Origin of the sequence: Prevotella sp. E13-17 (assembly GCF_022024035.1) — a bacterium.
GTDB lineage: Bacteria > Bacteroidota > Bacteroidia > Bacteroidales > Bacteroidaceae > Prevotella.
Map to the genome: position 1 here is coordinate 3,221,373 of NZ_CP091787.1, position 57,671 is coordinate 3,279,043.

Annotated in this window: 41 protein-coding genes (2 of these 41 cut by a window edge); 22 read left to right on the top strand and 19 right to left on the bottom strand. The window is 50.4% G+C overall.

Features of this window, described 5'->3' with window-relative positions:
* A protein-coding gene (gene speA / locus L6472_RS12800) for a biosynthetic arginine decarboxylase (protein WP_237805711.1) crosses the window boundary here: on the top strand, positions 1 to 1,039 show its 3' portion. The gene continues 854 nt to the left of window position 1, outside the view; only the last 1,039 of its 1,893 coding nucleotides appear in the window; the start codon falls outside the window, past its left edge; its stop codon occupies positions 1,037 to 1,039.
* A gap of 98 nt (positions 1,040 to 1,137) precedes the next feature.
* Here the strand turns inward: speA and L6472_RS12805 are convergent, their stop codons facing one another.
* From L6472_RS12805 to L6472_RS12840, 8 genes are read right to left on the bottom strand one after another with little or no spacing between them, the layout of a single operon-like run.
* A complete protein-coding gene (locus tag L6472_RS12805; RefSeq protein ID WP_237805713.1) occupies positions 1,138 to 3,156 on the bottom strand; it encodes a DUF6055 domain-containing protein in 2,019 nt (672 codons plus the stop codon).
* Positions 3,157 to 3,170: 14 nt separating this feature from the next.
* Positions 3,171 to 3,644: a hypothetical protein gene (locus L6472_RS12810; protein WP_237805715.1), complete on the bottom strand. Its 474-nt coding sequence runs from the start codon at positions 3,642 to 3,644 to the stop codon at positions 3,171 to 3,173.
* 4 nt (positions 3,645 to 3,648) lie between these two features.
* Positions 3,649 to 5,046 (bottom strand): hypothetical protein, encoded by a 1,398-nt coding sequence (locus tag L6472_RS12815; protein ID WP_237805718.1) that lies wholly within the window; start codon positions 5,044 to 5,046, stop codon positions 3,649 to 3,651.
* Between the two features lie 55 nt (positions 5,047 to 5,101).
* Entirely contained in the window at positions 5,102 to 6,268 is a 1,167-nt protein-coding gene (locus L6472_RS12820; protein WP_237805720.1) for a thioredoxin family protein, read from the bottom strand.
* A gap of 25 nt (positions 6,269 to 6,293) precedes the next feature.
* Positions 6,294 to 7,928 (bottom strand): PKD-like family lipoprotein, encoded by a 1,635-nt coding sequence (locus L6472_RS12825; RefSeq protein ID WP_237805722.1) that lies wholly within the window; start codon positions 7,926 to 7,928, stop codon positions 6,294 to 6,296.
* A gap of 12 nt (positions 7,929 to 7,940) precedes the next feature.
* Positions 7,941 to 8,702 (bottom strand): DUF4843 domain-containing protein, encoded by a 762-nt coding sequence (locus L6472_RS12830; RefSeq protein ID WP_237805724.1) that lies wholly within the window; start codon positions 8,700 to 8,702, stop codon positions 7,941 to 7,943.
* A 26-nt stretch (positions 8,703 to 8,728) separates the two neighbouring features.
* Positions 8,729 to 10,171, bottom strand: coding sequence for a RagB/SusD family nutrient uptake outer membrane protein (locus L6472_RS12835; protein WP_237805726.1), 1,443 nt, complete (start codon positions 10,169 to 10,171; stop codon positions 8,729 to 8,731).
* A 20-nt stretch (positions 10,172 to 10,191) separates the two neighbouring features.
* Entirely contained in the window at positions 10,192 to 13,317 is a 3,126-nt protein-coding gene (locus L6472_RS12840; RefSeq protein WP_237805729.1) for a SusC/RagA family TonB-linked outer membrane protein, read from the bottom strand.
* A gap of 175 nt (positions 13,318 to 13,492) precedes the next feature.
* On the opposite strand from L6472_RS12840, the gene argB reads away from it, so the two are divergent.
* Positions 13,493 to 14,272, top strand: coding sequence for an acetylglutamate kinase (argB, locus tag L6472_RS12845; RefSeq protein WP_237805731.1), 780 nt, complete (start codon positions 13,493 to 13,495; stop codon positions 14,270 to 14,272).
* Between the two features lie 107 nt (positions 14,273 to 14,379).
* Here the strand turns inward: argB and L6472_RS12850 are convergent, their stop codons facing one another.
* Positions 14,380 to 14,772, bottom strand: a complete 393-nt coding sequence (locus L6472_RS12850; RefSeq protein ID WP_237805733.1) for a hypothetical protein — start codon at positions 14,770 to 14,772, stop codon at positions 14,380 to 14,382.
* Between the two features lie 476 nt (positions 14,773 to 15,248).
* The gene (locus tag L6472_RS12855; protein WP_237805735.1) at positions 15,249 to 17,078 is read right to left on the bottom strand and encodes a DEAD/DEAH box helicase; all 1,830 of its coding nucleotides are present in this window, start codon (positions 17,076 to 17,078) and stop codon (positions 15,249 to 15,251) included.
* Between the two features lie 106 nt (positions 17,079 to 17,184).
* Between L6472_RS12855 and L6472_RS12860 the strand changes: the two genes are divergently transcribed.
* On the top strand, positions 17,185 to 17,715 hold the full coding sequence (locus tag L6472_RS12860; RefSeq protein WP_237805737.1) for a TIGR00730 family Rossman fold protein: 531 nt from the start codon (positions 17,185 to 17,187) through the stop codon (positions 17,713 to 17,715).
* Here L6472_RS12860 and L6472_RS12865 read toward each other — a convergent pair.
* Positions 17,704 to 18,648, bottom strand: coding sequence for a PfkB family carbohydrate kinase (locus tag L6472_RS12865; RefSeq protein ID WP_237805739.1), 945 nt, complete (start codon positions 18,646 to 18,648; stop codon positions 17,704 to 17,706). The two genes, L6472_RS12860 and L6472_RS12865, sit on opposite strands and share 12 nt — an antisense overlap.
* Positions 18,649 to 18,806: 158 nt before the next feature.
* On the opposite strand from L6472_RS12865, the gene L6472_RS12870 reads away from it, so the two are divergent.
* Positions 18,807 to 20,042, top strand: coding sequence for a pitrilysin family protein (locus L6472_RS12870; protein ID WP_237805741.1), 1,236 nt, complete (start codon positions 18,807 to 18,809; stop codon positions 20,040 to 20,042).
* A gap of 349 nt (positions 20,043 to 20,391) precedes the next feature.
* Complete coding sequence (locus L6472_RS12875; RefSeq protein WP_237808035.1) at positions 20,392 to 21,489, top strand: ROK family protein; 1,098 nt, start codon at positions 20,392 to 20,394, stop codon at positions 21,487 to 21,489.
* A gap of 93 nt (positions 21,490 to 21,582) precedes the next feature.
* On the opposite strand, the gene L6472_RS12880 is transcribed toward L6472_RS12875, so the two are convergent.
* Together L6472_RS12880 and L6472_RS12885 are read right to left on the bottom strand one after the other, a co-directional pair.
* The gene (locus L6472_RS12880) at positions 21,583 to 23,589 is read right to left on the bottom strand and encodes a sialate O-acetylesterase (protein ID WP_237805743.1); all 2,007 of its coding nucleotides are present in this window, start codon (positions 23,587 to 23,589) and stop codon (positions 21,583 to 21,585) included.
* 228 nt (positions 23,590 to 23,817) lie between these two features.
* A complete protein-coding gene (locus L6472_RS12885) occupies positions 23,818 to 25,986 on the bottom strand; it encodes an alpha-galactosidase (RefSeq protein WP_237805744.1) in 2,169 nt (722 codons plus the stop codon).
* Positions 25,987 to 26,201: 215 nt separating this feature from the next.
* Here L6472_RS12885 and L6472_RS12890 point away from each other — a divergent pair, with 215 nt between their 5' ends.
* The 6 genes from L6472_RS12890 (at position 26,202) to L6472_RS12915 (ending at position 40,513) form a co-directional block, all read left to right on the top strand.
* On the top strand, positions 26,202 to 30,179 hold the full coding sequence (locus L6472_RS12890; RefSeq protein ID WP_237805746.1) for a two-component regulator propeller domain-containing protein: 3,978 nt from the start codon (positions 26,202 to 26,204) through the stop codon (positions 30,177 to 30,179).
* Positions 30,180 to 30,284: 105 nt separating this feature from the next.
* Entirely contained in the window at positions 30,285 to 32,261 is a 1,977-nt protein-coding gene (locus L6472_RS12895) for an alpha-galactosidase (protein WP_237805748.1), read from the top strand.
* Positions 32,258 to 34,489, top strand: a complete 2,232-nt coding sequence (locus L6472_RS12900; protein ID WP_237805750.1) for an alpha-galactosidase — start codon at positions 32,258 to 32,260, stop codon at positions 34,487 to 34,489. Before L6472_RS12895 ends, L6472_RS12900 begins: the two co-directional genes overlap by 4 nt.
* Positions 34,486 to 36,666: a GH92 family glycosyl hydrolase gene (locus L6472_RS12905; protein WP_237805752.1), complete on the top strand. Its 2,181-nt coding sequence runs from the start codon at positions 34,486 to 34,488 to the stop codon at positions 36,664 to 36,666. The genes L6472_RS12900 and L6472_RS12905 overlap by 4 nt, the downstream gene beginning before the upstream one ends.
* A 470-nt stretch (positions 36,667 to 37,136) precedes the next feature.
* Positions 37,137 to 39,296 (top strand): TonB-dependent receptor, encoded by a 2,160-nt coding sequence (locus tag L6472_RS12910; RefSeq protein ID WP_370640857.1) that lies wholly within the window; start codon positions 37,137 to 37,139, stop codon positions 39,294 to 39,296.
* 11 nt (positions 39,297 to 39,307) lie between these two features.
* Positions 39,308 to 40,513, top strand: a complete 1,206-nt coding sequence (locus tag L6472_RS12915; protein WP_237805754.1) for a DUF4374 domain-containing protein — start codon at positions 39,308 to 39,310, stop codon at positions 40,511 to 40,513.
* 155 nt (positions 40,514 to 40,668) lie between these two features.
* Here the strand turns inward: L6472_RS12915 and L6472_RS12920 are convergent, their stop codons facing one another.
* Positions 40,669 to 41,598 carry a site-specific tyrosine recombinase gene (locus tag L6472_RS12920; protein ID WP_237805756.1) on the bottom strand — a complete coding sequence of 310 codons (930 nt, stop codon included), beginning with the start codon at positions 41,596 to 41,598 and terminating at the stop codon, positions 40,669 to 40,671.
* Positions 41,599 to 41,756: 158 nt separating this feature from the next.
* Here L6472_RS12920 and aroQ point away from each other — a divergent pair, with 158 nt between their 5' ends.
* From aroQ to L6472_RS12940, 4 genes are read left to right on the top strand one after another with little or no spacing between them, the layout of a single operon-like run.
* On the top strand, positions 41,757 to 42,173 hold the full coding sequence (aroQ, locus tag L6472_RS12925) for a type II 3-dehydroquinate dehydratase (protein ID WP_237805758.1): 417 nt from the start codon (positions 41,757 to 41,759) through the stop codon (positions 42,171 to 42,173).
* Positions 42,170 to 42,796, top strand: coding sequence for an O-methyltransferase (locus L6472_RS12930; RefSeq protein ID WP_237805760.1), 627 nt, complete (start codon positions 42,170 to 42,172; stop codon positions 42,794 to 42,796). Before aroQ ends, L6472_RS12930 begins: the two co-directional genes overlap by 4 nt.
* 24 nt (positions 42,797 to 42,820) lie before the next feature.
* Positions 42,821 to 43,156 carry a 30S ribosome-binding factor RbfA gene (gene rbfA, locus L6472_RS12935; protein WP_237805762.1) on the top strand — a complete coding sequence of 112 codons (336 nt, stop codon included), beginning with the start codon at positions 42,821 to 42,823 and terminating at the stop codon, positions 43,154 to 43,156.
* A gap of 25 nt (positions 43,157 to 43,181) precedes the next feature.
* On the top strand, positions 43,182 to 44,411 hold the full coding sequence (locus L6472_RS12940) for an FtsX-like permease family protein (RefSeq protein WP_237805764.1): 1,230 nt from the start codon (positions 43,182 to 43,184) through the stop codon (positions 44,409 to 44,411).
* 3 nt (positions 44,412 to 44,414) lie between these two features.
* Here L6472_RS12940 and dusB read toward each other — a convergent pair whose 3' ends face one another.
* The 3 genes from dusB to L6472_RS12955 all read right to left on the bottom strand — a co-directional run bounded on the left by dusB (position 44,415) and on the right by L6472_RS12955 (position 47,043).
* Positions 44,415 to 45,395 carry a tRNA dihydrouridine synthase DusB gene (gene dusB, locus L6472_RS12945; RefSeq protein WP_237805765.1) on the bottom strand — a complete coding sequence of 327 codons (981 nt, stop codon included), beginning with the start codon at positions 45,393 to 45,395 and terminating at the stop codon, positions 44,415 to 44,417.
* Positions 45,396 to 45,517: 122 nt separating this feature from the next.
* Positions 45,518 to 46,645: a DNA-processing protein DprA gene (gene dprA / locus L6472_RS12950; RefSeq protein ID WP_237805768.1), complete on the bottom strand. Its 1,128-nt coding sequence runs from the start codon at positions 46,643 to 46,645 to the stop codon at positions 45,518 to 45,520.
* Positions 46,642 to 47,043: a thioesterase family protein gene (locus tag L6472_RS12955; protein WP_237805770.1), complete on the bottom strand. Its 402-nt coding sequence runs from the start codon at positions 47,041 to 47,043 to the stop codon at positions 46,642 to 46,644. Before L6472_RS12955 ends, dprA begins: the two co-directional genes overlap by 4 nt.
* Before the next feature lie 107 nt (positions 47,044 to 47,150).
* Here L6472_RS12955 and L6472_RS12960 point away from each other — a divergent pair, with 107 nt between their 5' ends.
* From L6472_RS12960 to L6472_RS12975, 4 genes are all read left to right on the top strand, one after another.
* Positions 47,151 to 49,655 carry an alpha-L-arabinofuranosidase C-terminal domain-containing protein gene (locus L6472_RS12960; protein ID WP_237805772.1) on the top strand — a complete coding sequence of 835 codons (2,505 nt, stop codon included), beginning with the start codon at positions 47,151 to 47,153 and terminating at the stop codon, positions 49,653 to 49,655.
* Between the two features lie 9 nt (positions 49,656 to 49,664).
* On the top strand, positions 49,665 to 52,118 hold the full coding sequence (locus tag L6472_RS12965; protein WP_237805774.1) for an alpha-L-arabinofuranosidase C-terminal domain-containing protein: 2,454 nt from the start codon (positions 49,665 to 49,667) through the stop codon (positions 52,116 to 52,118).
* A gap of 10 nt (positions 52,119 to 52,128) precedes the next feature.
* Entirely contained in the window at positions 52,129 to 55,299 is a 3,171-nt protein-coding gene (locus L6472_RS12970; protein WP_237805776.1) for a DEAD/DEAH box helicase, read from the top strand.
* Between the two features lie 72 nt (positions 55,300 to 55,371).
* Positions 55,372 to 55,920 (top strand): DUF3332 domain-containing protein, encoded by a 549-nt coding sequence (locus L6472_RS12975; RefSeq protein WP_237805778.1) that lies wholly within the window; start codon positions 55,372 to 55,374, stop codon positions 55,918 to 55,920.
* A 74-nt stretch (positions 55,921 to 55,994) separates the two neighbouring features.
* Here the strand turns inward: L6472_RS12975 and L6472_RS13585 are convergent, their stop codons facing one another.
* Positions 55,995 to 56,120: a hypothetical protein gene (locus L6472_RS13585; RefSeq protein WP_255777047.1), complete on the bottom strand. Its 126-nt coding sequence runs from the start codon at positions 56,118 to 56,120 to the stop codon at positions 55,995 to 55,997.
* Between the two features lie 109 nt (positions 56,121 to 56,229).
* On the opposite strand from L6472_RS13585, the gene L6472_RS12980 reads away from it, so the two are divergent.
* Positions 56,230 to 56,571 (top strand): hypothetical protein, encoded by a 342-nt coding sequence (locus L6472_RS12980; RefSeq protein ID WP_237805780.1) that lies wholly within the window; start codon positions 56,230 to 56,232, stop codon positions 56,569 to 56,571.
* 298 nt (positions 56,572 to 56,869) lie between these two features.
* Here the strand turns inward: L6472_RS12980 and L6472_RS13590 are convergent, their stop codons facing one another.
* Entirely contained in the window at positions 56,870 to 56,995 is a 126-nt protein-coding gene (locus L6472_RS13590; RefSeq protein WP_255777048.1) for a hypothetical protein, read from the bottom strand.
* A 122-nt stretch (positions 56,996 to 57,117) separates the two neighbouring features.
* Between L6472_RS13590 and L6472_RS12985 the strand changes: the two genes are divergently transcribed.
* On the top strand, positions 57,118 to 57,459 hold the full coding sequence (locus L6472_RS12985; RefSeq protein WP_237805782.1) for a hypothetical protein: 342 nt from the start codon (positions 57,118 to 57,120) through the stop codon (positions 57,457 to 57,459).
* Positions 57,460 to 57,461: 2 nt separating this feature from the next.
* Positions 57,462 to 57,671, top strand: the beginning of a protein-coding gene (locus tag L6472_RS12990) for a matrixin family metalloprotease (protein ID WP_237805784.1). The gene runs 1,125 nt beyond the window's last position; 210 of the gene's 1,335 nt are visible here — the first part of the coding sequence; the start codon lies at positions 57,462 to 57,464; its stop codon lies beyond the right edge, outside the window.

Sequence of the window (57,671 nt, forward strand, 5' to 3'; positions counted from 1 at the left end):
CGGACTGGGCGTGGACTACGACGGCACGCGTTCGCCATCGAGCGAGAGCTCGGTGAACTACTCGATCCAGGAGTATGTGAACGACTGTATCTACACCTTCGTAGATGCGGCCAACAAGAACGATCTGCCCCACCCCAACATCATCACGGAGAGCGGACGCTCGCTGGCAGCACATCACTCTGTGCTGGTCATCGACGTGCTGGAGACGGCCTCGCTGCCCGAGATGGACGAGGAATTTGAACCCGACGAGAACTCGCATCAGCTGGTAAAGGACTTGTATGAGATATGGGACAACCTGTCGCCACGCAATGTGCTGGAGGACTGGCACGATGCCGAACAGATACGTGAAGAGGTGCTGAACTTGTTCTCGCACGGTATCGTGGATCTGAAGACACGTGCCGAGATTGAGGCTATGTACTGGAGCGTGTGTCACGAAATCAATGCCTTGGCAAAGAACATGAAGCACGTGCCAGAAGAGCTGATGAACATCGACAAGCTGTTGGCAGACAAGTATTTCTGCAACTTCTCTTTGTTTCAGAGCCTCAGCGACTCGTGGGCCATCGACCAGCTGTTCCCCATCATGCCTATTCAGCGACTGGACGAGCGTCCTACCCGCAATGCAACCATTCAGGACATCACCTGCGACAGCGATGGCAAGGTGGCCAACTTCGTGACCAACCGTCATAACTCTCACTCGCTGCCCGTACACGCACTGAAGAAGAACGAAACTTATTACTTAGGTGTATTCCTTGTTGGTGCTTATCAAGAAATTCTCGGCGATATGCACAACCTCTTCGGCGACACCAATGCTGTGCATGTGTCGGTGAAGGATGGTCATTATCACATCGACCAGATTATCGACGGTGAGACGGTGGAAGAGGTGCTGGAGTACGTGCAATATAACCCGAAGAAACTGGTGCGTCAACTGGAGATCTGGGTCACAAAGAGTGTGAAAGAAGGCAAGATCACACTGGAAGAGGGCAAGGAGTTCCTCAGCACCTATCGCTCGGGACTCTACGGATATACTTATCTGGAATAATCAAGCCACAAGCATCAGAAAAGGACCTGTGTCAAATGTCGTTGACACAGGTCCTTTTTTTGATGATATCGACTCACCCATAAAAATAACGGGGAGAGCTATTCTACCTTTACTGTGAAACGAACAGTGGCTGTGTAGGTCTTTTCATCTGTATTGGTAAAGGTGAGGGCCAGCGCTGCCTGATATGTGCTACCAGCAGTGATACGACTGCGATAGCCATTGACGGTGACATTGCCTTTGGCATAATTGAGCGTCAGCAGGTAGCCGGTGCTGGCAACAGTGCCCTTCACGACATCGCCTTGGGCATCGAAACCCCAGAAATACTGCGAAGACAGCAAGCGATCGTCGCTCTCAGAGCCATCGGCATTCAAGGCACGAAGGCGGAGGTTGGCTGGTTCGGAGTCGCCAGGAACTAACTGCCCAACGAGTTCTGTAGAGAGGCCCAAGGCATCGTAAATCTGCTCCATGGGCAGATGGACCACGGCAGAGACGTTAGTGCCTGTAGCTCCGGTCTTTTTCAGCGTCACGGTCTCGTTGAGCAAGATGTCACTACGCTGGTAATCCTCGGGATAGTAATATTCGCCGGGAAGATTTGTGCCAACGAAACGCACCTGATAAGGCCACTGCTCGTCGTTGGCCAACGAAGCAGGTGTATGCACATCGTTGCCAAAGTCATCGGTACCCATCTCCCAAGCATGGCGGAAATGCTCCGTGGGAGCACCACAAACCACAAACCAGAGATTGGTTGTAGCGGCTGGGACGGTCAACTCTGCCGTTCCTTCTGCATCGGCATACATGTCGCCATAGACACGGGTTCCATCGCTTTGCAGCGCCACAAAACCGTAGCGCCAGCCTGCCTTATCGACCTGATAGGCTCGATAGCCCTTGGCACCGGCAATGCCTTTGAACGAAGCCTTGACAACGGTGCCAGCTGCTGGCACACGCAGGCGGATGACATTGAAGCCATAGTTTTGGGGACACTGGGCTGAATCGACCTGCCACCAACCGTCGCCAACACCATGCAGCGATGTCTCAAAGCGGTCGGTATAGCGCCGTCCGGTGGTTCTGAGACCTTCTATATCCCACGTGATAGCGCGGGTGGCATACTGATACATGTCGCGACAGAAATCAGCCTGAGAGGCGTCAGTCATGCGCTGATAGGTTTCGACAGGGTCTTCGGGATAGGTTGACTCCCGCCAGAGACGACCAATGAAGTCGGCTCCATGAAGTTCGCACCAATAATCCTGGACAAAGAAGTTGAAATAGCGCCACTCCTCGTGCAACAGATTGAGATGGGCATACTTCCAAGGGTTACACCAAGTGGTGGTGAACTGCTGCTCGGGATAGACCTTAAAGGCCTGCCACTGCGCACAACTCTCCCACCAACCGCAACCGCCTGAAGCATTTGGACCGAAGCCATAGCGCCATCCGTGCTGTGTACCTTCATCGCAACCCACGATATACTGGAAGGTGTGGCCAATCTCATGGGCTGTTGTGATGGCGGTATTGGCTGCAGCTGGATTGACATCGAGCGTTCCTACGCGGTTGTCAACACCAGAACCGGTGGCACGCCACACGTCGGTGTAGTGCACGAGCATGATGATTTTGTTGCTATCCAACGTCTTTGAGCTTCCAAGCCTTGAGAAACCCAGTTGTTGAGTATAGACAGCAAAGGCTTTTTCGGCTCGCTCCAACAAGTCTGCAGGATCAAACGTGTAGGGAGTCGGAGCTTGGGTAGGATCACTACCAAATGCTGGTTCCCAGAATACCACAAAATGGTCTGACTGCTGAGAACGGCTCCAACAATACATGCTCTTCTCGTCGTCGAAATCATTGTTGCGAAGGTAGTTGGGACGATACACACCAATGCCGGGGTCTTCAACATAGAAAGTGTCGGCAGTGGTATAGAGGTAGCTCTGACGGGCACCATCCTTGTCCACCGTGTAGTAGCGAAGGTTCTGAAACTCTAAGGCATCGCCTTCGTTCAACTCGAGCTTCACCTTGTTTTGCAAGAAAGCACCATTTCGCTTAACGCCATAGATGGTGTGCTGAGCCTGTACGGCCAGCACAGAAAGAAGGCAGAGAAAAGCCAAACTTGCTATCTTTATCTTTTTCATGAGCACTTGTTTCTTTATCGTTTCATCAACTTGACTTTCTTTTTCCCGGTCTGAAGAACATAGATGCCGGAAGGCAACAACTGAAGATTAACAGCCGTGGTGCTGCCAACGGTCTGAACGACGGGGCGACCAGATAGCGACACATCCTTTCCATCAATGCCATAAACGTGAAGAGGACCTTCGCCGCCTGTCACAAAGAGCATTCCACCCTGCTGAAAGATATCTGCCTGCCGGGTGGAGACAGATTTAATCTCAGAGACCTCTTCATCGGTCTCTGAGATATAAAACTTTTCAATCTGACTGAAAGCATATTGCGATGCTTCCACTTGAAGGCCCTCATGCGTCATCTTCAGAGTGACTGCTGCATCATTGCCTGTCAACGGATAGAAGGCTTTGACACCGCCTGTCAGCTGCAGAACCAGTCCTCGACCTTGAGCCACGACAAAGGAGCACAAGATCAATAGTGCTATGAGAGTAATCCGCTTCATGGCGTTATCGTACGATCACCTTTGTTGACTTGTTGCCCTGGCGCACGATATAGAGGCCGCGGGTGAGTCCATTGACTGTGTTGCCAACACGGACACCATTCAGGTTGTAAACACCAGAAGCCTTGAACTGTGAAGCACTGACAGAGCTGATGCCGGTAACAACCTCTGGTTCTATGGCAAGAATGGCATCGGTATCCAACTCAAGAACATTGTCGGGATCAGCCAAACCTGTGGCATAAACAGCCTGTACAGTTACCTTGAAGGGCAGTGTTACCACAGCACCATTCCAGATGGTAATATTGGTAGCAGGAATCACATACTCCTTGATTGTTCCATCCTCAACGTCAACATAATAGTTGTCGTTGTAGTAGATACGATAACCAATGGGCTTAGCATCCTCATCTATAGACCACTTAACGGGGATATAATAGGTGGTGGTACGCTTCTCTTGTTCCTGTTCATCAACGGTAACCACAGTCTTTGCAGTGATGTTGCCATTCAGCGCTACGTCGTAAACACCAATCTTAGAGTTGTCAACGACGCTCACTTCAGGAACCACTACAGCATTTCCTTTGTTGGATACATAGAAAGTATAGGTACCATCCTGAAGCACATCGGTGGTATAAGAGTTGCCTTCCACCTCAACATATTCGCCGTTGAAGACCACAGCATCGGCATTGCCTGTCCATGACAGAGTAACGGTATTGCCCTGATTGACAGTAGCCTGCACACTCTGAGGTGCATAGTAAGCGTCAATGTCTGCATAAGTGAAGGCAGTCTCTACGGTGCCATCGTCACCAGCACTTGCTGTCGTCTTTGTCAGTTGGCCGTTCTCGTAGGTGTAGGTGACTGTTTCTGTGACGACACCTGCAGAATTTGAGGTCTCTTTCTTCACCAGCACACCGTCACTATATGTATAGACTGTGGTGCTCATAACGATACCTGCAATGGGATGTTTAATCTCACTCTTCACCAGGTTGTTGTCATCATCATAGGTATTCTGCTGAGGAATTTCCAGACCATTGGCAGTAAGAGTACCACTGGGATTTCCGTGTTCATCATATTTAACAGTGCTCAGCACACGCTCGCCAGCCTTCTCCTCACGTGACACAAGCTGTCCTTCCGTATAGTTATACACGTAGGTGCGGCCAGCATTGTAGTTGTCAAACACATTGTATTCCTCGCTAATCAGCTGATTCAACTCATTGTAAGAATAGGTGGTTTCTGAAACGCCTTCAACCAACTTGTAAATCACGCGACCCTGTCCGTCATAAAAATGACGAGTAATCACTACCGAAGCATCAACTGACGACACAGCAGTCTCTGTGATAACCTTCTTCTGAGCAAACAACGATGTGGCTGTGGCAACAAAAGCCATCAATACTAGTAAAATCTTCTTCATACACTTTCTTTTTTTTAATAATACAATCTATTTAGTTTTCACGCGTGATTCTATCTTACTCTTTTTTCTGTTGATTGGGCATCTTACCATCGAAGGCATTGACAATCATCTGAAGCAGTTCGTCGGTAGGACGAGACAGGCGCATGTTGCCCACCTGACGCTGTGCCTGACGCTTGCCTGCCTTGATGTCCTCGATACGCTGCAACAGGATGGTCTTATAGGTGGCCTTCAACTGAGCATCAACCGTGGGAGACGAGAACGGACGGGCCCAGCGTGCCAACTGCATATCTCCTGCATCGAGAGAGGGATCGGCCAGATAAGCCTGGATATACTTGAGATAGTCCTTCCAGTTCTTCTGCTTCTCGGCCAGCGTAATCTGTATGCCATAGAGGTACTGATTACCGCCTTCTACGTTTAACTCTTTCAAGAGGGCTGCAAAACGGTCGTAGGCCTCCTGATTAAGTGTGACAGACTCTTCGGTTTCTACCAACACGTCACGCTGGTAATTAGTAAACACCGAAGCAATCTTGGCATCCACATTGTTACGTCCGATGTAAGCTGCCAGCACATCGGGGTTCTTCGCTGTGTAAACAAACGACTTTGCAAAGGGGCTTTGAATATTGCGCATGAAGATGGCACGCAAGGTGCTATCAGCAGCAAAGGTATCCTCCTTGCCGTCCAAGATGGCCTCAGCCACCTCGCCAGCCTCCTGCAGTTTGTAGGTAGCCGACAACGAACGAAGGTATTCAAACAAGAACTGAGGATCACGATCGCCAGCCTTCCAGCGCGCTTGCAGAGCGGCAGAGGCATTATCTTTGCTCTTCTCTTCCACCTTCTTCAGGAACTCCTCGGCAGAGCTACCGCCCATAAAGCGTCCAATCTCCTGTGCATCTGCATTGAAGATGATAAAAGTAGGATAGGCAGTGACCTGCAACTTCTTAGCAAGAGGTGCACCATAAGGGCTCTCCATATCGATTTTGACGCTCACAAACTTGGGGTTCATCGCAGCGCCAACCTGCTCCTGCGGGAACACGGTGCGCGCCATCATCTTGCAAGGGCCACACCATGTGGTGAAAGCATCCAGAAATATCAGTTTGTTTTCGGCCTTAGCCTTAGCTGAAGCCTGTTCCAATGTTGTTCCATCGGGTTCGAAAGCAAGTCCCTGAGCCATGACAGCACCAGCCGTCAGGACCATCATCATAATCAGTGTTAGTTTTTTCATTGTTCTTATCCTTTCTATTGTGTAATTATTGCAATGTGAATTTCCATGCCATATCTTTCACTCGTCCTGGCACCACATATTCGTAATGGTTGTCGGTATCAAGTATGCCGCTGGCGGGGTTTATCAGGTATTGATAGACATGACCCTCTTGAGTCTTTTCATTCCAGGTGGCTATGTGCACCAGATTGTCTGACTGCGGCACGCGACCAAGTCCATAGATGGTGCCATGATAGTATTTCATGATACGCACACAGGTCACTTCCTCATCGGCAGAGGGTGCTCTCCATGCCTCCGTGGCAGGCAGTCCGCTGTCGTAGGCCAGGTTATAGACTGCACGACCGGCACCATAGTACACGAAGCTACCCACATGACTGGCAGCAAACGTGGTGGCATGATCAATCTGAGGGCAGATAGCATCCAACGGATAGAGTGCCAATCCGATAGCAGGATCAGTGGGTGCCGACGACGAGAAATTGGCTACCGCCAGATAGCGTTGCTGGCCTTTCCCCATCAGCAGATACTCATAAGGTCTCAATCCATTGCCTTGACTGGATCCACGCCCCCAGTCTGCCAACAGCAGTTCCATACCAGTGTTGTTAATATCGAAAGCTGCCTGTTCCATGTCTTGATCGCCAAAGTATTCCAGACGAGCCCCATTATAGGCTGAATAGCGGAAGCGGTGGTTGGTCTGGTCATAGACTATGATGCCGTAGTTCAGTGTATTAGGAACTTCTGCGTTCCACGGTGCCAACTGTCCAATCTCATCGCCAAACTTAGCCACACCGAAACGTGTGGTACGCCCATCTGCTGCACTGAACACATAGGTATTGGTATAAACCTGATTTTCATTGATCAGCACCTCAGAACTCTGCCCCGACATCACACCAGAGCCATGCTCGCCATACCAGATGGGGGCCTCCGTGGATGGTGCTTCGTGGAAGAAGTCCTTAAACATCAGCGCCTTCTCAAAGCCATTCTCACTGACGCCCACCAGTGTGCGATCTGTGCAAAGACCAATATAGTTATTTCCTGCAGCCAAAGATACTGCAATGTCAAGACAACGAACAGGCTTTCCGTCTAACAGTTCACCATTGGTCGTCTCATAGAGGTTTGAATAAATTCTGTCATAGACCACATTATTCTTGGTCCAAGGGTTATGTATCAAGGCCAAATCAGAAGTTCCTGGATGATCTGCACGCTCATAGAACACCATCCATCCGCCATCCAGCACCTCGCTGACCGAGACAGGAACACGGAAGAACTGACACACATCCGTATGACGGTTCTTGACCACGAGCTGCACTAAGTAACTGCCTGCCGTGCGACTGATAACCGTATCCAGCACGCGTTGGTTTCCGATGGTGTCTATCACACTATTCGCTCCTGTACCGCTCACACTACTGAAGATGGTCCACTGGTAATCCAAAGGAACCTCCTGACTGTCATCAACCAGCTGTCCGTTAAAGAAGATATGGGGAGCCAGTCGCAGACGGTCAAAGCGCATCAGTGAATAGGCTGACTGCATGCCAGTTTCCATCGTGTCGATGGTCACCACGTCAAGGTCACGATAATCATAATTGCCTTTGTCCTCATAGCAGCTTACAAGCGACAGCATTGCTGCCATCACACTGAGAACTATTGAAAAATACCTCTTCATCATTCACATAGTTGATTAAAACGTTATTGGAAGTCCAAACTCATCGGTCAACGGTTCATCATGCTGCGCATTATAGTCAACCAATGCTTTCTGCATCACCTGCACAAGATAGATGGCATACGAATTGGAAACCACGTTCGTCTCCTCATCGTATGACGTCTGTGCATTGTAGTTCACCTGGAAATCTTTCAATCCCAGATGTTCTATCATGAACTGATACTTCACCCTGCTGTAGGCACCGAAATAGTGACTGAGCGGCATCTGAGGATAGTTGGCTGTCTCCCAGTTAGTCGGCTTGGCCAGATAATTCTTCAAGACAACCGCAAACTGCTGGTGTCCCTCGGTACCTAAAGCGAATTCTTCGTGAGGCACCACACGGAAGTATATCATCCCATCTTTCGTGGTGAAGAGGTCGGCATCGGTCAGTTTCCGGGTATTGAAATGAACCTGGAAAACACCACTGACAGCACCGGCAGGAATCACATAATCCTCCAAGCGCACAGTATTGATCATCAACGCTGAATCGCCACCGAAAGCCTCCAGATGGAAAGTGCGGTCGTGGTCTGCCGGCATGCCGCTCAACTGAGCATAGAACGTCACGTCGCCCTCTTCGTAAACGTAGGAATAGTTATGTACTGCCGACTCATAGACGGCTCCTGCCTGAGTTCCAACCCATATATTCAATGCCGTGTACTGCGTGTTGAAGGTTGATACCTCTTCTTTCTCGCACCCAACAAGCGCAAAGCACATACATGCAAACAATATCAGTTTTTTCATTTTTTCCTTCATCTTTGCATCCTTCTTTATCTGTTTGGTTCACGTTCTGCCATCTCTGTTTCGGTCAGTGGCAACGGGAAAGTATATACTTTCTCGCCTATCGCATCTACGGAAGAGTAAAGAATCGTGGGTCGATTCAGTCGCTTATAAAGGAAGAACAACTGTCCTTCGCCCAGCAATTCACGACGATAGGCATACACCAGTTCCTGATAGTAATCGGTCGGAAGCTTATTGAGCGCCGTCAGGTTGCGAGCCTTGCGCAACTGGTTCAGCACCTTGCGGGCCGTCTCCGCATCACCTTGGCGATAAGCTGCCTCACTCTTGATGAGATACATCTCACCCACACGCATCAAAGGCATTTTATAGCGATAGTAGTTATTGTTGCCACTGGGCTCGTCATATTTCCTCAGATAGCGGTTGGCAGCATGCGTAGCAGTACCATTTTTAAACAGGAATGTATATCTGTAGTCTTGTGTTGCGTTATTGAAGTAGTCAAGCAGTCGTTCGCGCGTCACTGCAAAGCTGTAGGGCGAGTCGTCCGAGAAATAGTTGTCGGCCACATCGCTGGTCATCGTCAGATTGTTAAGTGCAAACAACAACTCGTCGGCAAGACAACGGTCTGCTCCCGTCTGCATGCTGTTCACCTTGGTCCAAGGGAACTTCTCAGAGTCTATCACCACATCAGCAGCCTTCTGCGCCTTGTCATAGTCGCCACGCCACATATAGACACGAGCCTGCAGAGCCTTGACAGCATAGTAGTTAAGGTGAAGTTGACGGTTCAACAGATAGCCATTGTCAGTCATCTCCGTGATCTCGCGTCCTGTCACTATAGGATCGCTGGACTCCAGCAACTGCTCAGCTGCCGACAGGTCACTGAGAATAGAGTCGGTGACAACCCGTACAGACAGTTGTGGGAACACACGGTAGGTCAGCGCCTTGCAGTAAGGGATTGACATCTGGTCGGGGTTCACCTCAAAGCTAACGCCAAAGCACCGCAACAAGTCGAAGTGCAAGAAGGCACGCAGTGCCAGAGCCTCACCCTTAATCACGTCAAAGTTGTCTTCCGAGAAGAGTCGCTTGTTGCCATCAATATGTGCCAACAAGTTGTTGACATTGGCAATCCCGCTATAGTTGGTATTCCATATACCACGAAGATAGCCTGTTGTTACCGAGGCATCATAATTATAGGCAGCGGCGTCATCATATTGCGTAGAGTAGTAGAAGTCCCACTCCTGTCCCAGCACACCAATAAAACCATAGGTCAGCTCCTTACTATACGTATTTGCAGACACCATCGACGAATACACACCTGCCAAAGCCTCCTTATAGCCACTCTCCGTCTCAAACAACTCGGTATCCTCTACCTGCGAACGAGGCTGCACATCGAGCCAGTCGTTGCAAGCACTGACAACGGGCATCAGCAGGACGCCCATCATGATTATCAGCAAGTCTTTCTGTATCTTTTTCATCTTCTTTCCTTGTTAGTTTTTTAAAATGTTGCTGTCAACGAGAACGAGAATGTTCGTGCATAGGGATAGCCCAAGCCGCGTTCAGCCTTGACCGACGACAGGTGGAACACGTCGTTCACATAGCATGTCAGACGCAGACGTTCCAGTTTGGCGCGGTGCAGCCACGAGCAATACTTAAAGTCATAATAGGCTGAGATAGTTGTCAGGTCGAGCATATTATTGCGCATCACAAAGCGCGTAGAGGCATACGTCGTGGTGGGCGTGCTCGAGATATGCTTATAGAGAGCCACATCGCCGGGTGAGTTCCACGTGTCGCTGAACACACGCTTATCTACGTTGTTGGCCACGTTCACATTCTCTACACGATCCACCAGCGTCTGGTTGTAGTAGTCGCCACCCATCTGGTAGCTAAACAGCAGACTGCCACCGATACCACGATACTCGCCATTGACGCCAAAGGTGCCATGCACTTTGGGATTACTGTCGCCAGCCACAATATAGTCATCGGTGGTGTAATCATAGGTTGACGTGCCATCTTTCTTTTGAAACAACTCACGACCGGTTGCAGGATCGATACCCAGCGAGCGCACGGCCCAGATGGCCGTCATAGACTGTCCTTCCTCATAGCGAATGATGGGCGAACTGGTCTTCTCTGCGTCCTGCTCACGATTGAACGAGCGCAGGGCATCGCTAATCTTTGTCACCTTATTTATATTATGGGCCACGCTACCCGTCACACTCAAGAATGACTGTTCCTTTTGGTAAAGACGCCAGTTGGCTGTGGCCTCTACACCTCTGTTTACAACATTACCCAAGTTTTCCATATAAGAGCTGAAGCCCGTTGAGGTCGGTATAGACATGGCGATGAGCGCATCACGCGTCTTACTGTCGTAATAGTCGAAACGCAGGTTCACCTTGCTGGCGATACCCAGGTCCAGACCCACGGTGAAGTCGCCCGTCTGTTGCCATTTCAGGTTCTCGTTGGGCATAGCCATCAAGTAGGCGCCTGAGATGTTATCGTAAACGATGGCATCATAGAACTTATAGGTGGCTTTCGACTGATATGGCGAGAAGTTCTGGTTACCTGTCAGACCATAGGTAACACGCAGTTTACAGAGTGTCAGCCACTTGACGTCGGCCATGAACTTTTCCTTATGCAGGTTCCATCCCGTGCCTAAGCTCCAGAATGTACCCCAACGGTTGTTACGTCCGAACACCGAAGAGCCGTTCAGACGCAAGCTGGCATCCAACAGATAGCGTTCGTCGTAAGAATAGTTGACGGCACCCGTCAAGCCCAGCGAACGCGTGGTCGTCTCTGTTCCAGATGGCACCCCACCCTCGGCATACTGCTTGGCAAACGTGATATGATCCACATGATTATTCAAGAAGCCCCATGCTGTCATTCCCTCAGAAGACGACTGTGCCGATTGCAGCGAATAGGCCGCGTTGCTCAACAGCATATGCTTGCCCCAACGATGGGTGTAGTGTCCCGTCACATCGACAGAGATGCTGTTGCTCTCACCATTGGTGATCGCATAGCTACCACGCTGGAAGTAGCGATCGCCCGTCCATGTAGTGAAGCGGGTATGGTCGCCAGGATAGAAGTCCTCACGCTTATTGTTCTGGTGGGTGTAACCCAGTCGGGCGGTAAAACGCAGATCATCGTTAGGACGATATTCCAAATAGAAGTTCTCCGACACCTCGGTATAGTTCGAGAAGTTCTTGGTTCCTATCGAAGCATTATACAGAGGGTTATAGAACGTCTGCGTACTGCCATTTGCGCCCGGCGAGGTATAGGTGCCCAGCACCTTCAACAGGTTGCCATTATCGTCATACGGACGGAAGTATGGGTTCACGCTGACATAGTCAGAGAAACTGCCGTATGGGCTGTCATCAGCACGGTTCCCCGTCACCGTCAGTGAGTTGCGAAACATCCACTGCTGATAGCGATACGACAGATTGACGTTGCCCGACACGGTGCGTCGGCCCGACTTCTTCATCACGCCCTCAATATTATTATACATGACGCTGGCCGAGTAGCGCATCTCTTGCGTGCCGCCCTCCAGATAGGCCGTGTGCTTCTGACCAACACCCGTACGCAGGGGCTGCGACAACCAATAGGTATCAATACCTCTGGCCACGTTAGCCACCAGTTCGTTGTACTGTTCGTCCAGTTGCGACTGGAAGTAGGGCGAAGATGCCGTATAGCGACCGGACTTCTTCTCTACCGCCAGTTTCTCGGCAGCGTTACACAAGTTATAGGAGGTCAGGTCTGGCGCCTCAATGCTCAGGTCGCCCGTATAGGTGATGCGCAACTTGCCAGCCTCGGGCTGCACAGTCTCTACGACCACCACACCATTGCTCGCCTTCGAGCCATAGATGGCTTTGGCTGCACCATCTTTCAAAATAGTCACCGACTTAATGCGATTGATGTCGAGGTCGAAGATCTGCTGCTGCGTAGCCTCGAAGCCATCAAGTATGAACAGTGGAGCATTAGGATTACCACTATAGTCGCCCTGCAGGCCGCCAAACGAGGCATTACCACGCAACGTGATGTCGCTCATGAAGTTGGGGTTCGAGCCGTTAATGCTATTCATGTCAACCACAAAGGCAGGATCAAGTGCCTGAACGGCTTTCAGCACGTTGGCGCTGGTCACCTGTTTCAACTCATCCTTCGTGTAGGACGAGGCAGACCCCGTAAACGTAGATGACTTATGGTCAAACAGACCTGTCACCACGACTTCGCTGAGTCGATTATCTTCATGAAGCACAATTTGCAGATTGGTCAGAGGGCGCTTGCCATCATACTTCTTGGTTTGCGTCACCATGCCCACATACGAGTAATCCACCGTGATGGTAGTGCCTTTAGGCACGTTCAGCGTGAAGCGTCCTTTTTCATCGGCCACAGCACCACCTTTAATCTCGCGCACGTAAACATTAGCGCCTTGCAGCGGTTCACCTTGATTGTCAATGATTACACCCTTCAAGACCACATTTCCAACTGCATCTACTGCCTGAATGGTGGGTTTCACCGTCTGCATGGGAATAGAGGTTGGCTTATTTTCTTGAGCTGAAACATTTCCCCCGAGGATTCCAATAAATACTATTAATAAAAGAGGTTTGTAATGTAGATCCTTGATCATCATAGCTATCTTGCGTTTATGTCGGGTACAAAGGTAATACTTTTTTGGTGTGCAAATTACAATTTGATAGTTTTTTTTCAAAAATACCAAACATTTGGTATAAAAATTAAATTTGGAGTATCGGATTATTTTTCGTACTTTTGCACGAAATTAGAATAAGAAGTAGTTATTTTTAGTTATGAAGCAAAAGATTACTATCGTGAAAGTAGGCGGTGCCGTGGTCGAAGACGAGGCGCAACTGGCACAGCTTTTACGTGATTTCACTGCTATCCAAGGGCCTAAGATTCTGGTTCACGGCGGTGGTCGCAAAGCCACAAAGATAGCCGAACGACTGGACATCGAGACGAAGATGGTGGATGGTCGCCGCATCACCGATGCCGACATGCTCGAGGTGGTGACCATGGTGTATGGCGGACTGGTCAACAAGAACATCGTGGCACGTCTGCAGGCACTGGGTGCCGATGCCTTGGGACTGACAGGTGCCGATGGCAATATTCTCCTTTCAGTCAAGCGTCCCTTGAAGAATGGCATTGACTATGGCTTTGTGGGCGATGTCAAAGAGGCCAATGGTCGCAAAATAGCCCATTTCATCGAGGCAGGCCTCATCCCCGTCATTGCCCCGCTGACCCACGATGGACAGGGACACATGCTCAACACCAATGCCGACACGATGGCTTCAGAGACCGCCAAGGCCATGGCTGCCGCAGGTTTCGACGTGACCCTCATCTTTGCCTTCGAGAAGCCTGGTGTGCTTCGCAATCCCGACGACGACCTGTCGGTCATCAGCAACATCACCCATGCCGACTTCGAGACCTACAAGGCTGACGGAACCATCAGCGGTGGCATGCTGCCGAAAATTGAAAACGCACTCTCTGCCATCGATGCTGGCGTAGAGCGCGTTATCATTACCAAGGCCACAGCCATCGACGGACAGCACGGCACGGTCATCACGCAGTAAGCACCCGTCAGCAGGTCAGCACTCTGCTGAAGGCGAAAAGGCATACAAAAGAAATAGCCGACGAGAGATTCCCGCCGGCTATTTCTTTTATCTTACTTAAATAACTATTATTGCACCTTACCGTCCACACATACAAGTTTGATAACTTTGACGGTCTTTTCCAGCTTCACGTCGTCGATGAAGAAAGACACGGTGAACGACTTGCCAGCAAATGCCTCGTTAATATCAGCAGCGTTGGTCTTGATCAGTCCTTCTACTATTTGAGATACAGTGCTGAGCTTCATGTTTTCGAACTCATCACCGCCATCGATAATATCGTCAATGGTCTTTTCCAGAGCATCCACTTCATCGTCTGACAGATTACCCTGATCAGTCACTTCATAGAACAAATAATAAGAACTGGGCTGTTCTTCTTCGTCATCATCACTGCATGAAGCTACTCCAAAACTCAATACTGCTACCATCAAGATGGCCAGCAAACTCCAAATTTTCTTGTTCATTGTTAAATGTTTAAATTAGTATATTAATAAAAATAAGTTAGATTCACTTTCCTCATAAAAACACGAAAGCCTCGGGTGTTATGAAAAACAGTTCATATGATGTATTTCCTGTCTCTTTTTATCCATTAGGTTCGCGTCTTCTTTCGGTTGGCAAAAGTATTAAAAAAAAATGAGAGCACAAAATTTTTCCAAGGATTATTTTTTAATTTTTAGGGAAAATCGCTATTCTCCTCAAGAAATTCTCTCTTTCATGTTCATTTTATTCAAAATTCGGGCATTTCTTTCTGGCCTTTTCAATTATCATCTTATATAAATAAGTCCAAAAAGCAAGATAAGAGCACCCCTAAAACGTCAAAAAACTGGAGTATCATTGCAAACTTTCATGCCAGAAAAGCAGGAACGGGTTTTTAATCCATCCGATGAATCAAAAACCCGTTCTTTCCTTTTATTTCTATCGTCACAGGTGCTTTTTCAACCTATTTCTTTTTAGGTTTGCGGCGGGCCCAGCCCTCTTCACTGAAGTCGGGCTCCTCGCCCTTGAAATCTACACGATTGGCATTCTGCATCAGCGAGCGCCAATCTTCCTTTTTATACTGGCGCTGGGGGCGCTGGCCTCCCTGTGCTTTCTGACTGCCACGCGAGTTGCGACGACCGTGTTCGCCTTGACGTCCCTGTGGACCTGTCTTGTCGTCCTCTTCATTGCATCGCACGGTACGTCCCTTGTAGCGGATGCCTGTCAACTGCGTCATCACCTTGCGGGCATCCTTCTCAGGCACCTCGAAATAAGAGATGGTGTCCAACAGGTCGATATGTCCCACGGCCTGACGACCGCCCACATAGCGATTCAACGTCTGCATCAGCACACCGGGGAAGAAACCGTCCTTCTTTCCCAAGTTGATAAAGAGTCGCTTGAATCCCTTCTCGGGCTTGTTGTTGCGCTTCTCGCGGTCGCTCTGCGGACGACGTTCTTTCTCTTTGGTGGGTACTTCAATCTCAGGTGCATCGGCATAATAAGCCAGGAACTTGCCAAACTCCAGCGACACGATTTTCTTGATGAGTTCCTCTTTGTCGATAAACTCAAAGTAGCGACTGATGTCCTGCATAAAAGGTGCGATTTCATCGTCGTTCACGTCGGTCTTCACGATCTGGTCCATCACCTTGTAGAGCTGCTTCTTGCAAATCTCTTCGGCCGATGGAATCGGTGTTTCCACAAAGCTCTTGCCAATCACCTTTTCGATGTTACGAATCTTGAACTTCTCCTTCGAGTGAACGATAGAGATGCTGGTGCCTTTCTTGCCTGCACGCCCTGTACGTCCCGAACGGTGGGTGTAGTTCTCAATGTCGTCGGGCAGACCGAAGTTGATGACGTGGGTCAGGTCGTCCACGTCGAGGCCGCGTGCAGCCACATCGGTAGCCACCAGCAACTGTGTCAGATGCTGACGGAACTTCTGCATTGTCAGGTCACGCTGCTGCTGTGACAGGTCGCCATGCAGCGACTCAGCATTATAGCCGTCGCGTATCAGCTTGTCGGCCACCTCTTGAGTCTCCAGTTTTGTTCTGCAGAAGATGATAGCAAAAATCTTTGGATAGTAATCGACAATTCGTTTCAGCGCCAGATACTTATCTTTGGCCTGCACCATATAATAAATGTGGTTCACGTTCTCGGCTCCTTCGTTGCGCGAGCCCACCACAATCTCCTGATGGTCTTTCAAATAGCGTTTCGCCACACGCTCCACGTCGCGACTCATCGTGGCCGAGAACATCAGTGTGTTATGATCGTCGGGCAATGCCTCAAAGATTTCCTCGATACTGTCGGTAAAGCCCATGTTCAGCATCTCGTCGGCTTCGTCAAGCACGATGTTGCGCACCTTCTCCAGATGCACATACCCACGGTTCTTCAAGTCAATGAGTCGGCCCGGCGTGGCCACAATGATCTGCGCACCTTTCTTCAGGGCGCGTATTTGCTGTTCGATGGCAGCACCGCCATAGACGGCTTCTACATGTATGCCGTCCATGTATTTTGAAAAGTCGCGCAGGTCGTCGGCGATCTGCAAGCAGAGCTCACGTGTAGGGCTCAGCACCAGTGCCTGCGTGTCGCGACTGTTCATGTCTATTCTCATCAGCAGGGGAATACCAAACGAGGCTGTTTTGCCCGTTCCCGTCTGTGCCAGAGCGATGGTGTCTTGCCTACTTTCCAACAGCGTAGGTATCACTGCCTCTTGCACAGGCATGGGCTGCACAAACCCCATTTCTTCGATGGCTCGGCGTATCTCTACGCTTACACCCAGTTCTTCAAATGTCTTCATACAATAATTATTATCTGCGCAAAGTTACGCATTAATTTTCAATAATCTACACTTAATTCTCTTTTTTCAATTACAGATATCCAATTTAATTACTATCTTTGCAGTCATGAAACTATGTATCTTTTGTTCTGCAAATCAGCAATTAGACCCTGATTTCTTCACCATGACCGAAGAATTGGGCAGATGGGCCGCAGAAAACGGCCATTCCATCGTGTTTGGCGGCCACGATGCCGGACTCATGCACAGCGTCAGCAAGGCAGCTAAAGAGGCCGACGGACAAGTCATTGGCGTGGTGCCCCGACGCATTGAGGAGATGGGACGCCTCAGTCCCTACTTGGACGTACACATTCCCACCGAGAACCTGACCGACCGCAAGGACCTGATGATGCTTCAGAGTGATGCTTTCATCGTGCTGCCCGGCGGCATTGGCACACTCGACGAGCTGTTTACCACGGCAGCAGCAGCCACACTGCAATACCATCAAAAGCCACTGATTCTGTGGAACATGAAAGGTTTTTGGGATTCGCTCATCGTTTGCCTCGACGACCTCAGCAAGAAAGGGGTGATTCGGGGCGACTGGCACCAGCTCATCAAGGTAGCATCATCGCTCGACGACGTGCAGCGACTACTCGGCTAACAGGGCTGCCATGGCACTTCCAAAGCTCTCATCGACCGAGTTGCCGACACTCTGACAGACGTTTGCCGAGAACTGCATGGCATAGTCGATGATGCTGTCCCACTGCTGCTCGCTGAGTCCGCACTCAATGTTTTCGCGAGTGATGCGGTTCTTAATCATGCCAAACACGAAACCAGCATTGAAGTTGTCGCCAGCGCCGATGGTGCTCACCACCTTATTGTTGGGGTCCACGACATACTGCTTTGCGAAGTTCTCGTCGGCACGCAACTCCACTGGACCATCGCCACTGGTATAGATAAACTTCTTGGTATAGAAAGCAATCTGCGAACGATATAGCACGTCGGGATCCGTTTTGTGAAACATCACCTCGAAGTCCTCGCTCGAACCGCGCACGATGTCGGCCATTTCCAGATTCTCCAAGATATTGGGAGTCAGCTTCAGCACCTCGTTCTTATGCGACGAACGGAAGTTCACATCGTAGTAGAGTATGGCGCCACGGTTGCGGGCATACTCCAAAAAGGCCTGCACCTGCGGACGTATCACTGGGTTTACGGCAAAATAGGAACCAAACAACACGATATCGTCCTTCTGTATGTCGGGATAGGAGAACTCTATACGGTCGTTGACATGGTCTTTATAGAAGATATAGTCTGCATCGTTCTTCTCGTTGAGGAAGGCCAGCGACACAGGCGATTTGGAATCGGGATAGACATATACGCACGAGGCATCAACACCATTCTTCTCGATGAAATCGATGATTTTCCGTCCCACACGGTCATTGCCGGTCTCACTGACCAGCGAGGCCTTAACCCCCGAGCGCCCCAACGAAATCAGACAGTTAAACGTGGATCCACCTGGCACGGCACCAATGGGCTGGTCGTTTTTAAAAATGATGTCGAGAACCGTCTCGCCTATTCCAATAACCTTTTGCATTTATCATATCATTTAAAGTCGGCTGCAAAGTTAGCAATAATTATTATCTCAAAGAAAACAATCTCGAAAAAAAAACAAAAATCCGGGGGTTCGCCGAGCAACATAACAAGTGTATATATTTTGCCGAATGCTCTTTTTTTCATACCTTTGCACCACAAATGACGAAATACAACACTTTTACACTCGACAACGGAATGCGTGTCATTCATCTGCCGTCCGATTCGCAGGTGGTTTACTGCGGCATTGCCGTCAAGGCAGGCACGCGCCACGAGCGTTCAGGCGAAGAAGGACTGGCTCACTTCTGCGAGCACCTCACGTTTAAGGGCACCCAGAAGATGTCGGCCGTACAGATTATCAATGCCATCGAGGGACTGGGGGGCGAGATGAACGCCTTCACCAACAAGGAAGACACCGTGTTCTATTGTGCCATTCAGGCCAAGCATGCCAAGAAAGCCATCGGCGTACTCTGCGACATTGTGTTCGGCAGCACCTACCCACAGACCGAGGTAGAAAAAGAACGCGAAGTGGTGTGCGATGAGATTGACAGCTATGAGGACACGCCTGCAGAACTGATCTACGACGAGTTCGAGAACATTTTGTTCGAGGGCCATCCTCTGGGACATAACATCCTGGGCACCAGCGAACAGGTGCGCCAATACACCAGCGAGGATGCCCAGCGCTTCACCAGTCGCTATTATCGTCCCGACAACTGTGTGTTCTTCCTGAGCGGCAACATTGACAGAAAGACTATTGCTGCCAGCCTCAACAAAATGGTAGAGAAGAAAGACAGACCAGAGCTACAGAAAGAACAAGACGTCGCCGCACTCGCTAACGAGAGGACTGAAGAGAGACTCTTCATCCGCCAACGTGGCACCCACCAAGCGCATGTCATGTTGGGCACACGGGCTTTTGCTGGCAGCGACCCACGGCGTTGGGCGCTCTACCTGCTGAACAACATTCTGGGTGGACCAGGCCTCAACTCACGACTGAACATCGCGCTGCGTGAGCGCAACGGACTGGTATATAGCGTTGACAGCTCGATGGTGAGCTATAGCGACACCGGCATGTGGTCGGTCTATTTCGGTTGCGACCCCGCCGACGTGAAGCGCTGTCTGCGACTGGTGAGACGCGAGCTGGACAAGCTCATGCAGAAGCCGCTCTCGCCCACGCAGCTCGCCGCAGCCAAACGCCAACTGCAAGGTCAGTTGGCCATTGCCAGCGACAGTCGCGAACAGTTTGCGCTCGACTTTGCCAAGAACTACCTGCACACGGGCAAAGAACGCGACCTCTCCGACATCATGCGCCACATCGATACGCTCAGCAGCAGCGATTTGCAGGACGTGGCGCAGCTACTCTTTGCCGAAGACCGCATCACCACCCTCATTTACCAATAGAATAGTGCCACTTTAGCCTTGCCATTGCAGTACTTTAGCAAGACTAAAGTGGCACTATTCGCTGGCAATAGTAACGCTTTTAGTTTCATTCCAGGGCCTAGAAACGCCATTTCCAGCCCCTACATCCACTCATTCTAGACCCTGGAAACGTCTCTTCCAGCCCCTAGAAATGCAAATTCCAGCCCCTAGACGCCGAGCAAAAGTGGCACTATTTAAAAACAATCGTTAAACTTTTACATTATTATAGGCTAAGTCTTGGTCATTAAAAGAATTCATCTTACTTTTGCATACCGATTCGGACTAAACAGAAAAGAGACTATAGTAAGTAATTTATATTCAACCTAAAATAATAATGAGTAAAGACAAGAAAACCGTACTGACGCTCGATGCCGGAGGTACCAACTTCGTATTTTCGGCCATCTGCGACAATGAAGAGATTGTAGAACCCGTACGTCTGAAAGCCGTAACAACCGACACCGAGGGCTGTCTGGCCACACTGGTTCAGGGATTTACCACCGTCAAGGAGCAACTGGCAGAGGAGCCCGTGGCCATCAGCTTCGCCTTTCCTGGCCCTGCCGACTATGAGCACGGCGTGATTGGCGATCTGCCCAACTTCCCCTCGTTCCGCGGCGGTGTGCCATTGGGACCGTATCTGGAACATGTGTTCGGCATCCCCGTGTTTATCAACAACGACGGCAACCTGTTTGCCTATGGCGAAGCGCTGGCTGGCGCACTGCCGCGCGTCAACAAGGCTCTGGAGGAGGCTGGCTGCAAGCGGCGCTACAAGAACATGGTTGGCGTGACACTGGGCACGGGCTTTGGCTGTGGCGTGGTGATAGATCAGGTGTTGCTGACGGGCGACAACGGCTGTGGTGGCGACACATGGTGCACACGCAACGGCATGTATCCTTTTGTCATTGCCGAAGAGAGCGTGAGCATACGCGCTGTGCGCCGTGTCTATGCTGAGATGGCCCACGAGGATGCCACAGAACTGACCCCAAAGGACATCTGCGACATTGCCGACGGCAAGCGCCCCGGCAACGTGAAGGCGGCCAAAGAGAGTTTCCGCCAATTGGGACAAGTGACGGCGGCTGCACTGGTCAACGTGCTGAACATCGTGGATGGCATCGTGGTCATCGGTGGCGGTGTGGCTGGTGCTGCCCACCACATACTGCCTGGCATGATGGAGGAGTTTGCCCGTCCCGTAGGAACATTCTCCGGACACTTGATGCCCACGTTGCAATCGGAAGTGTATAACTTTGAGGATCCCGAGCAACGCGCTGCTTTCCTCGAAGACAAAGACACGTTTGTCAAGGTGCCTCACACCGACAAGGAGGTGCTCTACTGCAGTCAGCGCAAGGTCGCAATCATGGTGTCTGAACTGGGCGCCAGCAAGGCTATCAACCTGGGCGCCTACAACTTTGCCTTGAAGAAGATCGAAAGCTAAATCGATTGACTCACGGACATAAAAGAGGGAGTTAAAGAGGAATGGATAACGATTCCACTTTAACTCCCTTTTTGCTTTCCGGGGAAAGCTCCATCAGTTCGCTTGGTGATTGTTAATGGATAGCCCTGGCCAATCATCGGTGCGGAAAGGTACACAGGGCAGACCTTCGCCATTCTGCAAATTACAGAGCGGATTGACATGCCAAGCATAGCGAACGGCAATGGGCGATATGACATCCGGACACGTCACCACTACGCTTTGCCCCTCAATACGAGCATCAGCCCAATGCCAACGATGGTCACTGCCCGCAATGGCAAAACCCCTTAATGGTCCACCATCAGCAGAACGCAGTCCTTTCGCATGGTCGAAAGAGATACGGATGCTATTGCCTTCTATCTGATAGCCAGAGTAGAGCGGACCTGAATATTCCAACTGCTGTTCGCCATAGGTCTTTGCGCGAGCAATAAGTCCTAGACGTCGGCCCACTTCCTGTTTGTTGCGTGGATGAATATCGCCAGCTTCGCCTATATCAATAAGGCATGCCAGTCCAGAATTCTCCACATGTTGTGCCGCCATGGCTTGTGCTTCTCGCACTTCAGCCCATTCATCATCGCCAGGTTCGGTCTGCAATTGCTTGTAGTTGGCCAACTGTACGATATAGAAGGGAAAATCATACCCCCACTTTGTGCGCCAATCTCGAATCATCAATGGAAGCAATTCGCGGTATTGGTAGCCCTTGTGCTCGTTATTACAGCCCTGATACCAAATCGTTCCACGAATGGCAAAGCCAACGAGAGGATTGATCATGGCATTATAAAGTACGGTTACCTGATTGGGTGAGGATGTATTGTTGACAGGAATACGAGGCAACAGAGACATTGGTGTTGTTGTTTTATAGTGCCAATCTCCAGCCAGCATGATGCGTTCGCCCTTACATTCTAAATATAGTTGGTCAGCAGGACTATAAATGCCACCGTCGCCACCGGTATCTATGACATGAACAGAAAGAACGCTGCGACCAGCTTTTACCAAGTGTGAAGGGATGGTATAGTTACGCATTTCGCCATAGCTGTTGGTCTGGCCTACCAAATTACCATTGAAATACGTGAAATCAATATCATCGACAAGTCCGCCCATAGAGAGTTTCACCTCTTTGCCAGCCCAGGATTTCGGTATATCAATGGTTCTGCGTAGCCATGCTGCGCCATCATAATCTGCAAGTCCTGCACGCTCCCATTGAACAGGAACGGCCATGGTAGGCCACTGGCTATCGTTCAGCGTTGAACTTGCCCATACTGCCTTTTCGCCCTCATATCCCGGATCGAGGCTGCGTACTTTTTGTTTCCACTCGTCAAGTTGGTCGAGGTATATTTGTTCTCGTTCAGCCTTGTCTTCAGGCAGGTTGCCGACTGCTTCCAAAGCATCCTTCATGTCGGGATGAAGTCTGAGTGCTTCCGCACTGGTCCACGGTTCGATGAATGTGCCTCCCCATGAAGCATCGATTAACCCCACAGGCACGTTTTGAGACTTGTGTATCTCCCGCCCGAAGAAGTAACCCGTTGCCGAGAACTCCTTAACACTTCGAGCTGAGCACACTTGCCATCCACCCCCTAAGTTGGTCTCCATGTCATTCAGAGGCTTTGGCGAGATGTTTTTACGAACCTGCAACAAACGGATATTTGCATATTGGTTGGCTTCTTGCTTCTCCTGTTCGTAGTTCTTAACCTGTGACCATCCATCGATGGGCATCTCCATATTGGATTGACCTGAGCATAGCCACACCTCGCCAACCATGACATTTTCCAATTTTATTTTCTGGCCATCACTGATTGTAATGGTGTAAGGACCTCCTGCCTGAGGGGTTCGCAGCGTCGTGCGCCAATAGCCTTTCGAGTTGGCGGTGGTTGTGATGGTGGCGTTGTCCCACGATGCGGTGACGGTAACTTTCTTTCCGGCTTTTGCCATTCCCCAGATAGGCGCATTCGTCTGCTGTTGAATCACCATGTTACTTGAGAACAATGGGGGCATGACGGGGCGTGCATATAAATGCAGTGAGGCGACAATCGCCAGTGAGGCGGTGATTAATTTTCTAGGTTTCATAATTATATTGGTTTGACATAATTTGTTAGTTGCAAAAGTATAAAATAATGTTGAGTGACAACAAAACTTTTCATTCAGATTAAAACACTATTTGTTCAGAATCGTCATTTTCGTCTTCAAAACGCATTTTGTCGTGCCTGGCATATTCCGAATAAAGACTGCCGTATGCGTCTCGAATACGGCAGTCAAAGAATAAACCTAAAACTACGAATTACTATATAACAATTACTATTCTTTTACGATTTCAACGATGTGGCTCACCAATGGGTTTGCCGATGTCACTTTCAATCCCACCTTCATCAGATAGTCGCCTGTATAAACCTTGTCATGACAGTCAAGCCAGCTCTGCTGTTGGGGCATCAAGCATATCTCGCGCACACGGTAACGGGCGTTGGCATCCAAGCCACGCAGGCACACAGGCAGTTGCACATCGGTGACACGAGGATGAATGTCGTAAGCGAACAGCAGTGCATGAGAACTGTCGTCGCTGACACGTTGCAGGACGCAGTGCTCGGTCTCATAGGGCGACACAAGTCGATAGAGATTAGGCGAATAAATAATTGGTTTCAGCCTGTTGTATTCGCGGATGGCCTCACGACAATACAGCTTGTCCTGTTCTGACATATTTGCCAAATCTATATCAAAACCAAGTTTGCAAGTGAAGTCCACATCAAGTCGGAATTTTACACTTGCCTGGCGATTCCAATTCGTGACATGCGAGCACATGGCCTTTGAGGGCATGAACTGTGAGTAGCCCCATTGTATGTAGAGACGAGACACGGGGTCGGTGTTGTCAGAGCACCAGAACTCGGTGAAGTATTTCAGTCCTTCAAAGTCGGAGCGACCGCCGCCACCCGAACACATCATCATATATAGATCTGGGTAGGTCGTGTGTATTCTCTGCAATACGCGATAGAGTCCACGAACATAGTCAACATACAGGTTACCTTGATTCTCTTTCTCGTAGGGTGAGAAAATATTTGTAATGGGCGAGTTGCAGTCCCACTTCATGAACTTCAGCTGTGGGTTTTCTTTCATCAGTCCATCAACGACACCATAGACAAAGTCTTGCACCTGTGGATTCGCAAGGTCGAGCACCAGCTGATTACGGAAATAATAGGTTTCCCGGTTGGGCAGTTTAATCATCCAATCAGGATGTTTCTTTGCCAATTCACTTTGCGGGTTTACCATCTCTGGCTCAATCCAGATACCAAAGGCGACACCCGTCTCATTTGCTTTCCTGACAAGATACGGAATGCCATTGGGCAGTTTTGAGCGTGTCGGCTGCCAGTCGCCTAAGCCGGCATGATCGTCTTTTCTCGGATATTTGTTGCCAAACCATCCATCATCGAGCAGGAAGAGGTCAACGCCCAAGTCTTTGGCCTCACCGAAGAGAGCCGTGAGTTTTTGCTCGTCAAAATCGAAATAAGTGTTTTCCCAATTGTTAAGCAGTGTCATGCGGTCTTCTTTTCCCTTGTTAAGCTGATGGTTAATGGCCCAGCGTTGGAATCGGCGACTACCCTCGCCTGCACCATTCTGAGAGAGTGTGAAGTAGAAGTCTGGCGTCCGGAACACCTCTCCTTTCTTTAATAGATAGGTTGATGCATCAGGGTTGATGCCACTGATGACACGAAGCTGTCGCTGATGGTCAACCTCAAAAGTAAATCGGAAATTGCCTGTCCAGCCAATCGTGCCCATCAGGACAGTACCTTCTTCCTCGGCTACAGGGCGCCCTAAGCCCACCTCGAAGAAAGGTTGGGCAAATAGGGTAGACCGTGTGCCAAGTCTTGAATCCACAATCTTTTTACCAAATACTAATTCCTGACTCTTCATTTGCATTTCGCGTATCCATTCGCTCGAGAATTCCGTAAGGAAGTATTTCTCGGCTTCGAAATACAACATGCTGGAAGCATATCGCGAAATATATACTTTTCCCTTCTCCTGATGACTAATCTCACTCCACTGCTTGATGATGTCTTCTTCAGGATAGACCACATAGTGAAGGACGACCGTCACTGGGTAGAGTTCATCACGTAGCGTTATAGATGTCTCATGATCCTTTTGTGTATGCGACACATATTTAAGTATGCTGGTCGGATGTCCATCTGCATGACGAATCTCGAAAGCAGGCTCATAGAAATCCTCACTGCCCATGACAGGATAGACCTCGCTCCCTTGCGTCATCGTGCTGCTCGAGCCACTCACTCTTGGCATGTTTAGTAGTTCCAACGAGGTATCTTCCGTCAGACGCTGTCCCAGATAGGTTTGATACAATCGTCCGTCGTCCTTGACTTGAAGTACCAGTTGCGTACTTTTTGTCTTGATGCTGATGTTTGTCTTTTCAGCCTGTATGCCTATCGCCATCAGCAATAAGGCAAAAGTGATTAGTTGTTTCATGTGTTACTTCTGTTTTGTGCTGCAAAATTAGTAGAAATAGCCGTTACTTGCAAAACGATACGTCTCGAAGAATGACACTTTTGAGGAGTATAAGACCGCGTGCGACAAACGTCGCCTAATTTGCTACATCTGTTGCAATTTTATTTAAGCATTGACAGCAAGAATCTCGCTAAATATTACTATTTTTGCATCCAAATAAATATTATTGCACCTAAATGATGAAAGATATCATAAGAATCGTGACCCTATCATTCGCTATCGTTATGGGTTGCCAAAATTGTTGGGCTATCGATGCAAACCTTGTTTACTACTTCACCCATTTAGACAACCGGAATGGGTTGTCGGAAAACGATGTTAAGAGCATTGTGCAGGACCGATGGGGACTCATCTGGCTGGGCACCAAAAACGGACTTGACCGTTATGACGGTCGCCAACTGAAGCACTATGATGTCACAGATCATGTCGTCAATCGTGGCAATCATAACATTTCTGCATTGATGGAAGACACAAATGGGCAATTATGGGTGGGAACAGACAAAGGTGTGTTTATCTTTAACCCTGTCATAGAAACGTTTTCTTCGTTCGATGTAGCTTCTCAAGACAACAAGCAGATACGTAACTGGATAGCAGAGATCAAACAAGATGGAAACGGAAATATCTGGATTGTTTCTCCCATAGAAGGTGTGTTCCGCTATGATATGGAACGCCAGAGCTTGCAACGCTATGCAACCAGACGTCAGTCAGACGATGCCACTTTCGATCCTCAAAGCATGTGCATCCGGGATGATGGAACAGTGTGGATCGGCACTGCGGGGCAAGGACTCTTCCTGTTAGACCAACAGACCGGACGCATGAAGCAATTCTCGGAAGGCTTGTTGGGACAAGACATCTATAAGCTGACCAATTATGGTGATTGGATATTAGTCGGTGAGCACGAAGGCCAACTAAAGAAATTCAATCCCCAGACAAATGAATTGAAAACCGTAGATGCACAGAATGTACACTATAAGATTATACGCGCCATCGATTTTTATCAGGAGAACATCTATGTAGCCACCCAGGATGGTCTTTATATTATTAACGAACGCCAGCATACCGAGCAGCGTCTCTGCGAGGGTGGCATCATCCCCAACACACTCAGTGACAACATGCTTTACACGCTCTATCGCGACCGCGAAGGCGGACTCTGGATCGGTACGATGCAAAGCGGAGTCAACTACATGCCGCCACGTGGCATACATTTTTATAGCTATATCCCCACAGGACTTCCCGGCTCCCTGAGCAACAAGCACATCCGTGAGATGCAGTGTGATCACAATGGAGACATCTGGATATCAATGGAAGAAGGACATATCAACGTGTTCCATCCAGACCTGCAGATATTTGAAAAGCTTCCCACTCCGCAGTACAAAGGCGGCACAAACCGATTGGCATTGATGGTCGATGATGACTATGTGTGGTCAGGCCTATTCAAGAATGGCCTTGACATCATCAGTGTGAAAACACATCAGATTAAGCATTATTCCCCCGAACAACTTGGTCTGCAGAGCGAAGGATCTGTCTATGCGCTTTTCAAAGACCACGATGGAAATATCTGGCTGGGAACAGCCAAGGGCGTTTATATAAGAAGCGACAATATGCGTTTCAACAAGGTGACCGGCATTCCCGATATCTTTGTGCAGGATATTGTACAGGATTTCGCTGGTGACATTTGGATTTCCACCATTGGCAGTGGCGTGTTCCGATACGACGTACGCTCTGGACGCGCCCAGCAGTATCTTTCAGATTCTAACAGCATCAGTTCCAATGATGTGTCAAGCATCAGCATCGACCATCAAGGGCATCTCTGGTTTGCCACCGACAGAGGCGGTATTTGTACGTATAATCCAAACACAAAGAAGTGGCAGTCGTGGAGTCGTTCAGACGGACTACCGGACGATGTGACCTACAAGGTGTTGGAAGATTCTCTCCACAGGCTGTGGTTCGGAACGAATCATGGATTGGTTTGCGGCAATTTTGAAGAGAACATCACCTTGGTTTATCCAAACAGCAATGGACTGCCAGGCAACCAGTACAACTATAAATCGGCGGTCATCGGAGCCGATGGAACCTTCTATTTTGGCGGGACACAGGGCATTGTGGCTTTTGATCCGATGCTGGCAGGAAAAGACCAACAGGGGAAAGTGCTGATCACCAATTTGCGCGTGGACCGTCAGGATATTCTTCCTGGCGAAAGCGACATTATCGAAGCCAACATTATCGAAGCCAAGGAAATTCACTTGCCTCATGATTTTTCCAGTTTCTCTCTTAGCGTGTCCTCCCTCAATTATCGTGGTGTAGAAGGAGACAGCTATGAATATCAACTCAGTGGGGTCGATAATTCCTGGATACTGGTCCGCAACAATGATGAAGACATCAGTTTCTCGCGTCTTCAGCCAGGCACCTACACATTTCGTGTACGTCCTGCCGGTGGCGACGAAATCACAGAATTGCGTGTCATCGTGGCCTATCCTTGGTGGCTTTCTCCCATCATGAAGATCATTTATTTCGTGTTGCTGAGCATGGTCTCTTATGCTGTTTATCGCATTCTGCAACAGCGTCAACGCCAAAAGGAGAAAGAACGTCAGGAACGATTTGTGGAAGAGAAAGACAAAGAATTGCTTCAGTCGAAGATCAACTTCTTCACCGATATCACACATGAAATACGAACTCCGCTGACGTTGATAAACGGATCGGTTGAAAACATGAACGACCAGCAGGTTGACAATCCCAACCTACTGAAAGACATCAAGGCAATAGGGAAGAACACAAAGCGATTGTTAAACCTGATTAATCAATTGCTGGATTTCCGCAAGGTTGAATCAAACAGTGTCAATCTTTCTTTTGTCAACATCAATTTGAATGCTATGCTCACCAGCATCGTGGACCGCTTTGAGCCTGCTATCAGTCGCATGAACAAGACCATCAGCCTTGACATCGAGACCGAAGGGATTGTCTTGCAAGCAGACAGTGAAGCCATGACCAAGATGATAAGCAACCTGCTTAACAATGCTCGTAAGTATAGCGAATCCTTCATACAGGTTTCTGCACGCACGAATGATGAGCAGCTCCAGATCCACGTCATCAACGATGGCGACAAAATACCTGAAGACAAGGCAGAATACATCTTTCAACCTTTCACCCAGTTAGACAGCACTCATGTGCAGTCTGGCTCAGGCTTAGGACTGTCTATGGCGCGCTCATTGGCTGAGATGCATGGCGGCTCTCTGACTGTCAACACGCTTTCAGAGTACAACGATTTTGTTTTGACATTGCCTTTGCATCAAGAGCATGTTATAGAGATGGAAAGCCCTGCCGAATTTTCAATTTCGCCCGCTAATGTCGTATTAGATAATATGGTGGAAGATGGTTCGGCTGCAATCGGCAACAACGCTCACGAGCATACCATTCTTGTCGTTGAGGACAACGAGGAGGTTATGCAAATGATTGTTGACGGTCTATCGCCCCATTATCAGGTGGTCAAGGCCAAAGATGGTGCTCAAGGTCTTGCCAAGGCACATCGCGACCATGTAGATCTTGTGGTAAGCGATATTATGATGCCTGTGATGGATGGATTGGAAATGTGCCGCAAGATGAAAGAAGACATGGAGACCAGCCACATTCCGGTAGTGATGCTGACAGCCCGACAGACATTAGACAATCGGTTAGAGGGATTGCGTGCAGGAGCCGACGCATACATCGAGAAGCCCTTCTCATTTGCTCATCTGCTCACACAGATAGAAACCCTACTACAGAATCGTCAGCGAGAACGCGAAAGCTTCGTAAAACGTCCTTATCTGCCGGTACAATCAAGTGGCATTTCCAAGGTCGAGGAGCTGTTTATCAGTCAGATTACCGAGAAGATCATCAAGAACATCCACCAGTCAGAGTTTAATGTAGAGCAGCTGGCTGCAGAAATGTGCATGAGTCGCAGCAGTCTTCACAGAAAGATCAAGGAAGTGAGTGACATGACGCCCATTGATTTTATCCGTCTGATTCGTTTGAAGAAGGCAGCAGAACTTATCCGCGAGAAAGGCTATCGTTCTAACGAGGTTTGCGAAATGGTTGGCATTAACTCTCCAAGCTATTTTATCAAACTTTTCCAGAAGCAATTTGGCATGACACCAAAGGAATTCGCCATGAAAAAGGAGTGATTGCAACATTTCTTCTATATATTGGCAAAGATCTCAATCTACAGACTGTTGCGTTTTGTGTAATTTTGCACACAGAATTTTAAAACAATCTGTATATTTATAATTATGGAAATGAAAGCTCAGCACTTTTTACCCCTTCTTGTGTCGTTGTGTTTGCTGATGACAGGATGCAGCGAAACAAAAGATGTGACCCAAGGCAAATGGTCTCTATCCTATCATCATGGCGTCAACATTCTGCGCGGACAAGAAAGGATTGCCACCAACATGACTGCTGAATACCGTCTTGAAGACGAAACCGTCATCAGCACCCAAGCATATAAGAAGCCAACGTTTACGGTCAAGCGGATTGCTGATCAATTTGGCAAAGGAAAACTTTGGACCATCACATATACCAGCCAGTTGCTTCCAACACTGACTCAGCATTTCTATGTCTATGATGATTTCATCCTGACCGATGTCAGTGTGTCGTCCGAAAAGGGCATACGTTCTAATTATATTGCTCCCATCGTCATGGACCACGCAGAAGCATCTCTGATAGGAAAGGATCAGCGTGCACTGTTTGTGCCGTTTGACAATGATGCCTGGGTGCGTTTTTCATCACGACAGTTGCCCGACACAGCCAAGTTCCGTTCTTATGAGGTAACAGCTTTATATAATCCACAAAGCAGACACGGACTGGTGATTGGTGCCATAGATCATGACGTATGGAAGAATGCTGTTGACCTGAATTGCTCTGCTTTGCAACTCCGGGCATATAGTGGCGTTGCTGATCATCTGACACGCGACAAACTGTCTCATGGCTGCGTAGCAGGACTGCAAGTGACTTCTGCACGGATGATGATTGGCATCTATGACGACTGGCGGCAGGGCATGGAGCGCTTTGCTCAGGCCAATGCCATCGTCACGCCACCTCGTCACTGGACGCAAGCAATGCCCGTGGGCTGGAACTCATGGGGCGCTTTGGCTTTCAAGGTCAATCACGACAATTCCACCCGCATCTCCGACTTCTTCGCTCAAGAGTTGCAGCCACGTTCGTTTGTAAATGCTGAAGGCTTGCTCTACACAGGCTTAGATTCTGGCTGGAACAATTTTTCTGAAGAGGAGCTAATGGACTTTGCTAATCGCTGTGTTCAGAACCATCAGGTGCCATGTATCTATTGGACGCCATTCACAGACTGGGGAAAGAATCCCGAGCGTGAAGTACCCGGTGCTGAGTCGTTTAAATATAAAGATCTCTATTTATATGCCAACGGAGAGCCGCAGGATCTGGACGGTGCCTATGCCATCGACCCTACTCATCCGGCTGTGAAAGCCATGATGGAGCAGACACACGACCTATTTCGCCGTTGCGGTTACAAGTATGTCAAGATGGATTTCATGACCCATGGACGCATGGAAGCCGATGCGTGGTACCGCTCAGACATCACCACGGGCACCCAGGCTTATAACTATGGCATGCACCTCTTGGACAGCATCTTTTCCGACATGTATCTCAATCTGAGTATCTCACCGATCTTCCCTTCTCAGTATGCTCAAAGTCGTCGCATTGCCTGTGATGCCTGGAACAAGATAAAAGATACGGAATATACCATGAATGCCTTGTCGTACGGTTGGTGGATAGATGGCGTCTATCAATATAACGATGCCGACCACGTGGTGTTGCGCGATGCCACCGATGGTGAGAACCGCGCCCGCATCACTTCAAGTGTGATTACTGGTCTCTATATCACTGGTGACGACTTCGCTGCCGACAGTATGGCTATTGCCCGTGCTCAGCTCTATCTGACCAATCCCGACATTAATGGTCTGGCCACAGGCAGGTCGTTCCGTCCGCTATTAGGCGACAACGAACAGTCGGAACATGTGTTCCTACGCACCGAACCCGATGGAACCATTCACCTGGCGGTGTTTAACTACACCGACCAGCCTATGGCCTTCCACTTCGACAAGCACCTGATTCTGTTAGACGAAGGCAAAACCTACGAGGTGAAAGAACTGTGGAGCCACAAGAATGTGGGGATAGACGATGCTATTTCGATACCCGGCAAGGATGTAAAAGTGTTCAGAATAAAGGCCCTATGAGAAAAATTGTTTTATTACTTTTTGCCTTTGCCCTTTGTGCAAAGGGATTGGCCATCGATTTTGCAAGTAATGGATGGACCATACATTTAGATCAAGCCACCCTACGATTGAATATAGACCATCATGGTCGCAGACTGATGACGGATGCCTTTGCTGAGGCAAAACTAGGCGATCATACACTATTCTCCTACGACGCCACCTCTTTCGATGCTGTAGAGAAAGACGTTGCCGACGGGTTTGGAACAGGGCGTCAACTATGTATCACCTACAAATTGAAAGATGGCGTGACGCTGATACAGACCCTGTCATGCTATGAGTCACAACCTTATGTCGTGGCGCAACTGGCCATAACAACAAATGGTCAGGAGACGGGCAGCAACTACATGTTGCCGCTCAAGAGTGTTACGGTCAGCAGCTTGATGCCTGCCGGCAAAAAGAACCGTGTGCTTTTTGTGCCATGGGACAACGATGCCTTTATCCGATATGCTTCCAACAGCTTGCGGGGTGAAGTGCATTCCTATGCCGTGACAGCCATCTATAATACCGACACACGCGGTGGCTTGGTGTGCGGAGCTCTTGATCATGACCTGTGGAAAAGTGCTATCAGGGTGAATGGCTCCGACTATGACCAGATTCATGAGCTGGCTCTCATCTCGGGCTATACCGACGAGCACTCGCATGACTCCATACAGAGTGAGCAGATGGTGATGCCTCATGGCACAGTCGTTGCCGACACAGTGCGCTCGGCACGTTTCATGATGGGCTGGTTTGACGACTGGCGCACAGGCATGGAAACGTTCGGCAAGGCTTGCACACTTGTTGCGCCCAAACGGGAATGGGCTGGCGGTGCTCCTTATGGCTGGAGCTCGTGGGGCGTACAGTCAACAGACATCTCCTATCAGGGAGTCATCGACTGCGGCAACTTTATCCGCGACCATCTGGTGGCACACGGCTTTCACGACCGCGAAGGACGTGTGGTCTTGAGTCTGGATGCGTGGTGGAACGACAACCTCACTACGCAGCAGGTAAAGGACTTCGTGAGCTACTGTAAGGAGAACAAGATGATTCCCGGCCTTTATTACGGATCCTTTTGCCGATTTGGCGACTTGCAGAGCTACGTGCCGGGAACCAGCAATAAGTATCGCTTTCGCGATATCGCACTGAAGGTGCATGGACGCTATAAGGTCATTGACGGGGCCTACTGTCTGGACCCCACGCATGTAGGCACTAAACAGTTCATGCTGAACGAGATGCAGAAGTTCAAGTCGTGGGGCATCGAATATCTGAAATGCGACTTCATGTCGAACGGTGCTATCGAGGCTGACGAATGGTATAACAAAGACTGTCACACGGGGATACAGGCCTATAATGAGGGCATGGCATGCCTGATGCGCTATGCCGGCAACATGTATATAGACCTGAGCATAGCACCCATATTCCCCTATCAGTATGCACACGGCCGACGAATCTCGTGCGACGCATGGGGAGCCATGGACCACACGAAATACGTGATGAACAATGTCAGCTATGGCTGGTGGCTGAATCAGGTTTATGTGGCCAACGACCCTGACCACATGGTGATGGCTATGCGCCAAGAGGCTGGAGGCATACAAAGTGAGGGGGCCAACCGGGCACGCATCACCAGCGGTGCCGTGGTAGGTGCTTTCCTGACGGGCGACAATTTCAGTCCGAACGTGGTTCTGCACCATGACGGTGGGAAGGTGGGGCCCAACTACTATGAAACGTCGCAGCAGCGTGCCTTGACGTATCTGACAAATGAAGATATCAACGAGATACCGCGCACCTGTGGGTCCTTCAGACCTATTTATGGCAATGCCTCTACAAGTGATGGAGCAGAGTCGCTCATGACCTATGAGAACGACAAGTATGTCTATGTGGCAGTCTTCAACTATCAGATGCTCATGCCTATGGCTGGACAGTTGCCTTTTGCAGATCTGGACATTGATGCTGCCAGCATCAAAGAGATCAAAGAATTGTGGATGGGCAGTGTGGTAAGTCATAGTTCTACAGGATTCCAGTATAGTGTACCTGCCTGTGATGCGCGCGTCTATCGCATCGAAAAGAAAGGGCTGTCGGGTATTACACATGCAGACAAAGCACTACTCCCAAGTGCGGCTTCTGTCTTCGACCTTCAAGGTCGCAGAGTGGCAGACGGACTGAAGCGCGGCATGTATATTAGAAACGGGAAAAAATATATCGTCAAATGAACTTGAAACACATTGTGGGGCTCATCCTTGTGATGATGTCTGCATGCCACACACAGGCTGGCCAGCACACTCAGTTTGTCAACCCATTTATTGGCACTGGAGCCGTCGAGAACTCGCTGTCAGGCAATTGCTATCCTGGAGCCACAGTGCCCTTCGGCATGGTGCAGCTCAGTCCTGACACGCAAGCCTCGCCAGACTGGGACAAGGCTTCGGGCTATGACTATAATGACTCGCACCTGTGTGGATTCAGTCATACAAGACTTAGTGGCACGGGCGCTTGCGACCTGATCGACTTGCTGCTGATGCCTTCAACAACCGACAGAACCTGGTCCGTCCTTCAACACGACCATGAGGTTGCTCATCCTGGCTATTATGCGATTCTTCTGGAAGACAGCATCAAGGCAGAGCTGACGGCCACAGCTCATACGGGCTTGCACCGATATAGCTACCCCAAGGGCAAGCCTCGGCGGTTGCTCATCGATTTAGACCATTCGGCACCGAAAGGCTCCTGGGACCGCCATATCATTCAATCACAACTGCGCATCGTCAGTCCCACGGTTGTTGAGGGCTACCGCATCATCACGGGATGGGCAAAGCTACGTCGTGTGTACTTCCACATGGAGCTATCTCAGCAGATCGCATCTTTCGACATGACAGATGGCGACCGTCATGCTGGCACAACCAGTGTGGTCAATGGCAAAGCGCTGAAGGCATGGATTTCTACTAATGACACAGACGAGGCACCGCTGGTGGTAAAGGTCGCACTATCCACAACGAGCATTGAGAATGCACGCTTGAACATGGAGCGAGAGGCCTCATCATGGGACTTTGATGCATACACAGAAAGGGCTGATGAACAGTGGGAGAAGATGCTAAGTCGCATCGAGGTGGAAGGTGACGGTCAGGACATGCAGAAGTTCTACACCTCTCTCTATCATGCTTTCATTCAGCCAAACGTCATGAGCGATGTCAATGGTGACTATACGGCTACTGACTATTCTACGCGTCGCATGGCTCAGGGACAGGCATACTATTCTACTTTCTCGCTATGGGACACCTTTCGTGCAGCGCATCCGCTATACACGCTCATCGCTCCACAGCAAAATGCACAGTTTGTCAACTCCATGTTGACGCATTTCGATAGCTATGGCTATCTGCCCATTTGGGATCTCTGGGGACAGGACAACTACTGCATGATAGGCAACCATGCGATTCCTGTGGTGGCTGATGCGGTAATGAAAGGCTTGCCGGGCATCGATGCCGAGCGTGCCTTGAAAGCTTGTGTGGCATCGGCTACCATCTCGCACCCGGGATCGCCCTTCGAATTGTGGGAGCAGTATGGCTATATGCCTGAAGACAAGCAGTCGCAGTCGGTCAGCATCACGCTCGAACAGGCTTTCGATGATTGGTGCGTGGCGCAGTTGGCTCGCTATTTGGGTCATGAAGATATCTATAAACGTTTTATTGGTCGTAGCCAGAACTATCGTCATATCTTCAATCCTTCTAATGGCTTCTTTCAGGCTAAGACTTCTGATGGAAGCTGGCTTACACCTTTTGAGCCGTTGCGATATGGCGCTAATGGCAATTATCCTTATACAGAAGGTAATGCTTGGCAGTGGTCGTGGTATGTGCCTCACGATATTGACGGTCTCATCGCCTTGCAGGGGGGAGCAAAGGCATTCTGCCAACGACTAGACCGTTTCTTCTCACTTGAAGACAGAAGTGGCGAAAAGAACGACAATGCTTCTGGCTTTATTGGTCAGTATGTTCACGGCAACGAGCCCAGCCATCATGTGGCCTATCTGTATGCCTACGCCGGACAACCGCGCAAGACACAGCGCCTAGTCCGCCATATATGCTCCGAGCTCTACAACACCAGCAGCAATGGTTACGTCGGCAACGATGACTGTGGCGAAATGTCGTCGTGGTATGTATTCTCGTCGATGGGGTTCTATCCGGTTTGTCCGGTAGGCGGCCAGTATGTCGTCGGTACGCCAATATTCGATCGGGTCGTCATTCATTTGGCAAACGATAGAAAGTTTGAGATTATAGCGCATCGAAAGAATCCTTCCGACTTCTATATACGCTCCATGAGACTGAATGGGAAAACTCATAAGCAGTATGTACTACAACACGACGACATCGCAAGGGGTGGGCGTTTGGATGTCTATATGTAGCTGATGGAATCCAGGTGGTGGTGATGTAGCGTAACCATTGTGGCACTTTTGATTAACTAAACTGGCGGAATAGCAAACCTATTCTGCCCCAATTACAACCGTAAACCAACCATTTTATTCCAATCGTAGCCCCTGGAGTGCTCGCGTCTAGCCCCTAGATTACTCCCCTCTAGCCCCTGAACTGTTCCTTTCCAGCCCCTGAATTGGAGCATTCCAGGGGCTGTATGGATATCAATAGTTTAACTCTTGCATCACTATACCTACACTATTGAACGCTAAAACGAGCCCTTTTCACCGATGAAATGGGCTTTTTTCTTTTCTACCCTTCGCGCATCGGGGGCGCAAGTTGAGCTGTGCGATGGTGGAATATCATGATTTTTAGGTATTGTGAGGATTGGGGAATCATTGTAATTTTGCACCGCCTTAGAAAGGCAAAGGTAGAAAGATTGTAAAATTAGTGATTATATACGATGTGGTTAGGTAAAAAAACAATGCTGGGCATCCTTGTTGGTATGGCTGTCTGCGAAGTGGCAGAGGCACAGGTGGGCAAGGATACCATCAAACTGAAAGAAGTACAAATCGTGGGAAAGTCGCAGGCTCGTCGTCTGCACGAACAGGCGTATGCCGTGTCGGTATTGGACCTGAAGAAGCAATACATGGCGGCGGCACCACTGAACAAGCTGCTGAACACGGTGTCGTCGGTCAGAATCAGAGAGGACGGCGGACTGGGTTCTGACTATAGCTTCACGATGAATGGCTTCTCGGGCAATCAGGTGAAGTTCTTCATGGACGGCATTCCGATGGACAACTTCGGTTCGTCGTTCAATCTGGCCAGCATCTCGGCCAACATGGCAGATCGCATCGAGGTGTATAAGGGCGTGCTGCCCGTGTCGCTGGGTAGCGACGCACTGGGTGGCGCGGTGAACATCGTGACACGTGCCAACGCCAACTACCTGGATGCGACCTACAGCATCGGCTCGTTTGGCACACACCGCGTGGCAGTGAACGGTGCCTATACCAATAGCAACGGTTTCACCGTGCGCACGAATGCTTTCTACAACTATTCGGAAAACGACTACAGGGTGGATGCACCCATCGTTGACCTGAACAGCGGACTGACCATTGGCGAACAGCGCGTGAAACGCTTCAACGACCGTTACCACTCGATGGGCTTGCGCCTGGAGACGGGACTGGTGAACAAAACGTGGGCCGACTACCTGCTGCTGGGCGTGATTGCCTCAGAGAACCACAAGCAGATTCAGACAGGTGCCACGATGGATGCCGTGTATGGCAACGTGAAGCAGCGCAGCTATTCGCTGATTCCCAGCCTGCGCTATAAGAAGACCGACCTCTTCATGCCTGGTCTGGACCTGACCTTCTATGCCACCTACAACATGGTGAAAGACCGCAACACAGACACGGCTGCCGTGCGCTACAACTGGCTGGGCGAGCATGTGAAATCGATCAGCAGGGGCGAGGGCTACCTGACCGACGCGACCATTCGCAACCGCGAGTGGCAGGCCACGGCCAACCTGAACTACGTGATTGACGAGCACCAGACGATGACACTGAACCACGTGCTGACTGCCCTCCGCCACAAACAGGACGACCCGGAGTATCCTGACTATCCCATGAACAATGTGGCTCAGATACTGACGAAGAACATCACTGGTCTGGGCTATCAGATGCGCTTGGGCGGTTGGACTGCCAACGTGTTTGGTAAGTTCTATCAGATGCACTCGTCAACCCATAAGCTGTTCGATCAGTTCCTAGCCACCGAGCGCTACGAACAGGTGAGCGCCGACAAACATCAGTTTGGCTATGGTGCCGCTGCCACCTACTTCTTCCTGCCTGGACTGCAGGCCAAGGTGAGCTTCGAGCAGGCCTACCGCATGCCAGAGGCTGTGGAGCTTTTTGGCGACGGCTTCTTGCAGAAGAGCAACACCGACCTGCGCCCTGAGAGTTCGAGAAACCTGAACGCGGGACTGCTGTTCGACCGCACACTGGGTGAGCATCATGTGGCTGTCGAGGCCAACTATATCTATCGATACACAAAAGACTTTATATATAAAGGTATGAGCCTGACCAACAATCCCACCACGTCTTTCGATAATGTGGGCAAGGCCATCACACATGGCATCGAGACCAGCGTGCAGTATGACTATAAACGCATGGCACATGCTGGTTTCAACCTGACCTATCAGGACATTAAGGACCGGCAGAAGACGGAAGGAACCACCAACTCGTATGTGAACAACGGCATCGCCGAGAACCTCACCTATGGTCAGCGTATGCCAAACATCCCCTATTTCTTCCTGAACGGCGACCTGAGTTGGAACTTCAACAATCTCTTTGCCAAAGGCAACACGCTCACCGTGGCCTATGGCTGCAACTACGTGTATAAGTATTATCTCAGCTTCCCTGGTCTGGGACGCCCCGACAGCAAGAAGTACATCCCCACCCAGTGGTCGCATAATGCCTCACTGACCTACCTGATGAGTGGCGGCAAATACAGCGTGGCCCTGGAGTGCACCAACCTGACCAACGAGCAGCTCTACGACAACTACAGACTGCAAAAGCCTGGACGTGCCATCAATATGAAATTCCGTGTTTATCTCACCAAAATGTAATGAACCAGACAATGAAAAAGTTTTTCTCAATGATAATCGCTGCCCTCGCTGTTGTGCTCGCCTCGTGCGATGAAGATATGGGCAGCACCGAAGTGCCTAACCAGCCCTATGTGCTGGCTCTCGGCATCACTGCCAACAATACCACCACTTACTATGTGGTGACCACCGACGATCTGATGCGTACCGACAGAACTATCAATGCCTTGGGCAATGGTATCGAACAGACTGGCTATCGCGACTATCAGCAGGCCGAACAGACGGTGTTCTCTATTGGCGGCATGGGCGTGACCAGTGCCACCGGCATTCAGCGCGACGGCAATGGCTATATCCAGGAACGTGGCAACTTCGTGTTCAACGAGACACCTATCGGTTTCTGTCAGGTGGATGACAACCACATGGCTGCTCTTGAAATGCCTGCATCAACCAATAAGGGCGGACTGCTCACCTTCTACACCGTAGATATCAACACACTGGCACTCGACCATCAGGTGAGCACCACCCCCGTGGCACCCATGGACGACCATGACTGGCCCTACGTGACCGGCATGCAGTATGCCGGTGGCAATCTTTATGTGAGCTACGAGCCCATGAATCCCAATACGTTCAGTTCTGACTATGCTGATACGGCCTTTGTGGCGGTCTATTCTTATCCCGACTGCCAGTTCAAGACACTCATCAAAGACGAGCGCTTTGGCAATATCGGTTCATGGAATGCCTTCAACGGGTTGCAGAAAGACGAGCATGGCGATCTCTATGCCATGTCGAACACGTCGATGGCAAATGGCTTCTCTCAGTCGCCCAAGAACTCGGGTTTCCTGAAAATCAAGGCAGGCGAAACGAAGTTCGACCCCGACTATACTTTCGACTACCAGGCGCTGACAGGTCAGAAGGTGGCTCACTGGCTCTATCTGGGAGACGGAAAGGTCTTTGCCGAGGTGACCACACGTCTGGATGCTGCTCCATGGAGTGATGCCGACTTGAAGTGCTGTGTGATAGACTTGGTGAAGAAGACATCGACAGACGTGACAGGCATTCCCGTTCATAATGGCAACGGTGGTCGCCGTTTTGCCTGCTTTGCAGAAAACGGATTTGTATATACACCCATTGCCACCGATGGCGGTGTCTATATCTATCGCACAGAGATAGCTACTGGCAAGGCAGTGCGCGGTTCACGTATAGAAGCTAGTTTCGTGGGTGGGGTGTTTAAAGTTAAATAAGGAGACCCACCCCCTACCCCTCCCTGTGGAGGGAGGGGAGTAAATAGAAAGAAGTGCATAGCGGTAAGATCCGTTATGCACTTCTTTTGTTTGTTCGTAAAAAAGTATGTTCGTTAAAAAAGTATGTTCGTAAAAAAAAGTATGTTCGTTTGTTATTATGTCTTTACCTCGTTATTATGTCTTAAATTCCGCGGATGATGCTCCAGTATCTCGCGGCGAAGACTTTGTGTAGAGATGTGTGTATAGATCTCGGTGGTGCCTATGGACTCGTGGCCCAATAAGGCCTGTATCACCCTCAGGTCGGCGCCCCCTTCAAGCATGGCGGTGGCAAACGAGTGGCGCAACGTGTGGGGCGAGATGGTCTTATGGATGCCTGCTATGGCAGCTTGATCCTTTAGCATGATGAGTATCATGGTGCGTGTGAGGTGAGCGCCACGACGGTTCAGGAACACATAGTCCTCCTCGCCGGGCTTGATGTTCAGCGAGTTGCGCCAAGGCAGGTAATCCTCAATCTCATGAAGCGCTCGCTCAGAGATGGGCACCAACCGCTCCTTAGACCCTTTGCCCATGATGCGCAGGTAACGCTCGTCCTCGTAGAGGTCGGACCACCGCAGGTTGACTAGTTCGGAGACGCGCAGTCCACATGAGAACAGCACCTCGATGATGGCGCGGTTGCGATGACCTTCAGGCTTGGAAAGGTCGATGGAATCTTCTAAAAGGTCCACCTCGCCCGGTGTCAGAAACTCGGGCAGATGTTCTCCCAGAACGGGCGACTCGAGCAATTCGGTGGGGTCGCTGTCCAGATAGCCGTCGAGCACCAGAAAGCGATAGAAAGCCCTGACGCCACTCAAGATGCGGCATTGCGAACGAGGCCCAATGCCGATGTCATGCAACTGTGCGGCAAAGGCCTGCAGATGAGGCAGCTGCACATCGACCACACTGATGCCCTCGCCCTGCAGATAGCCCAGCAGCTTCTGCAGGTCGCGGCGATACGCATCGAGCGTGTTAGGCGACACGCTGCGTTGCAGTTTCAGATAGCGTTGATAGTCAATCACTATCTTTTTGGTCATCTCATCCACTTTCATCGCAGCAAAGTTACACTTTTTTCAAGAAAATCATCCTCTTTTCAATTATTTTATTTACCTTTGCAACCATAGGCTGCTGTGCTCAGTTGTGCATGGCTGTATTGTCAGCACTATAGCATTCGCGTGATGGTGGCCTTGTCGAGACAAACCAGAAGAAAATGAAAATCCAGATTATCAATGGCCCCAACCTCAATTTGTTGGGGAAACGAGAGCCAGGCATCTATGGTCAACAGTCGTTTGAGGACTATCTGAAAGAGTTGCGCACACAGTATCCCGATGTGCAGATAGACTACTATCAGAGCAACATCGAGGGTGAGCTGATCAACAAGATGCAGGAGGTGGGCTTCACATACGACGGCATCGTGCTGAATGCTGGTGCCTATACACACACCAGCATTGCGCTGCAAGACTGTATCCGCTCGCTGAAGAGCCCCGTCATCGAGGTGCACATCTCGAATGTCCATCAGCGCGAGGAGTTCCGCCATCACTCTATGATATCGTGTGCCTGCAAAGGCGTGATTTGTGGTTTCGGCATGAACAGCTACCGCTTGGCCGTCGAGGCTCTGAAGGCATGACGATAGACGAGTATATCCTGAAGCACATAGACCGGGAGCCAGAATATCTGTACAGGCTGTACCGTGCCACCAATATCTATATGTTGCACGGACGAATGGCCAGCGGACATCTGCAGGGACGACTGCTGAAGATGCTGGTGCAGATGATACGCCCGAAGAACATTCTGGAGGTGGGCACGTTCAGTGGCTACAGCGCCCTGTGCATGGCCGAAGGTCTGGAAGAAGGCGGCCGGCTCTACACCTTCGAGATCAACGACGAACAGGAAGACTTTACGCGGCCGTGGATTGAGAACTCGCCCGTAGCCGATAAGATAACATTTATCATTGGCGATGCCATCAGCCAAGCGCCGAAGTTGGGTGTCACCTTCGATATGGCTTTTATCGATGGCGACAAGCGCACGTATAAGGAGACCTACGAGATGGTGCTCTCTGTGTTGCGCCCCGGCGGTTTCATCTTGGCCGACAACACGCTGTGGGATGGACATGTGGTGGATCCTGCCTATCAGAAAGATTCGCAGACCCACGGCATTGAGACCTTCAACGACATGGTGGCACAAGACGACAGAGTGGAGAAAGTGATACTGCCCCTGCGCGACGGACTGACATTAATCAGAAAAAAATAAAACGCTTTTAAAGAGATAAATACTATGCAAGAAACAAGACAGAACAAGATAGCAAGACTGCTGCAGAAGGAACTGAGCCTGATTTTTCAGGAACAGACACGTGCCATGCACGGCGTAATGGTCAGCGTGACCCGCACCAAGGTGTCGCCAGACCTCAGCATCTGCACGGCATATCTCAGCATCTTCCCTTCAGACAAGGGTGAGGAGATACTGAAGAACGTAGAGAATAGCGCTTCACAGATTCGCTATTCGCTGGGACAGCGCGTGCGCCATCAGCTGCGCATCATCCCCGAGCTGCGCTTCTTCATCGACGACAGTCTGGATTATATTGAGCGTATCGATGAACTACTGAAAAAGTGAGACGTGAAGAATTGGCTGTTGTCGCATGAATTTTCCCTTTTACATAGCTAAGCGCTATATCTTTTCGAAGAAGTCAACCAACGTTATCAACCTCATCAGCGGCATCTCCGTGCTGGGGGTGGCTGTGGCTACGATGGCATTGATAGTCACGCTGAGCGTGTTCAACGGGTTCAGCGACCTGGTGGCAACCCTCTTTACGGCTTTCGACCCGCAGATAGAGATCACACCGACACAGGGTAAGACAGCGCCTGCCGACGATCCCGTGCTGACTGAGATTCGCCAACTGCCACAGATTGACGTGGCGACCGAGTGTGTAGAAGACCAAGCGCTGGCAGTCTATAACGGAAGACAGGCGATGGTGCAGATAAAAGGCGTGGATGACAACTTCGACCAACTGACGCACATCCGCGAGATATTGATGGGCGATGGCACCTTTGAACTGCATGCTGCCGACATACAGTATGGCATCATGGGCGTACGACTGGCCGACCAGTTGGGCACAGGCATCTACTTTGACCAACCGCTGAAAATATATGCGCCAAGACGCGAGGGGCAGTTGGACTTGAGCGATCCTGCCGATGGATTCGTGGAAGATGAGCTCTACTCGCCCAACTGCGTGTTTGAGGTGCTACAGGGAAAATATGACAGCCGCTATATCCTGACCAGTATTGGCTTTGCTCGTCGCATCTTCGACCAGCAAGGCATGATTTCATCGCTTGAGCTACGTCTGAAGCCCGGTAGCGATTTTGAGGAAACAAAGGCGGAAATAAAACGTATTGCGGGCGATAGCTATCAGGTATTAGACCGCTTTGAGCAGCAGGAAGACACATTTCGTATCATGAAGATAGAGAAGCTGATAGCCTATATCTTCCTGACCTTCATCCTGCTGGTGGCATGTTTCAACATCATTGGCTCGCTGTCAATGCTCATCATCGACAAGAAGGATGATGTGCAGACGCTACGCAACCTGGGCGCCAACGACCGTCAGGTGTCTCAGATCTTCCTATTAGAAGGCTGTATGATCTCATTTTTCGGCGCTTTCATCGGTGTTTTAGTGGGCTTATTGCTTTGCGTTTTACAGCAGCAGTTCGGCATTATTGGCCTTGGCTCCACGCAGGGCTCGTTTATTGTCGATGCCTATCCGGTGAGTGTTCATCCCACAGATGTGATACTTGTCTTTCTGACGGTCATCGTCGTGGGATTCCTTTCGGTGTGGTATCCCGTTCATTACTTCTCGCGCCGGCTATTGAAGTAGGCGCTATCCCAATAGTTTTCTGGTGTCTTCGAGGATGGCGAGCAACTCGTCCATCTTGTTGGTGCGCAACATGGCGATGCGCGTCTGGCGGAAGTTTGGTATAGCCTTGAAAATAGGCGTGGCCGCCAAATGGCGACGGGTATGAAGGATGCCACGAAGTTCGTCGATGCGTTCCACATTGATGCGCAGTTGCTCTTCAAGAACATCCAATTTCTGGTTGAAATCGAAAGTCTCGTCGGTGGTGCCGTGATCCAGATAGTCGCGAATCTCCTTGAAGATCCAAGGGCGTCCGAAGGTGGCGCGTCCCACCATGATAGCATCTACACCATACTGTTCAAAGGCCCGCTTAGCCTCTTCGGGCGAGGTGATGTCGCCATTGCCGATGACAGGTATTGTGATGCGAGGATTGCGTTTCACCTCGCCAATCAGAGTCCAGTCGGCCTCGCCAGTGTACATCTGAGCACGCGTACGCCCATGAATGGTGAGAGCCTGGATGCCGCAGTCCTGCAACTGTTCGGCCAGGTCGGTGATGATCAGCTGTTCGTGGTTCCAGCCTAAGCGCGTCTTCACGGTGACGGGCAACTTGACGGCATCCACCACCTTACGTGTGATTTCCAGCATCAGAGGAATGTTCTGCAGCATGCCGGCGCCAGCACCTTTGCCAGCCACTTTCTTCACCGGACAACCAAAGTTCAGGTCGATGAGATCAGGACCGGCCTGTTCTACGATCTTAGCAGCTTCGACCATCGCATCCACGTCGCGACCATAGATTTGAATACCTACGGGGCGCTCTTCGTCACTGATGACCAGCTTCTGCTGCGTCGTCTTCACATCGCGTATCAAGGCCTCGGCACTGACAAACTCAGTATATACCATAGAAGCACCGAAGCGCTTGCAAAGCAGACGGAACCCAATGTCGGTGACATCCTCCATCGGTGCCAGAAACACCGGCTGCGAACCAAATTCAATATTTCCTATTTTCATCTTCTTTTCTTGTATTCCCTTTTTGATTTTCCAATATTCCCAATTTCTCGTCTTTGTAGTCCTGATTTGTTTTTCCAGCAATCCTAATGCCCCTCTTTCAAGAGGTTGCTTTTGGCGCTGCGCTATTTCAGCAGGTGATAGGTGCCGCCAGCCATGGGGCGCACCACACCTTTCATTTCCAGTTGAAAGAGGAGGGCTGTGAGCTGGCCGACAGGCATGTGCGACTTCAGCGACAAGTGGTCCATTTGCAGGTCGCCAATGGCACCAAGCACGTCAACAATGGTCTGTTCCTCGGGCGAGAGACTGGGAAAGAGGTCACGTTCAATCCCCTTATCGTGTGCCTGCTTCAGTTGTTGGTCAGACTGCCACCCCATGAATGCCACGAAGTCATCGGCATTGGTGATGAGCTGAGCACCGTTGTCACGAATCAAGTTATTGCAGCCCTCGCTGTAAGGAGCTCCTATAGGCCCAGGAAAAGCAAACACCGAACGGTTGTAGTCCATAGCGATGCGTGCGGTGATGAGCCCTCCACCTTTGGCAGCACTTTCCACTAAGATGGTAGCATCGCTCATGCCAGCCACGATACGGTTGCGCTTCACGAAGTTGATCTTGTCAGAACGAGTCTGCGACACATATTCTGTGAGCAGTCCTCCACGGTTGACCATCTGTTTGGCCGTGTCGCGATGAACAGAAGGATAGAGGTCATCGAGTCCGTGGGCCAACACCCCCAACGTGTCATAGCCGTTCTCCAAAGCCTGTCGGTGGGCATTGATATCTACGCCATAGGCCAGTCCGCTGACAATCAGCACATCAGGACAAAGTCTCTTCAGGTCGCGAATAAAGTGTTGAATCAGGTCTTTGCCGTAGGTGGTGCAGTGGCGAGTGCCAATCAAGTTGATGACACGACGTTGATTGAGTGGTGCCGAGCCCAGATAGTACAGGATGATTGGCGCATCGGGGCATTCGCAGAGACGCTGCGGGTAGAACTCGTCGCCCAGCAACAACGGCTGAATACGGTGTTTACTGATGAACTCCATCTCCTCGGCAGCACGCGCCAAAGGCAATGACCAGTCTCTCAGGTTCTCAGCCAAACGGTCAGAGCAGTCGGGCATCACCTCTTTTATATCATTGCGGTGTTCATAGACGGCCTTACCTCCACCAAGCTCGCGATACAGCTGCAGCGCAGTCTGGAAGTTGAAACCCGTCATGCGGGTCAGCGCAATGGTATAATAGACTTCTTCGTCGTTCATTGAATGAATTTTTGAAAGGCCGCGTCATAGTCTTCGCTATTGCCCAGACGACCATTGATGAGACACACCAGCTCTATTTTACCGCGAAAGCACAACTGTTCGTCGCTGGCACGATAGATATCTTGATGGAACACATACTTGATGCCTTCCTTGGTGAGGTTCAGTCGTGAGATAAACTCATCATCGGGTCGCAGGGGCACCTTGTATTGCAGTTGCATGCGTGCCACGACGGCGTCAACGCCTTTGTTGTGCATCTCGGCAAACGACAGACCGCACTCTTTCAGGAAGAGGTGGCGGGTGTGCTCGCAGTAGTGCACATACTGAGCATTGTTAACGATTCCCTCTATGTCGCATTCGTAGTCACGAACCTCCATGCGTGTCTCAAAAATGTATTTCATATTGCTGAGTGTTTATGCGGATGCAAAGTTACAAATAAAATCTCAAACCCTTTGACATTTTAAATAAAATGAGTAACTTTGCGGCATAATTGTTAAGAACTTTAGAAATGAAACTACCTTTGAAAAAACTAATGCTTGCTATGCTTTGTATGAGTTCTGCCATCATGGTGGCTCAAAACAAGGTGCTCATCTACTCTCCCCATCCATCGGCTGGCCTTCACGCAGCGCTTCAGAAAGGAAATGACTGGAAACATCTGGGACAACTGTGTTCCAGCGATTACGGCACATGGGGAGCAGAGAAGAAGATGTATAACCCCACCCTCTGCCGTGCCAACGATGGCACATGGCGGCTTGTTTTTCAAGTAAACACGACATCACCCTGCGTGGCGGTGGCCTATGGTCTCAGTCTGGTGACCTGGCGCCCGCAGGACTATGCCCTTATGAAAACCAAGAATTGTCTGGAGCCAGTGGTAAGAGCCAAAGGAAAAGACTTTGAGATACAGTTCGTGAGTGATGGCAAGCGTTATGGTGTGAAGGCAGATACCGACTTCCGTCGCTTTTCAAAAGAACAACTGCTGGCAGATGACCAGGCTTTCACAGTGACGCGCGTCAGTGCTTCGGTCGATGGAAAAGAAGTGAAAGGACAGGTGTTCGACCTGAACGACAACGAACTCCTTGGTGTTCGCGAGTATTTCACAAACTTGGCTAACGATGCCGACCTGTCGTCAGAACGCATGTATGACGATGCAAAGACCTTCGAGAAGGTGTTAGACAAAGACGACCCCACGGTCTTTGGCATTCTTGATGTAGATATGCGCAAGGAGAAAGTCATCAGCGACAAGCTGATAGGCATCTTCTTCGAGGATATCAGCTATGCGGCTGACGGTGGACTTTATGCCGAACTGATACAGAATCGCGACTTCGAATACTCTGGAAAAGACCGTCGTGGCTGGCATGCCACCACCGCTTGGCATGCTTCTGAGCCCATCCGCATTGCCACCACCTACCCCCTCACACCGCAAAATCCGCACTATGCCATTCTGCAGTCAGACACAATTGTGAATGAAGGATGGGACGGTATTGCCGTAGAACGAGGCAAGACATACGACTTCTCGATGTTCATTCGCGGACAGAAGCTGTTCGAGATTGCCCTGCTGGCCGAGGATGGAAGCGTGATTGCTCGTTCACAGTTGAAGTCGAAGACCATCAACTGGCAGCGCTATGAGACGACGCTGGTCGCTCAGTCCACCTGTTCAAAGGCTCGCCTGGCTGTGATACCAATCGGAAAAGACGAGGTGGCGGTGGATATGATTTCACTGTTCCCTCGCGACACCTTCAAGAACCGCAAGAATGGTCTGCGCAAAGACCTGGCTGAGACGATTGCCGCCTTGCATCCTAAGTTCGTGCGTTTCCCCGGTGGATGCATGAGTCATGGTCAAGGACTGGACAACATCTATCATTGGAACCACACCGTGGGACCGCTGGAGAGCCGCACACCCGACAAGAACATCTGGAATTACCACCAGACGCGCGGTCTGGGCTTCTACGAGTATTTCCAGTTCTGCGAGGATATCGGTGCCGAACCGCTACCCGTACTGGCTGCCGGTGTGCCCTGTCAGAACTCCGCCAACAATGCCGATGGACTTGGAGGACAGCAGGGAGGTATCCCCATGGCCGACATGCCTGCCTATATCGACGAACTCTGTCACCTGATTGAATGGGCCAACGGCAATCCTCAGACCAACAAATGGGCCAAGATGCGTGCAGATGCCGGTCATCCCGAGCCGTTCAATCTGAAGTATCTGGGCATTGGCAACGAGGACATCATCTCTACCGTCTTTGAGGAGCGCTACGAGATGATCTGCAAGATGATGCACCTGTTGCATCCCGAAATCAAGATTTGCGGTACGGTAGGTCCGTTCCACTTCCCTTCTGCCGACTATATAGAAGGTTGGGATTTCACCAAGAAGCACCCCCAATACCAGTATATGACCGACGAACACTATTATGAGTCAACAGGCTGGTTCATGTATCATCGCGACTATTACGACAACTACGACCGTAAGGCACCCAAGGTATATCTGGGCGAATGGGCTGCATCGACCAAGGTCAAACGCCCCAATCTGGAGACTGCACTGGCCGAGGCGCTCTATCTGACAGATATCGAACGCAATGGCGATGTGGTAGAGATGACATCCTATGCACCAATGTTGTGCAAGGATGGCCATTCCAACTGGAATCCAAACATGATCTATTTCGACAATACCACCGTCCGCACGACCCCAGCCTACGAGATACAACGCCTGTTCTCTGTGTGCAGTGGCAACCGATACATCAGCAGTACGCTGAAACTCGACCATCAAGACCTCGACTATCGTGTGGGAGCCAGTGTGGTGCGCGACTCAAAGAGTGGCTCTTGCTACCTGAAGTTGGTCAACGCCTTGCCTGCCACCCTGAAGCTCACTGTGAAGGGTGTCAAGATACCACAGAACGCAAAGTGCTACCAGTTCACGGGTAAAAGCGTGGAAGACCAGCATGCCAAAGCTGAATATCTGGAGGTATCAGACCCCACCATCCTGCCCCCCTATAGCTTTAGAATCATTAAACTTTAACATAACGATATGAAAACAGCTACCTTACTAACTGTAAATCTCTTGTTTGCTGCAGCGACAGCAAGCGCACAAGTCAACCTGAACATTGATATTCAGCAGCGTGGACCCAAGATCAGTCCTACGCACTATGGCATCTTCTTCGAGGACATCAACCACGCTGCCGATGGCGGTCTCTATGCCGAACTGATTCGCAACCGCTCTTTTGAGGATGGTCCTAAGTATGGAGCACCCGCCGACATGCAGGCTTGGTGTGTGGATGCCGAGTATCCTTCTGAGATAACCTGCGAGCTGATCAAGCCAGGCAAGAAGGTGAAACTGCTGAATGCCGCCCAACATCATGCCTTACGCCTGAACGTCAAGGCCACCACGGCGGCACCAGCCTTCCTGGTGAACGAAGGCTATTGGGGCATCAATGCCGTGCAGGGGCGCACCTACCGCCTTTCGTTTTGGGCGAAAGGAAAGTATAAAGGCACCATCAAGGCCCGCCTGCAGGCCGACAGCCGAACCGCTTCTGTCGGCTCAGGGGTTTATGCCGAGACCGTTGTGTCGCCCACAGGTCTAAGCAAGGGCGTGTGGACCAAATATACAGCAACACTTCGCTCCGACGCCAACGATACCAAAGCTCAGTTTGCCTTGGTGTTTGATGGTGCAGGAACCATCGACGTAGATATGGTGAGCCTCTTCCCACCCACCTTCAAGAACCGCGAGAACGGCATGCGTCCCGACCTGGCCAACATGCTTTGGCAGATGCATCCCAAGTTCATGCGCTTCCCTGGTGGTTGTTTCGTAGAGGGACAGGAAGACCCAGAAAACGCCTTCCACTGGGAGAAGACCATCGGACCCATCGAGGAACGCGAAGGCCACTGGAACGTGAATTGGGGCTATCGCACCACCGACGGCATGGGTTTTCACGAATATCTGCAGTTGGCCGAGGACCTTGGCGCCAAGCCTCTCTATGTAGTCAACGTGGGCTTGTGGCACGGAGGCAAGACTCCCGTTGAAGACATCCAGCCTTGGATAGACGAATGTCTGTCCGCACTGGAGTATGCCAATGGCGATGTCACCACCAAATATGGTGCACTGCGTGCCAAGAACGGCCATCCCGCTCCCTTCAACATTGAGTATCTGGAGATAGGCAACGAGAACAACCAGCCCGACCAGCACCAACAGAGCGACCGTTATTATGAGCGCTACGACAAGTTCCGCCAGGTGCTGCGTGAGAAATATCCCCATATCAAACTGATCGGCAACGTCGTGGCCTGGGGCGACGACAATCCCAAATGGGAAAGCGACCTTGAGGTAGATCTGCTCGACGAGCACTATTACCGCAATCCCGCATGGTTCTCGGATGCTTTCCATAAGTATGACAGCTACGACCGCAAAGGACCGAAGATTTATGTCGGCGAGTATGCCGTGACCAGTGGCTTCGGTGATCTAGGCAACATGAACGCCGCACTGGGCGAGGCAGTCTATATGATGGGCATCGAGAACAATAGCGACATGGTGCCCCTGAACTCCTATGCCCCTATCTTTGTCAACGAGAACGATGCCAAGTGGCGTCCAGACATGATTCGTTTCAACTCCAGTCGGGTCATGGGCACACCGTCTTACTACGTGCAGATGCTCATGCCCCAGCACCTCGGCACTCAGGTGGTGAAGGTGCAGCAAGACAATCCCTACGAGACCATGCGCCTGCAGACATCGGTGACGCCCAAGCGCAGTCGTGCCGGCTTTGCCACATGGGCCACCAAGGCATCCTTTAAGCCCAACAATGACATGGAGAGCGTCAGCGGTGAGTGGAACTTTGATGGCAGCTTGGTCAGCCAGCGCAGCATGCGCGATCAGTGCGTGGCTGTCGAAAAGCACGTCATCGATGGCGATCACTACACGTTGAAGTATCGCGCCCGCAAGGATAGTGGCCGCGAAGGTTTTATGATTGTCTTCAACTACGTCAACGACCAAAACTACTGCTGGGCGAACTTCGGTGGTTGGGGCAACACCCAGCACGGCATCGAACAGATTGTGGGTGGCAGCAAGATGCAGACCGACACTAAGCATGGCCATATCGAACAGGGACGCTGGTATGACATCACCCTCCAGGTGGCTGGCGACAGCGTGAAGGCGTGGCTCGACAACGAGCTGGTCTTCGACACCATGCTGAAGCACGACACGTCGAAGGGGCTCTTCTCTTCTGCCACCATCGACGAGAATACCAACGAGCTGATTGTGAAAGTTGTGAACACCAGCGACGAGGCTACCACGGCAGCGCTCAACTTGAGCCATTTCTCGGCCAAGTGTGCCCGTGTCATCCGTCTGGTTGCTAACGATGGAATGGACGAAAATACGCTTCAGCAGCCCACGAACATTCATCCCGTAGAGCAGATTCTTTCTCCCGAAACTGCCCAGAAGGTGCTGGTAGAGATTCCGGCTTTCTCACTCAATATTATCCGAATCAGACAGTAATCAGCGCATCGTGGAAGCAAGCGAACTGTTTCAGATATGCACCGAACTGGCAATGGCCGACCCCTCGGGGCCGGCCATACGTCAGATGCACGAACTGCTGGTGCTTGCTTCTGCCCAAGGATGCAGTCAGCAAGGCGGCACGTTTGGCAACCTCTTCTCACAGATAGACTGGGTCTGCAAGCAGTTACGCATCCCTCGCGACGAGACACAGGCCATCCAGACAGCCCGTCGCCACTCCAATCAGGCGCAGCTGCCTGCTGCCGACGACTGGCGCTACGACCTTCGGGCGGTGGCTCGCTACATCTCACGTGTCTTCCAGGCAGACATCCCTGGCTCGTTGCTTCGGCTGCTGCCTGTCAACGCCCAGCCTCATGCCGAACGGCTGAAGGTCAACAAACTCTATATTCGCTGCATCGTCCGCTCGTTCGACAGTCATTTGATCACCGTCGATGCCGACGAGGGCGAGTTCCTGGTGGATTATGGCAACACCGACCAGGGGCGCGACTTCGCTTACTTGCAGAAGGTGCTTCGCCCCGGCATGCAGCTCAACCTGTTGGATTGTCACGTCGAGAGCAACCTCATCATCCCCCTTGTCATCGTCGTCGAACCCGACTTTCTCCTCGACATTTCTTCGCTGGCAGCATGTTTCACCGCCTATGGCCACCATCCGCTGCTCTACACACTGAACCGACTGAAGCCTCAGGTCAACACACAGGCTGTCTTGCTGGGTAACTTTGCAGGTACGGCGCTCGACGACATCATCCATCATCCCGATGCCACCTTGCGGCAGTCGCTCGAGCGGTCCTATCGCGAACAGGCCGATCGCATCCGTGCTTGCGAGGACTTCGACCGAGAGAAATTTGAAGAGGCGGCTGCCGTGCAGATGAAGAACATCCGCGAGGCGGTGGCTGTGCTGGCACCGCAGCAGGCATTGCTCGAGCCCTCGTTCGTCTGCGAACGACTGGGGCTGCAAGGACGTGTGGACCTGATGACCACCGACATGCGGCTGCTGGTGGAACAGAAGTCGGGCAAGAACATGAAGATAGAATACCAGAGCCACGACAGCCACGGCATGCAGCTGGAGAACCACTACGTGCAGCTGCTGCTCTACTATGGCATCTTGCACTATAACTTCGGCAAGACCGACCGCCAGGTGGACACCCGTCTGCTCTACTCGCGCTATCCTGCCGACCGCGGACTGGTGGCGGTGAACTACTACCGCACGTTGTTTCGCGAGGCCATCCGCCTGCGCAACCAGATTGTGGCCACCGAACTGCTCATTGCCCGCGACGGCTTTGGGCGCATCTTGCCGCTGCTCAACGCTGACGTCATCTATAAAGGGGTGCCGCGCGATGGCTTCTTCCACCGTTTCATACTTCCCGAAACAGAACGTCTCATTTCCCGCTTATCACATCTCACCTCGCTTGAGCGCGCCTATTTCGAGCGCATGATGACCTTTGTCTATCGCGAACAGCAATGCCAGAAGCTGGGCGTCGTTGAAGGACAGGGCGGCGCCACCAGCTACTTGTGGCAGATGCCCCTCAGCGAGAAACGCGAGACGGGCAATATCTATACCGACCTGACCGTCACAGACCGTCAGCGTTCGACCTACGATGGCGGCTACGACCTGCTCACGTTGCAGCTCTCAGACGAAGCACTTCATGCCCCCATCAACTTCCGCATGGGCGACATGGTCTATCTCTATCAGTACGCCTCGCAGCCCGATGTGCGCCAGAGCATTCTCTATAAGGGCGTGCTGCAAGACATCAAGAACAACCATCTGGTGGTTCTGCTGAACGACGGTCAGCAAAACCCCGACATCTTTCCGCTTTCATCGACCCACTGGGCCATCGAACATGGTGGCAGCGATGTGGGCACCAACAGTCAGATACGCGGTCTCTATCAGTTCATGACGGCGCCTCAGCTGCGCCGGCAGTTGCTGCTGGGACAGCGCCAACCCGAGGCAGACACCTCAGCGGCGCTCTCACAGCGCTATCATCCCCACTACGACGACATCCTGCTGCGGGTCAAGCAGTCGCGCGACTACTTCCTGCTGGTGGGTCCGCCGGGCACCGGCAAGACCTCCATGGCACTGCGTTTCATGGTCGAAGAGGAACTGAAAACAGCTCCTGCCGACCAGTCTCTTCTGCTCATGGCCTACACCAACAGGGCGGTCGATGAGATCCGAGCCATGCTCTGCGATGCCGGTCTGGCCGACAACGACCGCATCCTGACGGGCACCACGTCGATGATGCAGGCACGCCCCTTCCTCATGGCTGGCCGCCACTTTTCCGTAGCCATCATCGACGAAGCCTCGCAGATACTCGAGCCCAGCATCATCGGACTGCTCAGCAACTGTGCCATCGACCGCTTTGTGATGATTGGCGACCACAAGCAGTTGCCTGCCGTGGTGCAACAGACGGCCGAACAGGCTGCCGTCTGCAACGAGGAACTGCTTTCCATCGGCCTCAGCGACTGTCGCCAGTCGCTCTTTGAGCGTCTCTACCGCTGGGAACAACGGCAAGGGCGCACGCAGTTCATTGGCACCCTGAACCATCAAGGACGCATGCACCCCGACATTGCCTCGTTCCCCAGCGCCATGTTCTACCAGCAAGAGCAGTTGCAGCCCGTGCCTCTGCGCCACCAACTAGAGACCGCACTGAACTACGATCAGCCTGCCCGCGATGCCCTTGACCAGTTGCTCAAGACGCGTCGCATGCTCTTCCTGCCCGTGGTTCCCCAGCAGCCGCTCCTTTCGCCAAAGTCCAATGCCGACGAGGCAGAGGTGGTGGCCGACCTCTTGCGTCGCATCCGCCGCTTCTACGGTGACCACTTCGATGCTCATAAGACCGTGGGCGTCATCGTGCCCTACCGCAATCAGATAGCAGCCATCCGCCAGGCCTTGGGCGATGAAGCCGCCTTTGCCGACGTCACCATCGATACCGTCGAGCGCTATCAGGGTTCGCAGCGCGAGGTCATCATCTATTCGTTCACCGTCAGCCGGCGCTATCAGCTCGACTTCCTGACCAACAACAGCTATATCGACAGTGATGGCAGCGTGGTGGACCGCAAACTCAACGTGGCGCTGACGCGTGCTCGCCGCCAGATGCTGATGGTGGGCAACCCCACAGTGCTGCAGGCAAACCCCCTTTTCGCCCAGCTCATGGCGAGATTTTCTTAGAATTGTTTTGCAAGAACGAAAGTTTTTCGTACTTTTGTCCGCGATTGTAAAACTATTAAACCAATTACTATTATGAAGAAAATCAGTTTAAAGGTAGCTGCCGTTTTACTCTCGGGCTCGTTCCTGTGCAGCTCTTGTATCGGTTCTTTTAGTCTTTTCAACAGCTATGAAAAGTGGCAGTGCAACATGACCAGCAATAAGATTGTCAATGGTATCGTAGGTCTGATCCTGCAACCCATCGTGGGTGGCGTATGCCTGTTTGTCGATGCCGTTGTCTTGAACACCATCGAGTTCTGGACCGGTAGCAATCCTATGGCTGTCAACACCATCCAACAGGTGAAAGGACAGGACGGACGCTACTATGCTGTCAAGACTTTGAAGAATGGTTACGAGGTGAAGGCGCCTACTGGCGAGGTGACCTACTTTATTCACAACGACAAGAACGACTCTTGGTCTATGCAGCAGAACGGCATCACCAAGGAACTGTTCCGCTTCAACAACGATGGCACCATCGAGGCTGTGCTCCAGAATGGCGAGAAGATGACGGTGACCAACGACGAGGCTGGCCTCCAGCAGGTCAAGGAAGCTGTCTATACAGATAACTTTTTTGCAATGCGATAATTCCATTCTCGCTTTGCGAGAGTTAAGGTATTAAATAAAATAATAGCTATAATCGTTTAAATTATAGCTATTATTTACCAGCGGTCCTTAGTGATTATGTCGTCAGACCATCGATGATCCTTTGGGAAAGCTTCACCATTCCAAGCCCTGACTTGTGTCGTCGCCCAACTACCATTCTTCAACTTTGCAGATGGTTGCATCGTTGTTTTCTTTTGTGTTTTTTTGTGATTTCTTTGGCGTAACAAAACTTATTATATATCTTTGCGATATAAAATCATAAATATTAACCATTTTAACATCAAAAAAACAATGAAACATTTATTAATTGTATTAAGTTTACTATTTAGTGTAAGCCTATTTTACAGTTGCAGTAGTAATGATGAAGATGAAACAGGAGAATTGGTTTCGGATCTTTCTGGAGTAACTAAATATAATGAGTATTTGCAAAAATGGTATATATCTTGTTACACGGAAGGAACCATTGATGAGGTGATTAACTATTATCCAGTTAAGATGTCATCTCAGTACGAAGAAAATAATCTTGAAGTTGTATTCTCGGGTTTTGTGTTGTCTCCAACCCCTAATAATGGTGAAGTTGGAGGTCTAAAAGAATATAACATTAAACTAACTAGTATTCAAAAGAAACTATAGATATAATGAATAGTTTCGCTCTCCAACGGGGAGCAACTGGAAAACTAACAGTGCCACTATTCGCTCGTGATAGTGGCACTTTTTTTGTGCCATGGTGAAGCATTGACCATGCAAAAGTGCCACTCTTGTGGCGATTCTAGCCCCTGGAACGAACTGTTCTACCCCCTGGAACGAACGGCTCCAGGGGCTAGAATGACCCGCTCCAGCCCCTGGATGCGATGCAAGAGCGGCACTTTTGCAACAGAAAAGCGCCACTACTCGCACGGAATAGTGGCGCTATAAGGTCTTTATTCAAGAACTACCAGCGGTCTTTAGTGGTGATGTCGTCAGCCCAGCGGTGGTCTTTGGGGAAGGCTTGGCCGTTCCAGGCCTTCACCTGTGTCGTCGCCCAACTACCATTCTTCAACTTTGCAGATGATTGCATCGTTGTTTTCTTTTGTGGTTTTTTTTGTGTTTTTTTGTGATTTCTTTGGCGTAATAAAACTTATTATATATCTTTGCAATATAAAATCATAAATATTAACCATTTTAACATCAAAAAAAACAATGAAACATTTATTATTTGTATTAAGTTTACTATTTACTGTAAGCCTATTTTACAGTTGCAGTAGTAATGATGAAGATGAAACAGGAGAATTGGTTTCAGATCTTTCTGGAGTAACTAAATATAATGAGTCTTTGCAAAAATGGTATATATCTTGTTACACGGAAGGAACCATTGATGAGGTGATTAACTATTATCCAGTTAAGATGGCATCTCAGTATGAAGAAAATAATCTTGAAGTCGTATTCTCGGGTTTTGTGTTGTCTCCAACCCCTAATAGTGGTACAGTTGGAGGTCTAAAAGAATATAACATTAAACTAACTAGTATTCAAAAGAAACTATAGATATGAAGGAAAGAATATATTTGGTGTTCTTATTAGTTCTTCTTTTTTGCTCTAATTCCAGTGCACAAATAAAGATTGATGATGGTCCTATTATAGAATTGAGTCCAGAAGTTAGCACATACTCATTGCGAGGAGTAAAATGGAAGAAAACGAACCTGTGTTATTATATTTACAACTCGTCTAATCATCTCACTCTTCAAGAACGTGTGTCT

Excerpts from the sequence above, each read along its gene's own strand:
- L6472_RS12805 (WP_237805713.1), bottom strand. The coding sequence starts at position 3,156 with ATGAAAAAGATAAAGATAGCAAGTTTGGCTTTTCTCTGCCTTCTTTCT.
- L6472_RS12810 (WP_237805715.1), bottom strand. The coding sequence starts at position 3,644 with ATGAAGCGGATTACTCTCATAGCACTATTGATCTTGTGCTCCTTTGTC.
- L6472_RS12815 (WP_237805718.1), bottom strand. The coding sequence starts at position 5,046 with ATGAAGAAGATTTTACTAGTATTGATGGCTTTTGTTGCCACAGCCACA.
- L6472_RS12820 (WP_237805720.1), bottom strand. The coding sequence starts at position 6,268 with ATGAAAAAACTAACACTGATTATGATGATGGTCCTGACGGCTGGTGCT.
- L6472_RS12825 (WP_237805722.1), bottom strand. The coding sequence starts at position 7,928 with ATGATGAAGAGGTATTTTTCAATAGTTCTCAGTGTGATGGCAGCAATG.
- L6472_RS12830 (WP_237805724.1), bottom strand. The coding sequence starts at position 8,702 with ATGAAAAAACTGATATTGTTTGCATGTATGTGCTTTGCGCTTGTTGGG.
- L6472_RS12835 (WP_237805726.1), bottom strand. The coding sequence starts at position 10,171 with ATGAAAAAGATACAGAAAGACTTGCTGATAATCATGATGGGCGTCCTG.
- L6472_RS12840 (WP_237805729.1), bottom strand. The coding sequence starts at position 13,317 with ATGATGATCAAGGATCTACATTACAAACCTCTTTTATTAATAGTATTT.
- argB (WP_237805731.1), top strand. The coding sequence starts at position 13,493 with ATGAAGCAAAAGATTACTATCGTGAAAGTAGGCGGTGCCGTGGTCGAA.
- L6472_RS12850 (WP_237805733.1), bottom strand. The coding sequence starts at position 14,772 with ATGAACAAGAAAATTTGGAGTTTGCTGGCCATCTTGATGGTAGCAGTA.
- L6472_RS12855 (WP_237805735.1), bottom strand. The coding sequence starts at position 17,078 with ATGAAGACATTTGAAGAACTGGGTGTAAGCGTAGAGATACGCCGAGCC.
- L6472_RS12860 (WP_237805737.1), top strand. The coding sequence starts at position 17,185 with ATGAAACTATGTATCTTTTGTTCTGCAAATCAGCAATTAGACCCTGAT.
- L6472_RS12865 (WP_237805739.1), bottom strand. The coding sequence starts at position 18,648 with ATGCAAAAGGTTATTGGAATAGGCGAGACGGTTCTCGACATCATTTTT.
- L6472_RS12870 (WP_237805741.1), top strand. The coding sequence starts at position 18,807 with ATGACGAAATACAACACTTTTACACTCGACAACGGAATGCGTGTCATT.
- L6472_RS12880 (WP_237805743.1), bottom strand. The coding sequence starts at position 23,589 with ATGAAACCTAGAAAATTAATCACCGCCTCACTGGCGATTGTCGCCTCA.
- L6472_RS12885 (WP_237805744.1), bottom strand. The coding sequence starts at position 25,986 with ATGAAACAACTAATCACTTTTGCCTTATTGCTGATGGCGATAGGCATA.
- L6472_RS12890 (WP_237805746.1), top strand. The coding sequence starts at position 26,202 with ATGATGAAAGATATCATAAGAATCGTGACCCTATCATTCGCTATCGTT.
- L6472_RS12895 (WP_237805748.1), top strand. The coding sequence starts at position 30,285 with ATGGAAATGAAAGCTCAGCACTTTTTACCCCTTCTTGTGTCGTTGTGT.
- L6472_RS12900 (WP_237805750.1), top strand. The coding sequence starts at position 32,258 with ATGAGAAAAATTGTTTTATTACTTTTTGCCTTTGCCCTTTGTGCAAAG.
- L6472_RS12905 (WP_237805752.1), top strand. The coding sequence starts at position 34,486 with ATGAACTTGAAACACATTGTGGGGCTCATCCTTGTGATGATGTCTGCA.
- L6472_RS12910 (WP_370640857.1), top strand. The coding sequence starts at position 37,137 with ATGTGGTTAGGTAAAAAAACAATGCTGGGCATCCTTGTTGGTATGGCT.
- L6472_RS12915 (WP_237805754.1), top strand. The coding sequence starts at position 39,308 with ATGAAAAAGTTTTTCTCAATGATAATCGCTGCCCTCGCTGTTGTGCTC.
- L6472_RS12920 (WP_237805756.1), bottom strand. The coding sequence starts at position 41,598 with ATGAAAGTGGATGAGATGACCAAAAAGATAGTGATTGACTATCAACGC.
- aroQ (WP_237805758.1), top strand. The coding sequence starts at position 41,757 with ATGAAAATCCAGATTATCAATGGCCCCAACCTCAATTTGTTGGGGAAA.
- L6472_RS12930 (WP_237805760.1), top strand. The coding sequence starts at position 42,170 with ATGACGATAGACGAGTATATCCTGAAGCACATAGACCGGGAGCCAGAA.
- rbfA (WP_237805762.1), top strand. The coding sequence starts at position 42,821 with ATGCAAGAAACAAGACAGAACAAGATAGCAAGACTGCTGCAGAAGGAA.
- L6472_RS12940 (WP_237805764.1), top strand. The coding sequence starts at position 43,182 with ATGAATTTTCCCTTTTACATAGCTAAGCGCTATATCTTTTCGAAGAAG.
- dusB (WP_237805765.1), bottom strand. The coding sequence starts at position 45,395 with ATGAAAATAGGAAATATTGAATTTGGTTCGCAGCCGGTGTTTCTGGCA.
- dprA (WP_237805768.1), bottom strand. The coding sequence starts at position 46,645 with ATGAACGACGAAGAAGTCTATTATACCATTGCGCTGACCCGCATGACG.
- L6472_RS12955 (WP_237805770.1), bottom strand. The coding sequence starts at position 47,043 with ATGAAATACATTTTTGAGACACGCATGGAGGTTCGTGACTACGAATGC.
- L6472_RS12960 (WP_237805772.1), top strand. The coding sequence starts at position 47,151 with ATGAAACTACCTTTGAAAAAACTAATGCTTGCTATGCTTTGTATGAGT.
- L6472_RS12965 (WP_237805774.1), top strand. The coding sequence starts at position 49,665 with ATGAAAACAGCTACCTTACTAACTGTAAATCTCTTGTTTGCTGCAGCG.
- L6472_RS12975 (WP_237805778.1), top strand. The coding sequence starts at position 55,372 with ATGAAGAAAATCAGTTTAAAGGTAGCTGCCGTTTTACTCTCGGGCTCG.
- L6472_RS13585 (WP_255777047.1), bottom strand. The coding sequence starts at position 56,120 with ATGCAACCATCTGCAAAGTTGAAGAATGGTAGTTGGGCGACGACACAA.
- L6472_RS12980 (WP_237805780.1), top strand. The coding sequence starts at position 56,230 with ATGAAACATTTATTAATTGTATTAAGTTTACTATTTAGTGTAAGCCTA.
- L6472_RS13590 (WP_255777048.1), bottom strand. The coding sequence starts at position 56,995 with ATGCAATCATCTGCAAAGTTGAAGAATGGTAGTTGGGCGACGACACAG.
- L6472_RS12985 (WP_237805782.1), top strand. The coding sequence starts at position 57,118 with ATGAAACATTTATTATTTGTATTAAGTTTACTATTTACTGTAAGCCTA.